This window comes from Terriglobales bacterium, from assembly GCA_035561515.1.
GTDB lineage: Bacteria > Acidobacteriota > Terriglobia > Terriglobales > Acidobacteriaceae > DATMXP01.
Genome location: DATMXP010000015.1, coordinates 1 through 53,747, shown reverse-complemented (window position 1 = coordinate 53,747; position 53,747 = coordinate 1). Strand labels below are relative to the sequence as shown.

Below are 53,747 nucleotides of genomic sequence, written 5' to 3'. Positions count from 1 at the left end.
AGCACGTGCTGCTTCAGGCACGCGATTTCGGTGCCATCGACGAAGCCATCGCCTCTCCTGAGATGGCGATCAAAGGAAGCGACCTTATCGTTATCGCGACCCCGGTGGGAAGCATCATTGACCTGATTGAACGCATTGGCCCGCTCGTTCCGGCAGACGCGTTGATCACGGACGTGGGAAGCACAAAGACAGAAATCATGGCGCGCGCGCATGATGTTTTCGGCGATGACGTGGCACACCGTTTTTTGCCCGGTCATCCCATGGCGGGGAAGGAACACGCCGGAGTCGAATATGCCGATGCGAACTTGTTTCGCGATGCCGTGTGGCTCCTGACTCTCTACCCCGGACAGAACGCCGACCAGTCGCGAATTCCTGAGTTCCTCGACTTATTAGAAAAAATCGGAACGCAGGTCGTGCTTTTCGATCCTGCCCAGCATGACCGGGTCTGTGCCTTAGTGAGTCACCTCCCGCAGATGCTTTCAACCGCCTTTGCATCCACCCTGGTGGATACCATCGGCGACAACCCCGAGGCAAAATCAATCGGCGGGCGTGCTCTTCGCGAGATGACGCGAATCGCGCAAAGCCCTTACTCAATGTGGCGCGACATCGCATTGACGAATACCAAAAACATCCAGGATGCTCTGCTCAGGCTGGAACAAAAGCTGGCGCATATTCGGGAGAACTTGCGCACCCGTGAACTCGAAGAGGAATTTGAGCGCGCGCACACTTTTGGCCCCAAGAAGTGATATGGTAGAATGCATGGTATGGTTACTACCATAGATTCAGCCGGAAGATTGGTGATCCCGAGCGAGATTCGCCGCGAGGCAGACTTAAGGCCGGGCGTTCCCCTGGAAGTCCGTTTCCATGATGGCCGGATTGAGATAGAACCACAGCCCCTCCCGATAAAGCTTGTTCGCAAGGGCGAGTTGGTAATCGCACAACCGGAAAAGAAAACACCAAAGCTTACATCTGAAACTGAAGACCGGGTGCGTCGCGACATCCGGTCGCAACGCGGACGATGAGCGAGGCCTTTGCTGTCGATTCAAGCTGCATGGTAGCTGCGGTTTGCTCTTGGCACGAGCAGCACACTGCTGCGTTCGCGGAGATCGAGCGTCGCTTGACGCGAGGCGAGCGGATGGTCGTGCCGATCCATGCTCTCACAGAAGCATATTCGGTGCTGACACGTTTGCCTGCTCCACATAGGCTTTCATGTAGGGATGCATGGGCAGTTATCGAAGCGAACTTCGTCCATTCACGAATGGTGGTGGCACTCGATGCCAGCGAGCAGGTGAAATTACTGGCTAGATTGGCAGCCGATGCTTGGGGCGGAGGGCGCACTTACGATGCGGTGATTGCTGCGTCAGCAACGCGTGGAAAAGCAGCCGAACTTCTGACCTTTAATCCACGCCATTTCGAGCCCGCACTCGATGGAATCAGCATCGTCGTACCCTGTGCCTAGAAGAACTAACCCGCCATCTCCTTCAGATTCGGACTAACGATCAACTTTGGTTGCGTCGCCTTCTGCACGTCCTCTGGCGTCACCCCCTTCGCTACTTCCTCCAAAACCAAACCGTACTTGGTCACCTGAATGTAAGCCATTTCAGTGACGATGGTGTCCACCACGCCGACTCCGGTCAGCGGCAGGCTACACGTCTCCAGTATCTTTGGCTCACCGTTCTTGGTGGTGTGTTCCATGGCGATGATGACGCGCTTGGCCCCCGCGACGAGGTCCATGGCTCCGCCCATGCCTTTCACCATTTTGCCGGGGATCATCCAGTTGGCGAGATTGCCTTGAGCATCCACTTCCATCGCGCCGAGGACGGTCAAGTCAACGTGTCCGCCGCGAATCATTCCGAATGAGTCGGCGCTCGAGAAGTACGCAGTCCCGGCAATCTCCGTCACGGTCTCCTTGCCTGCATTGATCAGGTCCGGATCCTCCTCCCCTTCGAAGGGCCAGGGGCCTACTCCAAGCATCCCGTTTTCGCTTTGCAGGACAACTTCGATTCCCTTCGGCACGAAGTTGGCCACCAGAGTCGGCAGACCGATGCCAAGGTTCACGTAGAAGCCGTCACGAAGTTCATGTGCAATACGCCGGGCGATACCTTCGCGCTTATCGATATCTTTGGTCACTTTAGGCGGGGTGGACATTGCGTCAGTCCTTTTACCAGGCCGCTTCGGCGCGGCGAAAATCGGTTAACTTCTCTTCCAGTTCCTCGAAGCCATTTGCGGGTTGGCGATGCTGTTCCAAAGCCGCGTTCAGCAACTCGCGCCAGTGGTCCGTAACGGCTCCCATCACCTCGTTGTAAGCCGGGGCATACACCGAAAGCTCGGCCGCAAGATCTCCAAGCGTAAGTCCACCTTCTTCATACATACGGATGTATTTCAGCACGCTGGCTCGAACTTCTTCCTGGGTTGAATCCGGAGCTGGCACTAGACTATCTTCCTCACGGTGCGTTTCTCGATCCGCTTCTCCGCGTGAGAAACGACGATACGATTTACAAATATGCCCGGCGTGTGCACTTCGTCAGGGGGGATTTCGCCAACCTCGACCAGTTGCTCGACCTCAGCAATAGTGACTTTGCCGGCGGTCGCCATCATCGGATTGAAGTTGCGCGCCGTCTTGCGATAAACGAGGTTCCCCCAGCGATCCGCCTTCCAGGCTTTGACGAGCGCGAAATCACCGGTAAGACCACGCTCCATCACGTACTGACGGCCATCGAACTCGCGCGTCTCTTTGCCCTGCGCCACCAGGGTTCCGAAACCGGTCGGGGTATAAAACGCAGCGATGCCCGCCCCTCCTGCGCGAATACGTTCCGCGAGCGTTCCTTGCGGATTCAACTCCAGATCGAGTTCACCCGACAGCACGAGTTGTTCAAAGAGCTTGTTCTCTCCGACGTAGCTGCCGATGTGTTTCCGGATCTGGCGCGTCTGCAGAAGTTTGCCGAGACCGTACTGGTCCACCCCGGCATTATTGCTGACTGTAGTAAGGTTCTTCACGCCCTTACGGTGGATGGCATCGATCAGGTCCTCGGGGATACCGCACAGACCGAATCCGCCCACCAGTAGTGTCGCGCCGTCGTGGATATCGCGGACGGCTTCATCTGCATTCGCAACCACTTTGTTCATCGCTGGGAGATTCTATCAAGGACGGAAAAGGAAAAGGCAGGCCGCAGCCTGCCCTTGCTGAAAATCGGGGACTACTTGGAGGCCATTGCCTCAAGCCGAGCGTTCAGGCGGCTCTTATACCGGGAGGCGGTGTTCTTGTGGAGAACGCCCTTTTGAACGGACTTGTCCAGCGCCGAAACGGTGGCGCGGAATACCGTGACTGCTTCCTGCTTGTTGCCCGAAGCAAGAGCTTCGCGGAAATGGCGGATCGCCGTACGTAGACGAGACCTGTTGTTGCGGTTAACGGCGGTACGTCTTTCCGTCTGACGGGCCCGCTTCAGGGCCGAAACGTGGTTTGCCATGCTGCTGCTTATCCTTCTAGAAACAAAAATCTTGCCTGAGCAAAAGGTTATTTTACCGGAGTTTGTCCGAGATGGTCAATCACGGCCTGCGCGAAGGCTAAACGAGCACGAGTTTCGCAGCGTGCCCAGGTGCTGAGCCTAGCCTTGCGTCGCAAGTAATCAAGCAGGCACCGAGTGCCTCGGCTAATGCAACATACGCCGCATCATATGCCGAGATGTTGTCTTTCAACGTCCAAATGCGACGAAGTAGCGGTTCGTGCGGGTATCGCGCTATGTCCAGATCGTGAAAATCCTGCAGAGCCATCGTGGCCCTTGTAGAACTCATCTCCCCGAGTCTTACCATTCTCCTGAGAACATGCGCCACTTCCACGTCGATCAAGTGCGGAGCATGAAGGATCACGTCGGGGTGTAGCTTTTGTTTCACGAGCGCACCTCGGGGCGTCATCAGGAGCAATTCCACTGTTGCGGAAGCATCCAGAACAATCACCGTGCCTCGCGTTCTTCGCGAAGGATGTCGGCCACAGCCTTCGCCGTAGAAACTGGTTCCCTCTTCTCAAGGCGGGCCAGAACCTCCTCCATCGTAGGTCGCTCCATAGCGCGTCTAATCTCCTTCAATAGGTAATCCGATAGGGACATTCCGGCCATGGCAGCCCGAGCTTTGGCGACTCGATGAACCGAATCAGGCATATTACGGATCTGGACCATCTTTGGCATGCGATGAATTATAGGCACATGTGAAATACATGTAAACATGTAGATTGCATGTGATGGACAATGACCCAGCTAGCGTGGACAATGCTCCCCATGTCCAATTGCCTCTTCTGCAAGATCATCAAGGGCGAACTTCCCTCCAAAAAGGTGTACGAAGACGAAAAGGTCTATGCCTTCCACGACATCAATCCTGGCGCCCCTACACACATCCTGATCGTGCCGAAAAGGCACGTCTCAGGGGTCAACACGGCCAGTCATGAAGACGCCGAGATCATCGGCTACAGCCACTTGATTGCGGCCAAACTGGCAAAAGAACGGGGCATTGATGACAGCGGCTACCGGACCGTATACAACGTCGGACCGGATGCCGGCCAGTCGGTGTTCCACCTCCATCTCCACCTGATCGGCGGGCGGAGGATGTCTTGGCCCCCCGGCTAAGCTCTTCCTACTGAGTACGTTAACGAGGTACATAGTCGCATTACCGACGCCGTTGGCCCCTCGTAAGCTGCCTTGGTTACCCCTGCGGAAGTACCATCATCGCGAACGTTGGACGAGGTTCCCGATGATTGTGTCGAAATTCCGAATTTTACCTATCGTGCTGTTCAGCACGGTTTTAGCCGCGCAGCAGATCCAGGTCCGTATAGACAACCGGATTTCCAGCGAGACGGCGCGCCCCGGCAATGCCTTCCAGGGAGTGCTTGTTCAACCCGTAAACCTGGGCGGACGCAGTTGCGCCAGGAACAGTCCTGTTGGCGGCGTGATCAGCGAAGCGAAAAGCTCTGGCCGCCTGAAGGGGCCCGGCGTCCTGGTACTGGAGCCGCAATGGGTCTCTTGCGGCGGACGTAGAGTGAACGTTTCAGCCGAACCAATCCGTCTTGAAGGCGCTTCCCACACGAAGCGCAACGCCGTGTTGATCGGCGGCGGAGCCGGTGCAGGTGCATTGCTCGGCGGCCTGATCGGCGGCGGCAAAGGCGCCCTGATCGGAGCTGCTGTCGGAGCCGGGACGGGCACCGTGGGCGCGGCGGCGACCGGAAAACATGAAGCTGTCATCGAACCCGAGGCGGTTGTCGGCTGGAACCTGAACTCTGCTTCGAATTCAAACGCATACCAGAACAGTGCTCCGCGGCGCGAAAGCGACTATGCGCGCTCGCAACAGCCGTCTCGTCATTCTCGTCACGACGATGATGATGACGACGATCGGTATGGCGATCGTGATGGCGGCAGGGATTACCGTTTCACCGAACACGACCGCGTTTACCTTCGCCGCTGCCTGGGATCAAACTACCGTTTGCCTCCCGGACTGGCCAAGCAGGGCAAAATTCCTCCGGGACACGCCAAGAAGATGCAACGCTATGGTGAACCGATTCCGGGCGCCTGTATGGCAGAGTTGTCGCCGATTCCGCGGGGATGGGATCGCATCATCGTGGCCGAGCGCGTTGTGCTGATCGACCCGTTCCGCCGCGAGGTTGATTTCTTCATCTGGCAGCGATAGTCAACCTGAGTATCTCCGAAACGCCAGCACGGCATTCAATCCACCGAATGCAAACGAATTCGAAAGAGCGAATTCCACGTGCTGGCGTTTCGCTGTGTTTGGAACCACGTCTAGGTCGCATTCCGGATCGGCTTCGCGATAGTTCGCCGTAGGCGGCAGAACTCCCTCGCGTACAGCAAGAACCGTCGCTACTGCCTCGAGTGCCCCTGCGGCGCCGAGTGCATGGCCGTGCATAGATTTCGTGGAACTCACAGAAAGCTCCTTCCCGTGTGGTCCGAAGGCCAATTTGATGGCTGCGGTTTCGGTGGGATCGTTGACGGGTGTTCCGGTGCCGTGGGCGTTGATGTAACCGATCTGCTGAGGAGAAATCCTAGCATCTTCCATCGCGCGATTCATGGCGGCAGCAGCACCTTCAGGCGAGGGCTTTGTGATGTGGCCCGCGTCGGACGACATGCCGAAGCCCACAATTTCGCCATAAATGTTCGCGCCGCGGTCTCGTGCGTGCTCAAGGGATTCGAGCACCAGCATTGCGCCGCCCTCGCCCAGCACCATCCCTTGCCGGTCTTTTGAAAATGGACGACAGGTATCCGGCGAGATCACGCGCATGGCTTCCCATGCCTTGAGCAATCCGAAACTGAATGGAGCTTCACTGCCTCCAGTGATCGCCGCATCGACCATACCGCTACGAACCATGTGAAACGCCTGCCCAATCGCGTGATTGCCGGAGGAGCACGCCGTCGAAACCGTAAACACCGGGCCGCGAATGCCGAATTCCATCGAAATGTGGCTCGCACCTGCGTTCGCCATGGTCCGGGGGATCGACATCGGATGAATGCGCGATCTGCCTTCGCGGTAGAGTTCCACGAACCCGGTGTCCTGCGTGTTCTGGCCGCCAAGACAAGAGCCCGTGATCACCGCCGTCCGGCCACCGAGTTCCGGATTGATCATAAGCGCCGAGTCGGTGACTGCCTCTCGTGCCGCTAACAGCGCGAACTGCGCGAATCGATCAAGTATGTCGGCACTGCTGCCGGGGAAATAACGTTCCGGAGCGAAGCCCTGCACTTCGGCGCCGCTCTTGAACTTCAGAGCTGCGGTATCAACCGATTGAATGGGACGGATCCCACTGCGGCCTTGTGACAGACACTCCCAGTTTGTTTTGGCACCCAGACCGAGTGCGGAGATGATTCCCAGACCGGTGACGACCACCCGCGGCATTTCAGGCCGATTTCCTGGCGGCGATCAGTTCGTGAACGCCATCCACCATCTGGCGGATTGTCTTGATCTGGCGAGCTTTTTCGTCGGGAATGGAAATATCGAATGCCCCTTCGAGCTCGAACAGGATGTTCACCGCATCCAGCGAGTCGAGGCCCAATTCGTCAAAGGTGGAATCGATGGTGACCCGTTCGGCGGCGATGCGTTTCTGCTGCGCAATGATTTCGCAGACCTTGCTTTCAACGTCGTTCATGCGATGGGCTCACCCCGCTGACGATTATAGGACTACTGTCCGAGGATACGCCGGATCTGCTGGACATGGTTAAGATCATGCCCGGCCATGTGCCGGGCGAGCGATTCGACGGTGATCTTGCCGCGCTCCGCATGTACGCCGTGACAGTGCCACTCATGCTCCGTAAGCCGGTCCAGCAACTCAATGTTCGCAACTCGGAGCGACTTGAAAAGCGTGAGCGATTGCCGCGCGTTACGGCCCGTGTAGTTCCCGAGTTCGGCCCACCTGTCCTGATCGAAACCCGCTAACGGGCAACCGGGATTCTCCAGCATCCGGCGGTAGCGCCAGAAAGTCACGATTTCATCTTCCGCCAAATGCGTAATGATCTCATTGACCGCCCATTTGTCTGGCTGAGGACGACGGTGCAGGTCTTGCTCGGAAAGTCCGTCGATCAACTGCTCCAATGTAATTGGGGTTTGGCGTTGCACGGCAAGGAAGTCGTCTCCTTGCGAAAGCCCTTCGATCTTCTTTAGATATTCCACCGAGTCCGGCATGGGCTATCGGATGCCCCCACACACCTTCCGGTCACACAATATCCTTACCAGAAGCGCGTGATTCCACGACGGCGGAGAGGCCGCGCCCTCCGGCACTCCCTCGATGTGCTTGCCACCGGCTCCGGAACGGACTCGCCAGGCAGGTAAGGCGTGAGTGCCGAACGCTCTACGGAATACGCAGCCTCCAGAAGCTCCGGCCGCATTACCTTGTCCGTGAATCCCGCAATGCATCGGCCCTCCAATAACAGGATCGCACGGGTGAAGTTTTCGCGAACCAGGCTCAAATCGTGTACAGCCGCAAAAATCGTTATTCCCTGCCGGTTCAATCTCCGCAGCAATGACAGAAACTCGATTTGCCTGCCCACATCCAGATGCTGCGTAGGTTCGTCGAGCAGCATGACCTTCGGTTCCTGTGCCAGGCCAAGCGCGATCTTTACCCGTTGCTGCTCGCCACCGGAAAGCTCCGCATAATAGCGGTCGCGCAATTTCAAAACGTCCACGGACTCCATCGCATGTTCGACCACCTGCCGATCGTATCCAGAAAGATGACCGAAACGTCCGGCATAGGGAACCCGACCTTGCGCCACGATCTCTTCCACCGAAAACAGAAATGGCACTTCGAGTTGCTGCGGCACGAGCGCAACAAACTTGGAAAGCTCACGGCGATCCCAGTTCCGCGGCTCGCGTCCCTCGGCAAACACTTCTCCGGCTCGTGGCTGCAACAGTCCGGCGATAAGTTTCAGCAAAGTCGTTTTCCCGGCCCCGTTCGCGCCCAGCAGTGCGACCATTTCGCCCGGCTCAATACAAAACGAAACTTTCTGAAAGATCGTCCGCGAACCGAACGCGAACTCAAGATTGCGGGATTCGATCAGAGCCGACATTAAGCAACTTCCCTTCTATGATTCAGCAAATATAAGAACGCCGGACCGCCGATAAACGCCGTCAAGATGCCGACCGGCAACTCCGCCGGTGCCACCGCCGTACGCGCTACCGTGTCGGCGATCACCAGGAACGCAGCCCCGCCTACCGCCGCGACCGGCAACAACTTGAAATGATCAGGACCAAGAATGAGCCGCAGGAAATGCGGAACCAGAAGTCCCACAAAACCGATCAGTCCGCCGAGCGATACCGCCATGGCCGTGAGCAGCGAGCCGATAATCAGCACCTGCAACCGTACCCGCTTCACTTGGATACCCAACTGCAACGCGTAATCTTCACCGAGTGCCAGCGTGTTCAGCTTTCTCGCTACTGGCAGGGCGAACGCGATTCCGCACAACATCACGACGGCAACCGTCACGATCTGCACCCAGGGCGGAACGCCGATCTGACCATACAACCAGGCTGATAATATTCGCGCTCCCGGGTTTGCCGCTTCCTGCCGCAACTCGAATGCAGACGTCGCTGCATTCAGGATCGTTCCCACCGCGAATCCAGCGAGCAGCATGTTTTCGATGGCAAACCGTGCATTGTGCCGCGCTAGATTCCATACCACCACCATCGTCAATAGTGCCCCTGCAAACGCGAGCAGCCCTGACCCGCCGATCCCTGCAATAGAAAGTGTCGGAAAAATAAACACCGCCAGCGCTCCGCCGAGTGCCGCTCCGCCTGATGCTCCAAGCACAAAAGGATCCGCCAGCGGATTCCGAAATAGCCCCTGAAAGAGCACGCCAGTTGCTGATAGCCCTGCGCCAGCCAAAGCCGCCGCCAGCACTCGCGGCAACCGCAAGCTGAATAGGATGACGGCCGCATCGCCTGATTCCGCGGGGTTCACCAGTGCCCGCAGCATTGTGCGCAAGGGAACACGCACCGCACCCAGTCCGGACGCCACAATCACGGCCGCGACAAGCAATGCGCTCAACAGCAACATTGCCGCCGCTGTACTGGGACGCTTCCGAGTCTGCACCGCCGCCTTCATCGTGCTGCCTCTATATTCTTCGCCAGATCTTCTAGACCATCGAATGCGACCGGCCCGGGAATCTGCAGCCGGTCGTCGGCGTACATCACGTGTCCTTCGCGGACGGCCCTCAGCGCATTCCATCCTGCGCGCGCACGCATTTCCTTCAGCCCGAATGGCGCGCTCTTCATGATGAGGATGTAATCCGGATTGCGCGGGATCACCGATTCCAGGCTTATCCGAAGCCAATCCTGCTTGACATCGCTGGTGACAGAGCGCGCGCCCGCCGCTTCAATCAATTCCGTAATAAATGCCCCGGATCCCGCCGTAATGCAGGGCTCCAGTTGTACCGACAGAAACACCGACGGCTTCTTCTTCCCTTCACTGAGCTTCCTGACTCTTTGCTCCCTTTCCTTCAGCTTTCGCGTCAACTCCGCCGCTTCGCGCTCACGCCCGATCACTTGCCCGATGCTGGCAATCGCGCTATACACGCCGGCCAAGCCGCGTCCATGAACGAGGAACACCGGAATCTTCATCCGCTCAAGCCCCCGCACCGTCTCGGGGCTGTTCAAGGTAGAAACCGCGATGACCACATCCGGATGAAACGACAAAATCCTCTCGAGCGAAGGATGCAGGATGTCCCCGATACTCGGCTTTTCACGCGCCGCTTGAGGTGGATACTCCGTAAAATCCGTGATTGCCACCAGTTGCGGACCGCCGCCGAGTGCATAAATCGTATCCGTGACGCTGGGCGTAAGACTTACAACGCGGTTCACTTTATCGGGAACTGTGACCGTCCTCCCGGTTTCGTCTTTCACCGTGCGCGCAGCCCAGGACACCGGTCCCAGACAGAGGACCATCGCCGCAAGCACGCACAACCGTTTCATAAGGTCGCCTTGATTCAGGCGGGATGATGGATGGCAGGTTCAAAAAAGAACGCCTGTCGGCTCTCCCGTCGAAGCCAACACAGCCACGAGCGATCCGGCAGGTCTCCTGACTTCGTGCTTCCCCGGTTCGGACCGCCTTCCCAGAGCGCTCGCTCCAGTGGCGATTGGGTCCGTCCCTCAGCACTTACAGTTGCGGGGCAGTGGCGGACTTTCACCGCTCTTCCCTTTACCAGATCAGTGCAACAACAGGCCTAGTTTAAACCACCGCCTCGGGTTTTCTGAACGGGAAAATCCCGTTGATTGCAGCGTCACATCGTCGTGCGGCAAGGGTCACAGTCACGCTCTTCCAGTCCCCGCCAAACTGGTTGACGCAAAAACCTTGTCTGGAGCGACGAATGCAGAGTCGGATTGCCGCCGCCATAGGTCTCAGCAACAACCCCGTAGCGCTCACATGGAGTAGCCAGGCGCCCGACAGCGCCCTGCATTTCCGTACCGGAAGCTGGGGGTGCGTCGTGAGTCTCATCGCCGCTGTCGCCGCCAAGGGCTCGGTAGCCGCGTTCAGCCGCCAAACGTACGGTTGCTGGGGCGGTGGCGTCGGCCTCGGATTCGGTAACCAGTATGAAGTCTTCCCCGGCGGCGTCGAGGGCTTCTGCCGCTTTCTTTCCGACGGCAACTCGAAAACCGAACTCGGCCGTGCGATTGGCACGAAGTTGCAGTCCGGCGGAGGCGCCAGCTTGGCCGATGACTTCCTGAACGGCGAGCGGTACGTGAAAGACCCATCCTGTGTCGAGAAGTTCCTGGACTCCATGCCGATGCGTGATCTCGGTGAGAAGTTCGTGGTCTTCAAGCCGCTGTCGCAGGTCGATCCCGCAGCGGACGTCGTAAAGAACATCACGTTCTTCGTCGAGCCCGATGCTCTCTCCGCGCTAGTGGTTCTCGCCAACTACAAGAAGCCCAATATCGAAAACGTCGGTATGCCATGGGCGGCAGGATGCCAAGTCATTGGCATTTACTCGTACCAGGAACTCGACCGGGAAAATCCGCGCGCACTGGTTGGCCTTACCGACATCTCCGCGCGCAAGAGTGTTCGCCGCACCTTGGGCAAGCACGTCATGTCATTCACCGCGCCGTGGAAAATGTTTCTTGAAATGGAATCGAACGTCGACGACAGCTTTTTCCAGCGCGAAACTTGGAAAGCGCTTCAGCGCCCGTGACTGCTACTTCTTCGGGGATCCCGTATTTTGCTCCGCTGCCCTCTGTCGGCACAGTTCAATGAAGGCGACGGCCGCGGGCGACAAAGTCTTGTCTGAGCGGTGTACCAGTCCTAGTTCGCGATAGAGATTTAATCCCTTCAGTGCCAGCAGCTTTGCTTCGCCCGACCGAACCTGGTCTGCCGCATAGCTGGCCGTCACCAGCGATACACCCACGTCAGCGGCCACGAATCTTTTGATCATGCTGACGCTTGGGATCTCCATGGCCACCCGCAATTTCCCGCGGTACGGCCGGAAGATGGAATCGAATAACTGGCGCGTGGACCCTGTCTTCGGAAAGATCAGGGGCTGTTCCGATAACTCCCGCACGCCGACTTCCGTCTTGTTCGAAAGCGGATTGCGTGCGCTCACCATGCACATGATCCGATCGCGGAAAATCGGATGCACCTTCAGGTTCGGCGACTTCACCGGCAGGCTCACCACGCCGAGATCTACAGTCCCGTCTTCCACGCGCTCAAGGATCTTGCGGCTGAAATTGCGGTAGATGCTGACCTGAACCTGCGGATATTCCTTCGAGTAATTGCCGAAAACCTCGGGTAGCACGTAGAGGCAAGTGGCCTCATTCGCGCCTACCACCAGCACGCCTCGGGGCTTGTCGGACTGGCTCGCAACCGCCTGAAGAGATTCCGTCCGTAAACGGACGAAGCGTTGCGCGTACTCGAGAAAAACCTCACCTGCAGCCGTCAGGCTTACATTTTTGCCGCTACGATCGAGCAGCCGCTCGCCGTATTCGTGCTCCAGTTGCCGAATCTGCGCGCTCACCGCCGATTGCGACCGGAACACCTTCTGACCAGCACGCGAGAAGTTACGCAGCTTGGCGACTTCAATGAATGTAACTAGCTGGTCAAAGTCCATGGTCGGATTATAAGTGCGAACTCGGACAGATCAATCAGTTTGCCGATCCTCTCGCCCGCAAATATGCATCGACCCCGGCTGCCGCGTTTCGACCCTCCTGGATTGCCCACACCACAAGCGATTGTCCGCGACGCATGTCGCCCGCCGCGAACACGCCTGGCACCGACGACATGTAGCTCTCATCCGTGGCTACGTTGCCTCGAGGATCGAGTTTGACGCCGAGTTGCGCAAGCAATCCGCCGCGGACAGGACCAACGAACCCCATCGCCAGCAATACCAGATCGCACTCCAGGAAGAACTCAGAACCTTCCACTGGTTCGAATTTCGGCGGCGGCCCAACGCGGACACCGCTCAAACCGGTGAGACGGCCCTGATCGTCGCCATGGAACGTCGTCGTAGAGACACTCCAGTCGCGAGTGCCTCCTTCTTCGTGTGAACTTTCCGTCCGCAACTGCATCGGCCAGAGCGGCCACGGAGTTTTCGGCGAGCGCTCAGCCGGCGGCATCGGCAACAACTCGAACTGGTGTATCGACTTTGCCTTCTGCCGGTGTGCAGTGCCGAGGCAATCTGCCCCGGTGTCGCCGCCGCCAATAATCACCACTCGCTTGCCGGTCGCCAGAATCGGCTCGGCGGAAAACTCAATGCCCTCGTTCCGGCGGTTCTGCTGGGGCAGGAACTCCATCGCGTAATGAATGCCCTTCAACTCACGGCCCGGGAGAGGCAAGTCCCGAGGCTGTTCCGCTCCGCCGGCTAGCAGCAGTGCGTCGTAGTCGCGCTGCAAGTCGGACACAGAATGAGTCACTCCGACGTGAGCGTTGTTCACGAACTCCACCCCTTCCTGCGTCATCTGCTCAAGGCGGCGTTCAACAATGTGCTTTTCCAGTTTGAAGTTTGGAATGCCAAATCGCAGCAGACCACCGGGCTTTTCGTTCTTCTCAAATACGGTGACTGCATGGCCTGCACGCCGCAACTGTTGCGCTGCCGCCAGTCCCGCCGGACCGGATCCGATGATTGCGACGCGTTGCCCGCTTTCATACAGTGGCGGTTCCGGTCGAATCCATCCTGCGCTCCACGCGTGATCGATGATCGTCTTCTCGATTTGCTTAATCGTGACCGGAGGTTCGTTGATCCCTAGCACACATGCCGATTCGCATGGCGCCGGGCAGATTCGCCCCGTGAACTCCGGGAAGTTGTTCGTCGCGTGCAAACGACGAATCGCTTCTTCCCACCGGCCGCGATATACGAGATCGTTCCAGTCGGGGATGATGTTGTTCAGGGGACATCCGTTGTGGCAGAACGGAACGCCGCAGTCCATGCAGCGTGCGCCCTGCGTTCGGACCTTCTCCTCCGAAAAATCCTGGTAGATCTCGAACCAGTCGTTGATGCGCTCGAGGACGGGCCGCCGCGGCGGAAGCTCTCGCGTGTGCTCACGAAATCCAGTTACTTTACCCATGGTTCCTTTCCTATTGCGCGGCTGCGATAACGTTATTGAGAGTTACGGCCGGCGCTGGCGTGAACACTCGTGGCACTCGTTCGCTGCGCGAAATACCAAGCACCCGCTTGTAATCGTGCGGGAAGACCTTGATGAACTTGTTCGCCAATTCCGCCCAGTTCTCGAGCACGTACCGGCCTCGCGTGCTGTTCGTGAGCGCTACGTGAACTTCAATCAGGTTCCGCACCGCGACGAAGTCCTTTTCGTCCATGGCATCCAGGTCAACGTCGGTTCGATTGCAGCGCTTCTCTGCGAAATCGCTGAGTTCATCGAGCACATACGCGATGCCGCCGCTCATGCCTGCGGCGAAATTTCGTCCGCACTTGCCGAGCACCACCACGCGCCCACCGGTCATGTATTCACAACCATGGTCGCCAACACCTTCCACCACGGCCGTGGCTCCCGAGTTACGGACCGCGAACCGTTCGCCGGCCATGCCGTTGAAGTAGGCTTCGCCACTCGTAGCGCCGTAGAGTGCCACGTTGCCGATGACGATGTTCCGCTCCGACTGGAACTTCGACTCCTTTGGCGGGAACACAACAACGCGTCCGCCGGAGAGCCCCTTGCCGACATAGTCGTTGGCGTCTCCTTCAAGCGTCAGCGTCACGCCCTGGGCAAGAAATGCGCCGAAGCTCTGTCCTGCCGACCCTTCAAAATCAAACCGGATCGTGTCGGTCGGAAGACCCGCCGCACCGTAACGCCGTGCTACTTCGCCGCTGAGCATCGTTCCCACTGAACGGTGAACGTTCCGTATCGGCAGCCGCAAGTGCGTTGACTGTTTCGTCTCCAGCGCTTCACGTGCGTAATCGATAAGGCGGTAGTCAAGCGACTGGTGCAATCCGTGGTCCTGCGCCTGCGTGCACCGGCGCGCTATTCGTGCCGGCATCGCCGGGTTGAACAGGATGCTGCTGAAGTCGAGACCGCGTGCCTTCCAGTGATGCGCCGCCGGACGCATCTCCAGCATGTCCACACGTCCGACCATTTCATCGAAAGTGCGGAACCCAAGCTCGGCCATGATCTCGCGCACCTGGTCTGCCAGGAAGAAGAAGAACCGAATCACGTGTTCAGGCTGTCCCTGGAATTTCTTCCGGAGTTCAACGTCCTGCGTGGCGATACCCACTGGGCAGGTATTCAAGTGGCACTTCCTCATCATGATGCAGCCCATCGCAACGAGCGGCATGGTCGCGAATCCGAACTCTTCCGCGCCCAGCAGGGCTGCGATCACAACGTCGCGACCCGTCTGAAGCTTGCCGTCGGTTTGCAGACGCACCCGGCCACGCAGATCGTTCATCACGAGCACCTGCTGCGTTTCCGCCAGTCCGAGTTCCCACGGAATACCCGCGTGCTTGATGGAACTGAGCGGTGCTGCACCGGTTCCGCCCGAATCGCCGCTGATCAAAATAACGTCGGCATGTGCCTTCGCCACACCGGCAGCAACCGTGCCAACTCCAACCTCGGCCACGAGCTTCACCGAAATCCGCGCCTTCGGGTTCACGTTCTTCAGGTCGTAGATAAGCTGCGCCAGGTCCTCGATCGAGTAGATGTCGTGATGCGGCGGAGGAGAGATCAGTCCCACCCCTGGCGTCGAGCGCCGCACCCGAGCGATGTTCTCGTCCACCTTGTGTCCGGGCAGTTGGCCGCCTTCACCGGGCTTCGCACCCTGCGCCATCTTGATCTGCAACTCATCCGCATTGACGAGATACTCGACCGTCACTCCGAAGCGTCCAGATGCCACCTGCTTGATTGCACTGCGACGATCATCCACGAAGCGCTTCTCGTCTTCTCCGCCTTCTCCAGTATTAGACCGCCCGCCGATGCGGTTCATCGCCTTTGCCAGCGTCTCGTGTGCTTCCTTGCTGATCGATCCATACGACATCGCGCCCGTGGCAAAACGCTTCACGATCTCGCTCGCGGACTCCACTTCCTCAATCGGCACGGGCGTCGCTGATTTCTTGAACTTCAGCAGCCCGCGCAACGTGCCCAACTTGTCGTTCTGCTCGTTGATGTGATCTGCGTATTCCTTGAACGTCTGAAAGTTGTCGCTCCGCACCGCATGTTGCAGTTTGCTGATCGAAACCGGATTCAGCAGGTGCTTCTCGCCTTTCACGCGGTACTGGTAGTTACCACCGATCGCCAACTCCGGTTCGAACTCCGTCGACGGCTGGAACGCATGCTGGTGCTTCATCTCCGCCTCGCGAGCAATCACCTCAAGGCCTATGCCTTCAATGCGCGACGGCGTCCCCGTGAAATACTCCTGCACCAATGACTTATTCAACCCGAGCGCCTCGAACACCTGCGCTCCCCGGTAGCTCTGCAGAGTCGAGATGCCCATCTTCGAGAAGGTCTTCAACAATCCCTTGTTGATGGACTTCTTGAAATTCTTTAGCGCCGTTGCGAACGTGTGTCCTTCCGGCAAATACCCACGCTTCTCAAAGTCCTCAAGCGTCTCGATTGCCAGATAAGGATTCACGGCGCTCGCACCGTAGCCGATCAGCAGCGCGAAGTGCATCACTTCGCGTGGCTCGCCCGACTCCACCACCAGCGCACACTGCGAACGCGTCGCCTCGCGAACCAGGTGATTGTGGACCGCCGTCAGCGCCAGCAAACTCGGAATCGGCGCATACTCCTCGTCCACGCCGCGGTCGGAAAGGATCAGCAGCGTGTATCCCGACTTCAGCGCCAGCGTCGCCCTGCGACAAAGATTATTGAGCGCCTCCTTCAGGCCCTTTTCACCACTGCCGACGCGGTACAGCGTTGGCAGCGTTGTTGCCAGGAAGTCTCCCTGCGACACTCGCCGCAGTCGCTCGAGGTCGCGGTTCGTCAACACCGGATGCTCCAACCGCAGCGTATGTGCGTTGATCGGCTTCTCGTCCAGGATGTTCCTCTCCTGACCGATGTAGCTGATCAGCGACATCACCATCTCTTCGCGGATCGGATCGATCGGCGGATTCGTCACCTGCGCGAACAGTACCCGGAAGTAGTTGAACAGCGACTGTGGTTTATCCGACAAACACGCCAGCGGCGTGTCCGTTCCCATCGATCCAACCGGCTCTTGGCCATCCACCGCCATCGGCATCAGGATCATCTTCAGGTCTTCGTCGGTATACCCGAACATGCGCTGGCGACAAACGATCGTGTCGTGGTCCGATCCCATCACTCGGAACGGTTCGGGCAGATCGTCGAGCCGAATCTGTTGCTCCTTCAGCCACTCGCCGTAAGGCTGCCGCTGCACGAGGTCGCCCTTAATCTCTTCGTCGGAAACGATGCGGCCCTCCACCGTGTCGACCAGAAACATCTTCCCCGGCTGCAAGCGCCCCTTCATCTGCACGCTTTCCGGCTTGATCGACAGGACGCCAGTCTCCGACGCCACCACCACTAGCCCGTCATCAGTGATGACATAGCGCGCAGGACGCAATCCATTGCGATCCAGAGTCGCGCCAATGACTCGCCCATCCGTGAACGCTATCGCCGCCGGACCATCCCACGGCTCCATCAGCGACGCGTGGTACTCGTAGAAATAGCGCTTCTCCGCCGTCGTATGTTCCGACCACGCCTCCGGAATCATCATCGCCATCGCATGCGGCAGGCTGCGTCCCGACTGCACCAGCAGCTCCAGCACGTTGTCGAAGTTCGCGGAATCGCTTCCACCCTGCTGCACGATCGGGAACAGCTTCCTGATGTCGTCGCCGAACAGAGGCGACCCAAGCGTCGCCTGGCGGGCCGCCATCCAGTTCACGTTTCCCTTCACCGTGTTGATCTCGCCGTTATGCGCGACGAACCGGTACGGATGCGCCAAATGCCACGTTGGAAACGTATTAGTCGAAAACCGCTGATGCACCAGGCATAACGCACTTGTTACGTCTGGATCCTTCAGCTCTTGATAGAAGTTGCAGATTTGCGGCGCCAGCAGCAGGCCCTTGTAGACAATGGTTCGCGCCGAAAGCGACGGCACGTAAAACATGCCCTTCTGCTCAAGACTCGATGCAGCAATTTCGTTCTCCGCACGCCGGCGCACCACGTACAACTTGCGCTCGAACGCATCGGCATCCATTCCCTCCTGTTTGCCGACGAACAACTGCTGGATATACGGCTGCGAATTTCTCGCGACCCGCCCGATCGCCGATCCATCCACTTCCATATCGCGCCATCCCAGCACGCTCAACCCTTCTTCGCGCGCCACGCGTTCCAGTACGCCTTCGCACTGCAGGCGTTCGGCCTTCTCCACGGGGAAGAAGATCATGCCGACGCCGTATTCGCCTTCACTCGGAAGTTGGAAGCCTAGCTGCACACATTCGCGCGCAAAGAACTTGTGCGGAATCTGGATCAGCACACCCGCGCCGTCGCCCGTTTCGGCATCGCATCCACTCGCGCCGCGATGGGTCAGGTTGATCAGGACCTGCACGCCCTTCACGATGATGTCGTGCGACTTTTCGCCCTTGATGCTCGCGACAAATCCGATACCGCACGCGTCGTGTTCGTTGGCCGGGTCGTACAAACCTTGTGGCCCCGGAAGTCCTTGGAATCGCTGACCTTGACTCATCTACTACCTACCTCTCCATGGTTGCTGACTGGGTACGAACACCGGTAGCGCTTCCCCAAAAAACGCGCCGATTTGACTGGAACCCCATCTGAAATTTAAAGCGACACCCGACCATGCTGTACAACGCACAGTTTCGATTTCCTCAATGCAAAAATTGAATCGGATGTCCGGCTAGCTGAACACCAACTCCTTCGCTCGAAGCGCTGCCTTCACCACAGCCTTGATCAGCGTCACGCGAATCTTTCCCTCTTCGAGTTCGAGGATGCCGTCAATCGTGCACCCGGCTGGCGTGGTCACAGCGTCCTTGAGTAGCGCCGGGTGATGTCCTGTCTCAAGCACCATCTTCGCCGCACCAAGCGTCATCTGCGCCGCGAGGAGTGTCGCCATATCACGGGGAAGTCCAACCTTCACTCCGCCTTCCGCCAGCGACTCCAGCACAATGTAGATAAACGCCGGCCCGCTCGCCGAGAGTCCGGTGATGGCGTCCATGTGCTTCTCGTCCACCAGCACCGTCCGCCCGATCGTGTTGAACAGCGCCAGCGCCAGCTCCACATCTTCCTGCGTCGCAAACTTGCCTTTGCTCAGCGCCGTCATGCCGACGCCCACCATCGAGGGCGTATTCGGCATCGCGCGGATGATGTGGCAATCCTGCGGCACACGCTTTTCCATGTAGTCGGTTGGCACCGACGCTGCCACGGAAATAAACAGTTTCGAATTTGTAGCCACCGGAGCGATCTGCTCCATCACCTGCCCCACCATCTGCGGCTTCACGCATACCAGCACCACGTCCGATTCCCGCACGGCCTCTACGTTATCGGTCGTAACCCGCACCCCGAGTTCTTTTTCCAGCGTGCACGCTCGCTCGCCGTGCTGCACCGTCGCATGAACGTTTTCTTTCCGAAACAATCCATGCTGAAGCATCCCTTGCAGCAGGATCGTCCCGATCTTTCCTGCCCCGATCACCGCCACTCGCAATTTCGACAATTCTCGTTCCATCCCGTCCTCTAGACGCACACCGTGCAGGGGTCATAATCAGCCGCAACAGATTCCCCATCCGCCTGGTGTACCTTCAACGTCCTCACCTCGAAATCGATTCCCGATTTCTCCACGCACGACGCCAGCAACTTCGCCACCACCTCGTGGTCACGTTCGGCAAACGCCACAATCGACGGACCCGCACCGCTCAGGCAAACGCCGAGCACCGACTCGTGTTCCAGGTGCAGTGCCTGCTCCAGTCCCGGTACCAGCGCCTGACGAAACGGCTGATGCAACCGGTCGCTGAGCGCCTGCCGGAGAAGTGAAAAATTGCCGCTCTGCAACAACTGCAGCAGCAACGCCATCCGCTGAAGGTTAAACACCGCATCCGAACGAGGCACCATCGTCGGCAGTACTCTTCGCGACTCAGAAGTAGCCAACGCCACATCCGGCGTCAGAACGACGAACTGCAATTGCTCCGGCCAATGGAACTGCGCAGCATACGCGGATCCATCCGGCAATTGGCAACTCGCCGTCAACCCGCCAAACAGCGCAGCAGCAGCGTTATCCGGATGCCCCTCAAGCGTGCACGCCGCGTTCAGCAACGCCTGCGAGGGCAGTGGCCCATAAAGCGCTTCATACAATCGGAGCCCGGCAACCGTCGCTGCCGCACTGCTTCCCAATCCTGACCGCATCGGAATTTCGCTATGCACCTCGACCGCGAGCGACGCATGTGACCCACCGTGTTGTCGCGCCAGGAAACGAAACGCCCGTTGAATATAGTTCTCGCCCTTCAGCGGATTCCTCACGAACTGAAAGTCGAGTTTGTCGCGACCGTTCACGACCTTCACTTTCAATCGCAGGTACAACTGCACGGCAACGGCAAGCGTGTCGAAGCCCGGTCCGAGATTTGCAATGGAAGCCGGCACCGTCACTTCGAGCTGCTCTCTCATCTCGACGCTCACGCCTTCACCTCCGAGAGCGCCGCCAATTCATTTCCGCTATTCTTCACGATGAAGTCCGTATCCTTCAGCGCATGCCCCGTGAGCACCGCAATCACCACCGCATCCCGATCGATCTTCCCGGACTCGCTCAGTTTCCGCAGCGCTGCCAGCGTGGTCGCCGATGCCGGCTCGCACCCGATTCCGTCGCGGCCGATCATCGCCTTCGCCTCGCCGATCTCCTCGTCCGTCACGTCCATCACGAAACCGCCCGTGCTCTTCACGCCGCGAAGGCTTTTCCTCCACGATCTCGGATTACCGATGCGGATCGCCGAAGCTACCGTCTCGGGATGTTCCTGCGGCTCCAGCTCTTCAACCCCCGAACGCCACATCCAGGCAAAAGGATTCGCCCCCTCCGCCTGCACCACCACCAGCTTCGGCACACGATCGATCAGGCCCGCGGCTTTCAATTCGTCGAACGCTTTTCCGAACGCGGAGCTGTTCCCCAAATTCCCGCCGGGAACCACAACGTAATCCGGCACTCGCCACTCCAGTTGTTCGAGCAGTTCAAACATCGCCGTTTTCTGTCCTTCGAGCCGGAATGGATTAATCGAATTTAGGAAATAGAGATCGCGAACCTCGAGCAACGCGTCGAGCGCTCGATCGAAGTTCCCTTCCACCTGCACGATCTCGGCGCCGAAATCCACGGCCTGCGCCATCTTGTTGGTCGAAGCCTTTCCTGCCGGCAAATAGACCTTCGCCACCAACTCCGCCCGTGCCGCATAGGCGGCGAGCGAAGCCGAGGTATTCCCCGTCGACGCGCACCCCACCGCTTTCGCGCCAACGAACTTCGCTTCGGTCATGCCCACCGTCATACCCAGGTCTTTGAACGACCCCGTCGGGTTCCAGCCCAGGTGCTTGAATCGCAGGTTGCGCACACCTGCCCAGTCTGCCGACTTCTGCCCGCGCACCAGGGGCGTATTCCCCTCGCTGAGCGTTATCACGTCGTCGTACGATGGCAGGAGTTCTCGGAAGCGCCACACTCCACTGGCGTCCTTCGGAGCGTAGGAGCCGCGCCGTTCCAGCCAAAGCTTCTTCAGCGCGGCAGCGTTTTTCGTTGCCGCGTCGACCACCACTTCCAGCAGATCTCCGCACCGGTGACACGACAGGACCCGCTCGTGTAAATCAAACGTCGTGGCGCATTGTTCGTTACTGCATCGCAGATGCATTCGTTCTCCCTATGCCAGCAACGGCATACTCACAGGTTCTTCCACCAGGAATTCCAGCGAACTCATTTCGTTCAATGCCTGCTGCAGTCGGCTCTTCGGACACGACTCCAGCGTGATCACAAACGGCAACTCCGCTTTCGAGTACCCGCGTCGTTGCAGCACAGCATCCACGTTGATCCGGTGCTCAGAGAATACTCTTGCCAGTGTCGCGATGATGCCCGGCTTGTCTTTCACCACGAAGCGAACATATTGCATCGACTCGAAATCGCCGCTTACCTCGTACTCTTCCGCATTCATCGCCGAAGCCGCTTGCGAGCGCTGCCGCGCGATCTGCAGCAGGTCCGACACGACCGCGACAGCCGTCGGATTTCCGCCTGCACCGAAACCCGAGAACACCGTATCGCCGCCGAACTCGCCCGTGCTCACCACCAGGTTTTGGCTTCCGCTGATCGCAGCAAGGGCCGAATCCTGTTTCACCAGTGCAGGCTCGACCGAGGCATACAGCCTATCCGAATGCTTCTCCACTCTAGACACCTGCCGGATCGTGCATCCCAACTCGTGCGCATACTCGAAATCGACATGCGCCAGCCTCCGGATCGACTCACACTCGACCTGCTGCGGACGGATCGCGGCCTGCAACCCGACTCGCGCCAGTATTACCAGTTTCGCCCTGGCGTCGTAGCCGTCGATGTCGTCCGTTGGATCCGCTTCCGCGAATCCCTTCTCTTGCGCCTCGCGCAAGGCTTCCGCGAACGATATCCCCGCAGACTCGATTCGCGTCAGAATGTAATTGCACGTTCCGTTCAGGATTCCCGACAGCCGGAACAACCTGTCGCCACCAAGGCCATCTTGAAGTCCTGCCAGCACCGGCACGCCGCCCGCAACGCTCGCGCCAAATGCCAGCCTCTGCCCGCACTTCTGAGCCAGTTCCATCAACTCCGACCCGTAATGCGCGATCAACTGCTTGTTCGCCGTCACCACCGACTTTCCCGATTCCAGCGCACGACTGACCCAGTCGTACGCCGGCTCGATTCCGCCCACCAGTTCCACCACCACGTCGGCGTCGGACGCGATCACATCGTCAATGTTCTCCGTCCACTCGACCTCCGGCGACATCCACTCCACTTTCTTCCGTTCCACGCTGCGATTGAACACGTGAGTCAATTGAAGTCCGTGCTCGTGGCGCCGAGCATGAAGCAATCTCGCCACCGCACTGCCCACCGTGCCAAAGCCGACTAGCGCCAGTTTGCAGCTCTCTTCCGGATAACTCACCGCGTCCGACATGTACCGCACCGACGTTGCCATTACGCCACCCCCGACTGTGCCGAAACTTCATTCATCAACGCGAGCGCTGAGTCCCGCATCGGAGCGGCAGCCCGCTTCTGCCGCGCTACGTTGCTCCGCTCGAAGAAATGCCGGTGCAGTCTCTTCACCGCGTCCGCACCATCACGTTCTTCCAACACGAAGCTGATGTTGATCTCCGAGGCGCCCTGCGAAATCATGTGCAGGTTGATGTTCCCTTCAGCCATTAGGCTGAAGACCTTCGCCGCCACACCAACTCGCCCGCTGATGTCTTCGCCGACAAGACAAACAATCGCCTTCTTGTCTTCGACTGAAACGTCGCCGAGTTTCTCCAGGTCCCTCACTAGCCCGGAAACATCGCGCGCCCCATCGAGCGTCACCGAAACGCTGACCTCCGAAGTGGAAACAAGGTCCGCCACGCACGCGTGACGGTCGAAAGCCTCAAACAGCGCGCGCAGAAACCCGTGCGCCATCAGCATGCGCGGAGACCTCACGCTGATCACTCGTGCCCCCTTCTTCAGTGCGATCGCACGGAAGAAATTGCCACCCGGTCGTGCGTGACGCCGGATGCAGGTGCCCTTGTTCCGAGGATTTCTTGAATTCAGGATGTAAACAGGAATGTCTTTCTCGACAGCAGGAATGAGAGTCGCGGGATGAAGAACCTTGGCCCCGAAGTAGGCCAGCTCTGACGCTTCATCGAATCCAATGACATCGATCTTTTGCGCTTCGGGACAAATTCGCGGATCGGTCGTCATCATTCCATCTACGTCAGTCCAGATCTCGATTCGTCGCGCCTGCAAACCTGCCCCGACGATCGCTGCTGAAAAATCCGATCCGCCGCGACCCAGCGTGGTGGTCACGCCGTCCTCAGTCGCCGCAATGAACCCTCCCATCACGGGAACCTTCCCTGCCGCCAGCAACGGCCGTACCGCTTGGCGCAGTTTCTCGTTGGTTGCATCCGCAAGCGGCACAGCCTTCGTGTGGTTCCCATCCGTCACCACGCATCGTCGTGAATCAACATGTACGGATTCCATGCCCATTGCCCTGAAACCTGCCGCCACCATTTGGCTGGAGAGCACTTCCCCGGTCGCAAGGACGTTGTCCATCGTTCTTGCCGACAACTCCCCGAGTGCCGCAACGCCGCGCAACACGTCCTGCAAAGCATCCAGTTGTTGTTGAATCGCCGCTCTCAGTTCACTGGAGTTCCTGGCGCCCAGCAATTCGTTTGCGACATTCACGTGTCGTTGTCGGACCTGCCTCAATAACTTGAAGGCCTCCGGAAGCGCTCCCCTCGCCGCCGAGTTCGCCATCGCGACCAGCGAGTCGGTAATGCCCGCCATCGCGCTCACCACTACGACCGGCTTCTGCTTCAATCGTCCGCGAACGATCTCGCCCACACGGCGCATGGCCTTCTCGTTCTCCACTGAAGTCCCACCGAATTTCATTACGATCATTACTGGCTCCCTATTCGTCCCCTGAAAACACAAAACCCACCTGCCTCTTGGGCGGTGGGTTCTCTGAATCTTGATCTTTTAGAGCTTTGCTATGGACTCTTCCTGATCGGCCCGCCGCCCGGATTTGGTGTCGGTGTGCTAATTCGCACACTTGTACCCGGTGTTGTTGTAATCGGACGGCTTGTCGAGCGGATCTGCGTCATAACATTGCGTAACCGTGCGTCAGCACGATTAGAGCATTTCGATGTCGGGTCCTATGATGAGGGTTATCGCCCTAAGGAGCAAATCTGAAATTTGGATTGCCCCTATCGGATAAACGAATTGGCACAAGCACCTTCTCCAAAATAATATAGTTGACATAGTCAATTAAATAGTTGACTATTCCTCACATGGTCGCCCAAGATCCTGCCATTGCTTCCGTCCGACGCTTTAACCGCTTCTACACCAAGCAGATAGGCCTACTTACCGATCACCTTCACAGCTCCCGCCTCTCGCTGACCGAGGTCCGGGTGCTCTATGAACTCGCCCATCGCGACCAATGGACAGCCTCCGAACTCGGCCAGGAACTGGGTCTGGATCGCGGGTACCTGAGCCGCATCCTTCGCCGCTTCCAGTCGGAAGGCCTGATCGAGCGACAGCAGTCGAAGTCAGACGGACGGCAGACGATCCTGACTCTCACCGAGAAGGGGCGCACGGAGTTCGAGCCACTCAACGCGGCAGCAAGCACCGAAATCAACAACCTTCTCGAACGCCTTTCCGCGCCGGATCGCCATCAACTCGTCCGCGCCATGCATACGATCGAGAACCTGCTTTCTCCGCCGGATCCGGCACGCGAGCCGATCATCCTGCGGTCGCATCGGCCGGGAGACATGGGATGGATCGTTCATCGCCACGGCGAGTTGTACTGGCAGGAATACGGTTGGGACGAGCGATTCGAGGCCCTGGTGGCCGAAATCGTGGCCGAGTTCGTGAAGAACTACGACCCCAAGCGCGAGAAGTGCTGGGTGGCCGAACGCAATGGCGAGATCGTCGGTTCCATTTTCCTCGTCCGCAAGGACGACGACACCGCCAAGCTGCGGATGCTCTACCTGGAGCCAAGCGCCCGCGGACTGGGACTCGGACGCAGGCTGGTGGAAGAGTGCGTTCGCTACGCCAAGCAAGTCGGCTACAAGAAGATGACGCTCTGGACGCAGGCAAACCTCACCGCCGCTCGGGCAATCTACCAGAAAACCGGCTTCCGACTGATGTCGCAGCAGAAGAACCGCAGCTTCGGGAAGGATCTGGTCGCCGAGACCTGGGAAAGGGACCTGTAACCGCGGGACGCGTCCAACTGGTACCTGCCCAATTGGGCCGCAACGCTGGTAATCTTCCACGCACGTCATCTTGCGTACCTTTGACACATTGCCGGAAGACGCACAGGCGATCCTTCAAACGCGGATCTGCGATCTGGGATTGAAGCTGGAAGGCTCACCGGTCGAGCTGCATGTGCAGCAGATGTACCAGGAATTGGCCGACAAAGGGCTGCTCAAGTTCAAGCCTGGCGTTTACCTCAGCGATGAGTGGGGGTGTCCTTCAGGCGAACCGGTCATCGGGATTCCGTTCTATCTGGGTGACAAGCGGTTGTCGGAGATCGAGGCTCAGGTCAACGATCTTGAGACCGATGCCGAGATCATGATGTACCTGCGTCACGAAGCGGGACACGCATTCAACTACGCCTACAAGCTCTATCGGACTTCGGAGTGGAAGCAACTGTTCGGGCCGTTTCGTCGAGCGTATCGGGAGAACTACAAGCCCGTTGCGTTCTCGCGGCGATATGTTCGCCACATCGCTGGTTGGTATGCGCAGAAGCATCCCGATGAGGACTTCGCCGAAACGTTCGCTGTCTGGCTGACACCTGATTCCAAGTGGCGCTCGAAGTACAAGTATTGGGGCGCGCTGGAGAAGCTCGAATACATGGACCGCATCGGAACGGCGGTCGGAAGTATCGATCCGATCCGGAAGCGCGGGCGTCCGGACATCACGACCGACGACATGGAAGAGACGGTCGCGCAGTTCTACGAGAGGTCGCTGGAGCACGCCGCAGCGCCGGATGATCTGGCGATGGACACGGACCTGATCGACATCTTCGGGCCGACGCGCGTGCCGCAAGCCGAGCAGCGCGCGGCGGACGAACTCATCCATGAACATCGTAAGACGTTAGTAGATAAGGTTACCTATTGGACCGGATTGCAACGCCCGACCGCCAAGAAGCTGGTAGAGTCGGTACAACAGCGTGTCCGCGAACTGGAACTTCGTGTGAACACGCGCCGCGAACCGGAATACGTCGCCGAATTGAGCGTGTATCTGACCGCGCTCGCGATGAACTATCTGCTGAGAGGGAATTTTGTTCAGCGGTAACTTTTCCCCCGTTGATTGGAGCAGTTGATGCCGTCTTCAAAACTGAAGATCGCCGTTCTCTACGACACCTGGGAAGAGGCAGGCGCGCCGCCGCCGGAACCTGAACCGGAGCCGGAGAAGCCCGTCCGCCGCAAGGCGAAGAAGAAGCCCACGCGCAAGAAGAAGAAAGAAAAACACGACCGCGAAGAAATCTTCGAGGCTTTGCAGAAGCTCGGCCACGAGCCGACCTATCAAGTTCTTGACGGCCGCAACCAGACTCTCACGGCGCTGGCGAAGTGCGGCGCCGATCTGGTTTTCAATCTTGTCGAATCGTATGCCGGCGATGACACCAAGGACATGAACATCGCCGCGTACCTGGACCTTGCCGGGCTGCCTTATACGGGCAGCGGACCGCATGGGCTGTTCCTGGCACAAGATAAAGCCGTCGCCAAGAAGATGTTCGCCTTTCACGGCGTCAATACTCCGTTCTTCGCGATGTCGTATCGCGGCCTGCTCGACCACTCGCACGATATCAAGTTTCCGCTCATCGTGAAGCCCGTCGCGGAAGACGGCTCCATCGGCATCGATACCACTTCGGTGGTGGACTCGATCAAGGACCTGATGGAGAAGATCCATTACATCCACGAAGAGTTCGACTGTCCCGCGCTGATCGAGGAGTACATCGAAGGGCGCGAAATCTATGCGTCGATCCTCGGCAGTTACGAGAACACCGAAGTATTGCCGCTGATCGAACTCGACCTGTCGAAGCTGCCGAAGGGCACGCCTCGCATCGCTGGACAGGACGTAAAGTTCGAGAAAGATACCGAAGCCTACAAGCTCACCAAGTCCGTGATCGTCGAAGACCTTGACGAGGAGACGACCAAGCGTTTGCAGGACACGGCGCTCGGCGCATATCGCGCGTGCAAGCTACGTGACTATGGCCGCATCGACATGCGCCTGAACGACAAGGGCGAGATCTACGTGATCGAGGCCAATCCGAACCCGTGGCTGGCGAGCGGCCAGGAGTTCGCGATGGCGGCGAAGAAGTCGGGCCGGTCGTACACGGAACTGATCGGCGAGATCGTGGACATGGCGAGAACGCGATACGGCATTGTCTAAATCGGGGGATAGAAGCCAGAAGCTAGGGGCTAGCGGTTAGGGGCTAGGGGCTAGCGGCTTTTAGCTTCTAACTCTTAGCAGCCCTCGATGCCTTTGTGAATCAGTAAACGTGCACGGGGTACCCACGTTCTGGCTGACAGGATACCTACCCCCCTCCCCCTACCTCTCTCGATGCAATGGAATCAGTGATTTACGTGTAGACCTTTGGCTTCAGAAAAGATTCCAAAGGACTTACAGTTCAAAGTCCTCATTCCAGGGCCGTTAATTCCATTGGCGTTTACTTTCTAGTTATCGTTCGCTACTGGTTCTCGGTTGCGGTTGCCGGTAAAAACACAAAAAGTGGTGTCGACGAAAAAGTTCGCCTTCACCACCTACATATTCAGGATAGCAATTTGGGCGGGGGTACTATGCCAACTTTATGAGAATTATATTTGCCGTTAAATCAGGAACTTACGAGTTATTGAGGGCGTTGACCCCCTTGACATCTTTTTTCCGGAATTGGGAAAGGACGCCTCGCTTGCAAATGGTGGACACCCAAACCTACTTTGCGACACTCGCCGGACACAACTGGAGATTATGGAACTCCACTTTCTCCCCTCCCCAAAATCGGTTACTGTCTTAGCTAATGCCAGAGTTGACCGAAGTGGTGGTGGACCGGAAAGTCCTTGATGCCTTCAAGCGGCGCGCGCTGAAGTTGTATCCCAAGGAGTTCCTGGAGCAAATCGTGGGGCGCGTGGTGGATGGGCAAGCTCGGGTCTACGCCTTCCGCGAACTGGAGCATGAGGCCACGCGCTTCGAGGTGGTCATCGACGAGGACCTTGATCCGATGACGGACGGCGAGGACGTGCGACGGTTCGACATTCTGGGCACCATCCATACGCATCCGCAATCGACGATTGAACCAAGCAACATTGACTGGGAGGCGATGGCGCGCGACCGCGAGCTGGTGATGGGGATCTGCGCGATCCGCAAGACGGCCAAGCGGCGGTTCGTGAGCTTTGCGTTTTATAACGGGTCGAAGAAGCTATTGCAGTTGACGATTGCCGAGGACCAGAGGGCGGAAGCGGCGAAGACGGCGGGATAGAATCGTGTCGCCCCGCCGGACTGGGATCATCTTTGCTCCACCGTAACCCAGCGCTTCGCGCTGGGCTGAAACAGCGTTACGCCGCTCCGCGGCTGAGATATCGCTTCGGCGGCGCTCCGACGATCGGATTCGGCGATAATTACGATGCAACGCCATGAATGAAAACCTACCTCCTGCGAAGAAAGCCCCGGACACTCCGTCCACAGTAAGCCAACCTCAATTTGACCCTAACCGGCGAGAGTTCCTGGCGGGATTGATGGGAGCAGCTGTGGTGACGGCCGTCGCCGGAAAGACGGCATTCGCTCAGGGTTCTGCCGGTGCCCTGAATGTCGCGCGCGTGGCTGCTCCGTCGAGTATGACTCCGAGAAGCGAGAACAAGATCTCCGCGCTCAACGACGGCTTCGTACCCGAGAGTTCGTTTGACCGCTCTCACGGAATGTACCCACTGCAACACTCGTGGGAAGTTGAGAGGAAGCGCGAATCGTGGGTGCAGTATGACTGGAGCGAACCGGTTACGGTCAACAAGATTGAGGTTTACTGGGCGGCGGAACGTCCGAAGGGTGTGGCGATACCAGGAGCCAGCAGTCCGCAGACGATGCAGGCGCCGGCGAGCTATCGAATTCTCTACTGGGATGGAAGCGATTTCGAAGAGGTAAGCGAGCCGCAAGGTCTGGGCGTGGCGGCCGACGCGTTCAACATGACGACCTTCAAGCCGGTAAAGACCAGCAAGGTACGCCTCGTGGTCACGGCCCAGAAAGGACACCCGGCGGGCATTCTCGAATGGAGAGTTTTTAACCATGGCGCGGCTCCCGGACTTTCGCCGGTGATTGATGCCGGCGTGGACCGATCGGTGATGCTCGGCTCGCAAACGTATCTGGCCGGCAAGGTAACGTGGCTGGAGGATTCACCGGGCAATGCCTCACGATGGCTGAAAGCCGATGGGCCCGGAAAGGTGACGTTCGCGCGAGCTGATTCACCGACGACGACGGCGCTATTCTCGGCGCCGGGCGATTACGTGCTGGCGCTCGCGGCTTCCGGCTCCGACGACAGGTCGAAGAGGATAGCGGTACATGTGGAACCGCCTCCGCCAAAAGACCGGCTGGATGTGGTGTATACGCGCAGGTACTCCATCGACAGCCGGTTCTGGAATGAGCGCGCGAAGTCGCTGATCGTGAACTGGATTCCGCATTGCATCCGGATGTGCGAGCGGACGGACATTGCGAAGATGCGCGGCGATGGCGGGATCGACAACTTTATCGAGGCCGGTAAAGCACTCCGCGGCGAACCTCATGGGAAGCACAAGGGCTACGTGTTCTCGAATGCCTGGGTGCACCAGATGGTGGAGTCGATGTGCATCGCGCTGATGGTAGACGCGAACGGCGATGCGGAGACGCTACGGGCGCAAGAGATGATGCGCACGACACTGGACCGGTGGATCCCGATCATTCTGGGGGCGCAGATGCCGGACGGGTATCTGCAGACGGCCTACACGCTCGAGGATCGGAAGAACTGGCCGGAGAGATGGTCGCCGGAACATCGGGGCAATCACGAAGGATATGTGGCGGGGTACTTTATCGAGTCGGCCATCAACCATTACACGCTTACAGACGGCAAGGACCTTCGACTGTATAGCGCGGCGAAGAAACTGGCTGACTGCTGGGTGACGAATATCGGCCCGGGCAAGAAGGAATGGTATGACGGGCACCAGGAGATGGAGCAGGCGCTGGTGCGCTTTGGACGCTTCGTCAACGATCAGGAAGGCAATCACCGGGGCGATGCGTATATTGCGCTGGCGAAGTTTTTGTTGGATTCGCGCCGTGGAGGCTCGGAATATGACCAGAGCCATCTGCCTCCGGGACAGCAGTACGAAGCTGTAGGTCACGCGGTGCGGGCGACTTACTTTTACTCCGGCATGGCGGACATCGCCGCCGAGACACACGATCCGTATTACCAGGGCGCGGTCATGTCACTGTGGGACAACATGGTGAACAAGAAGTACTACGTGACGGGCGGGATCGGGAGCGGCGAAACGTCGGAGGGCTTCGGACCGAACTACTCGCTTCCGAACGATGCCTATTGCGAGACGTGTTCGAGCTGCGGACTGGTGTTCTTTCAGTACAAGTTGAACCTGGCGTATCACGACGCGAAGTATGCCGACCTGTACGAGCAAACGATGTATAACGCGCTGCTGGGTGGCGTTGCGCTGGATGGCAAGAGCTTCTGCTATACGAATCCGCTGGTGGATACGGAACGCGCGCAGTGGCACGTGTGTCCGTGCTGCGTGGGAAACTTTACGCGAACGCTGTTGATGATTCCGACCTGGACGTATGCAAAGAGCAAGGCGGGTCTGTACGTGAACATGTTCGTGGGCAGCCGAATTGACGTTGGCGATATCGCCGGAACAGCGGTGGAGGTGGCGCAGAAGACGGATTATCCGTGGAAGGGTACGGTTGCGATCACGGTAAATCCTGAGCAGGCGAAGAGGTTCTCCGTCCACGTACGGATTCCGGATCGCACAACGAGCAAGCTGTATAAAGACTCGCCCGTGGTTCGGGGCGTGAAGAGCTTCAAGGTCAATGGAAAGAAGTTCACGCCTGCTATCGAGAAAGGCTATGCCGTAGTGACGCGCGAGTGGAAAGCTGGAGATCGAATTGAATTGGAGCTACCGATGGGGCCGCAACGAGTGACGGCGGATCCGCGAATTGCGGCGGATGCCGGACTGGTGGCGCTGAAGTATGGCCCGCTGGTCTACAACCTGGAACGTGCGGATAATCGGAATATTGATCAGAAGCTTGGCGACGCTCCGCTGCGGACCGAATGGAGGTCTGACCTGCTCGGTGGCGTAATGGTCATTCGAGGTGAATGGGCGGATGGCTCTGAAATGTTGGCAATCCCAAATTATGCGCGCATGAACCGCGTCGGCCCGCCGCCGGAGTATCCGCGGGACGAGGACGCGACAACCTCAGCGCCAGCGTCGAAGGTTTGGATTTGAGGGTAAAGTTCCGCAGAACTACGCCTTTTTGCGCCATGACGGAATGGCGGTCTAATCAGGTGTATGGTGGAGTTCTACGCAAGTAATCCCGCCGTAGCGACACGGCCTTATCTGCGCAGTGGAAAGAGGCGCAGATGACGCTTACACGCGAGAACGGCCTGGCACTGGTAACGCAATCGAAAGTTATCATTGAACAATCTCGAGCACTGAAGGAAAGGTCGCGCGACTTGATGGAAATGTCGCTGAGGCTCGACCGGGAGAGCGTTGCGCTGATGCAACGCAGCCAAGCGCGCGCAGAAGCAAGGAATGCCGCAGTTGCGACTAGTTGAGGGGAGTCACAACTCGTCCCTGACGGTTGACCGAACGTTGAACGTCAGGCTAGATTAGTTTCCAGAGAGTCCTTCCGATGAGAATCCGCACCATCGCGTAAGTAGTTCCCGCAGGTACGGCTGCCAGCCCTGGCTTTTGCCGGACTTGTCCTTTCTCCGCATACTTCAAAAATGAGCTTTCGATCGCCTTGTTTTGTCGCGATCGCATGCATTGAGCGAGACAACGAATGAGCAGACATGTGATTGAAGTTGAGCACCTGGTAAAGGTTTACGAGTCGCGGGGACGCGCACCGGTGCGTGCCGTGGATGGAATGAGCTTTTCGGTCGAGGAAGGTACGATCTTCGGACTGCTCGGCCCGAACGGCGCCGGGAAGTCGACCATGTTGAGAGTGCTGACCACGCTGGGGCGTCCGACGGAGGGAACGGTGCGAATCCTCGGATTCAACGTGGAAGAGAAACCGCTGGAAGTGCGCCGCAGGATTTCGGCCGTACTCCAGGACACCGCTGTGGAACTGTTCCTATCCGTGCGCGATAACCTGCTGACGTTCGCGCGATTTCACGGGCTTACCGGCCGGCAGGCGATGGACCGCGCGGCGGAGGTGATGGACCGCTTCCAACTGAACGCCGAAGCCGACAACAAGGTGCAGGACCTGAGCGGCGGCTTCAAGCGACGGGTGCAGGTGGCGAAGGTGTTCATGGTGGAGACGCCGATCCTGTTTCTCGACGAGTTCTCGACGGGTATGGACCCGATCCTGAAGCGCGAGGTGATGGAGTCGCTTCGGGCAGAGGCCGCAAAGGGACGCACGATCGTGTTGACGACGCAGATCCTTAGTGAGGCCGAGGAGCTTTGTGACGACATCCTGATCATGAACAAGGGCAAGCAGGTGGCGCGTGGCGATTTGAATACGCTGAAGCTGCTGTCGCAGGGCGTTTACGACGTGAGCATGACGTTCGATGCGGTGCCCGAAGGGATTGAAGCCGAAGTGAAGCAGTTCGAACCGATCCGAGTACAGGTGGACCATCACACGGTGGAGATGACGGTGAAGGCACGCGAAGGCCGTGTGCTCGACATCATTACGGCGCTGGCACGCGGACGCAACGTGCTGCGAGTGGAGTTGAACAGCGCATCGCTCGAGGACATCTTCATCGAGCTGACGAAGAAGGAGATGGTGGCATGAGTACGCTGAAGGCAATCGTGTATCGCGAGGCGATGATTCGGGCGACGAACCTGACGTTCGTGTTCTGGGACCTGGCGTATCCGCTGTGCTACATGCTGGTGTTCGGCGTGGGCGTGAATGCGGCGCTGGAGATGCCGGTGAATGTGCCGGGCATGGACTACAACGCATTCTTTCTCGGCGGCGTGCTGGCGATGGCGAGCTTTGGGATTGCGGCGAATACGTCGTGGTCGTTCTTTCTGGATCGCGATAACGGCATCTTTTTCGAAATGCTGACGTATCCGATAAGCCGCGCGGAATACCTGCTGGGCAAGGTGCTGGTGAACGTCTTCATCGCGCTGCTGCAGGCGGCCATCGCGCTGGGGCTGGGATGGCTGCTGTTCGACATCCGCCTGACGTGGTCGCGCGTGCCGCTGACGTTCCTGGGGATGGCAGTGGGCACGGCGGGATGGTTCTTCTTCTACTCGATCTTCGCGCTGAAGACACGGCGTAACGATGTGTTTAACAGCATCACGTCGATCTTCTACTTCGTGTTCCTGTTCGCGAGTTCGATGTTTTATCCACTGGAGCCGCTGCCGGCATGGCTTCGGACAACGGCGTCGCTGAACCCGATCACGTGGCAGATCGACTGGTTCCGGTATACGTCGATCGGCCTGGGCAACGCACAGACGGTGCTGTGGCAGGGCGTAGCGTTTGTGGCCTTCTCGGCGGTGGCGTTTGCTTATGCGGTGAAGCTATTGCAGAAGCAGGAGTAGGCGGATTGGCTGGGGGGTAACCCACCAACGGTTAAGGCACGTTTGGTGACAACCCTGCGATGCAACCCGGTGTCTAGGTGGCCAGAGCACTGGCCGCCTGAGCTGCCGCCGGCATCGGCGCAATACGGGTATTCTGGAAGGCGACGATCTGCCACTTCCCTTCCGTCCTGACCATCACCATGGTCGGGCGCGTATCGAGTGCGCGGGGCTGATCGCCTTCGAAGAAATCGACGTGTGCCTGGGTGAATGCAACCGCAACATCTGGCTTGATCCAACGAACGCTGCGCAGTTCCCAGCGAGAACGGCTGCCTTTGTAGATTGTGTCGAAGATAGCGCGATGCGAGGCTTCGATGGCCGAACGACCGTCCAGTTGTCCGCCGAAAATCTGAATGAAAGTTGCGTCTTCGGCAAACACGGTTGCGAAACCATGGCTATCGGCGGTATTCCAACACTGCTCAAGGTGCTGCAAAACGGCAAGGATCGACTGCTCTTCCGATGTCATAAAAAAGGCCACCCCTGTCCGGAATAGTAGCACTTTGACAACCGAGGACTGGTGGATTCGCCGGTCCGATTTGGTACTCGTCGCAACTTTTCGTCTCAAATTTGCTGGAATTCCCCAAGGACGGGTTCAAACTGAAGGGTGCACAGCGAAAGTGAGGCCTGCAAAGGAGGTACAACATGCCGGAAGCTGTGATGGAAAAAGTCAGCGAGCACTTAACTGATTCCGCCCACAAGGTTTCTCGCGCCGCGTCGCGGTTGGCAGAAGCGATGGATGACGGCATCGCGGTTGCAAAGCGTGCCGCGAAGCACGGTGGCGACGCGATCGAGGACTTTATGGAGGAGAACACGCAGCGGGTGAAACGTCATCCCATTGAGACGGTGATTGGGGCAGCAACCGCCGCCTTCTTGACCGGGATGCTGTTTGGTCTGCTGATCCGACGGAAGAGATAACCAGCCCCAAAAAGAAAAAGCGCACCCTACGCGGGTGCGCTTTTGAATTGAGACGAGAACCGGCTTACTTCTTTTCTTCGCCGCCTTCGGCTGCCGGCGCTTCTCCGCCTTCCGCCTGCTGTTCTGCCTGCGCTTCTTCCATCGCCTTGCGGGCCTCTTCGGCACGCTTGGCACGGGCTTCAGCGCGTTTCTGGCGCTTCTCGTCGATCACCTTCTCGGAGCCGAGCAGTTCGATGTACACCTTCTCGGCGCCATCGCCCTGCTGCCATCCCTTGCGAATGATCCGCAAATAGCCGCCGTTGCGGTCGCCGAAACGGGGCGCAACGGTGTCGAACAACTTGGTCACGGCGTCGCGGGTCATCAAGTATCCGGCAGCGAGACGGCGTGCGCTGACGTCGCCCTTCTTGCCGAGAGTGATCATTTTTTCGACTTGCGGACGCATGGCTTTTGCCTTCGCTTCCGTGGTTTCAATACGCTCTTCCACGATCAGCGAAGTGACCAGGTTGCGCAACAGAGCGCGACGATGGCTGGTGTTCCGTCCGAGCTTCTTGCCTGCTTTAAGGTGACGCATGGTTTTAGTCCTTCAAACTTTATCTGTACTGCTGATTAGTAATTTCCGTAGCCGCCCATGGACGGAACCGAAGGCTGATTGCCCGGGACCGCGTTGCCGTGCTCGTCGATCTTCATGCCGAGCGACAGGCCCATGGTCGCGAGGATCTCCTTGATCTCGTTTAACGATTTGCGGCCGAAGTTCTTGGTCTTCAGCATCTCAGCTTCGGTCTTCTGGACCAGTTCGCCGATGGTCTGAATGTTCGCGTTCTTCAGGCAGTTGTAGCTGCGGACCGAAAGCTCAAGCTCTTCGACGGAGCGGTTCAGGTTCTCGTTGCGGATCTGCGGCTTGCCGCTGCGATCTTCCGAGCTGGGCGCGTGCATGGACGGCTCGATCTCTTCCTCAAAGTTGATGAAGATCGTCATGTGATCCTTCAGCAGCTTCGCAGCGAGGCCGATGGCGTCCGCCGGATTGACGGAGCCGTTGGTCCATACTTCCAGGGTCAGCTTGTCGTAGTCGGTGATCTGTCCGAGACGGGCAGCTTCGACCGTGTAGTTGACCTTGCGCACGGGCGAGTGAACGGAGTCGATCGGAATGAATCCGAGACCGAGGTCCTCGTCGAAGTTCTTGTCGGCGGAAACATATCCGCGACCGCGCTTCAGGCGCATTTCCATGTCGAGTTTGCCGCCCTCGGAAACCGTGGCGATGTAGACGTTCTTGTCGAGGACTTCAACGTCGGCATCGGTCTCGATCATGCCGGAAGTGACAACACCGGGCTGGTCGGCGCGAAGGTAAATAGCCTTCGGGCCTTCTCCGTTCAGCTTGAACGGGACCTGCTTGAGGTTGAGGATGATGTCGGTTGCGTCTTCAACCACGCCGGCGATCGACTGGAACTCGTGGAGCACGCCTTCGATCTTCACGGCGGTGATGGCGGCGCCTTCGATGGAGCTCAGCAGTACGCGGCGCAGTCCGTTCCCGATGGTGGTTCCGAATCCGCGCTCGAAGGGCTGGGCCCAGAAGCGGCCATATTTGTCGGTGAGTGTCTCGGTATCAACCGCGAGACGCTTCGGCTTTTGGAAACCTTTCCAAAGCATTGTGTGTTCTCCTTCCGTCCCTGTGGCTCAAGGCTGCAACTTCAAAGGCCCGGTGTGAAGTTGGCGCAGCCAAGGCTGAGCGGGACCGGAAAAGGGCCAAATTCGCTATTACTTGCTGTACAGTTCGACGATCAGCTGCTCGTTGATCGGCAGATTGATGTCTTCACGCTTCGGCAGAGAGAGCAAGCGTCCCTTCATGCCTTCGCGATCGACTTCCAGCCAGGTCGGCGCAGCCTGATGGCTGGCGAACTCAAGGCCGTTCTTCACGATGTCGAGATTCTTCGCTTCCTCGCGGACCGCAATCTCGTCGCCCGGCCGAACCTGGTACGAAGGAATATTCACCTTGCGGCCGTTGACGGACACATGTCCGTGACGGACGAGCTGGCGTGCCTGACGGCGGGCATTCGCAAATCCAAGGCGGAAGACCAGGTTGTCGAGACGGCGCTCAAGCTGCTGCAGGAGCAATTCGCCGGTGACGCCGGTGGCGTTCGACGCAACTTCATAGTAGTTGCGGAACTGGCCTTCGTTGACGAAGTAAATACGTTTTGCCTTCTGCTTCTCGCGAAGCTGAAGACCGTAGCCGACGACCTTGGTTTTCTTGTCTTTTCCGTGCTGACCCGGAGCGTAATTCCGTTTCTCGACGGGGCACTTATCGGTGAAACACTTTGCGCCCTTGAGGAAGAGCTTCATGCCTTCGCGACGGCAAAGGCGGCAGACTGCGTCTTTATAACGTGCCAATGTAAATCTCCTGTTTCTTTTCTTGGGAGAGGTTTACGGGTTTGGCGACCTTTCTTCCCTGCTCCGAATTTCTTGTCGTTGGTCGTTAGTCGTTGGTCGTTGGCAGAAGCAGCTAACGACTAATGACTGAAAGCTGACGACCGAATTAGACTCTGCGGCGCTTCGGCGGACGGCAGCCGTTATGCGGAATCGGCGTAACGTCCTTGATCGCGCGCACTTCGATGCCAGCGGCAGCGAGAGCACGGATGGCCGATTCACGTCCGGAGCCGGGACCGCTGACGCGGACTTCAACGCTGCGCAGACCGTGATCGCGCGCCATATTGGCGGCGTTCATGGCAGCCTGCTGGGCCGCAAACGGAGTGCCCTTGCGGGATCCGCGGAAGCCGAGCGAACCCGAACTCTTCCACGAAATCACGTTTCCGCTCTGGTCGGCGATCGTGACGATCGTGTTATTGAACGACGCCTGGATGTGAACGATTCCGAAAGGAACGTTCTTACGCTCGCGGCGCTTGAATGTCTTGCCTTTCTTGCCTTTTTTCTCGCCGGCGGCTGCGCCGCCCTGTGCTTTTGCCATTTTTCTTGAGCTCTCAGCTATCAGCTGCCGGCTATCAGTTTGTTCCGATAGCGGGCGCTGGAATCAAAGTTAAACCTTGCTTTTAGCTCTTAGCCGTTAGCTCAGCAGAACTGGCTGAGAGCTAAAAGCTAATAGCTGACTTCTATGTCTTGGCCGCTGCCTTCTTCTTGTTGGCGACGGTGCCCTTACGCGGTCCCTTGCGGGTGCGCGCGTTGGTGTGCGTGCGCTGTCCGCGAACCGGCAGGCTGCGGCGATGACGGAACCCACGGTAGGAACCGATTTCGATCAGCCGCTTGATGTGCATCGAGATGTCTTTGCGAAGGTCGCCTTCGACGTTGCCTTCGTTCTCGATGACCTGGCGGATGCGGTTCACTTCATCTTCCGCGAGGTCCTGTACCTTTTTGGTGGGCTCGACTGCGGCCGCCTGCAGGATCTTGTGCGAGCGGGAGTTGCCGATGCCGTAAATGTAAGTCAGCGCAATCACCACATGCTTGTTGCGCGGAAGATCAACACCTGAAATGCGTGCCATAGTTCCTCTAAATCCTTATCCCTGACGCTGCTTGTGCTTCGGGTTTTCGCAGATGACGCGCACCACACCGTGGCGGTTGATCACCTTGCATTTGTCACAAATCTTCTTTACGGAGGCCCGTACCTTCATAATTCTGTCCTCTTCTTCTTCCAACCCTTATTTGTATCGGTAAACGATACGGCCGCGGGTCAGGTCATAGGGTGACAGCTCTACCGCGACCCTGTCGCCGGGGAGGATGCGGATGAAGTTCTTACGCATCTTGCCGGAGACATGAGCTAAAACCTGGTGCTTGTTTTCCAGTTCTACCCGGAACATCGCATTGGGCAGGGGCTCGATGACCACTGCCATAACTTCAATCGCGTCTTCCTTGCTCATTCAGTCCTTGTTATCAATTCATCCCTCGGCTTCGCCTCAGGATTTCGGCGCGGGACTCTAACGCCCGCAGACGCCTCAACCTATTGCGTCAGGATCACCGGTCCATCCTGCGTGATCGCGACACAGTGCTCAAAATGAGCGCTAAAACTTCCGTCCTCGGTAACGGCGGTCCACTTATCTTCCAGGACGCGCGCTCCGGGGCGGCCTACGTTCACCATCGGCTCGATCGCCAGCACCATGCCTTCGCGCAACCGCGCCCCATGGCCCTTGGTGCCGAAGTTCGGAACCTGCGGATCTTCGTGCAACTTGGTCCCGATTCCATGGCCGACGAACTCGCGAACCACGCTGAAGCCTGCGGCTTCCACATATTCCTGCACGGCCGCGCCTACATCGCCGACGGTGTTACCAACCTTGGCCTTCTCGATCCCTTTAAAGAGCGATTCCCTGGTGACCTCGAGCAGCTTCTTAATCTGGTCAGACTGCCCGTCGCCCACCGGAACCGTGATCGCAGAGTCTCCATAGAAACCGTCGAGCACGACGCCGCAATCAATCGAGACGATATCGCCTTCCTTCAAAACCCGCTTCTCGCTGGGGATGCCGTGTACGATCTCGTTGTTGACCGAGGTACAGAGGCAGCAGGGATAGTCGTAATATCCCTTGAAGGCCGGCTTCGCACCGAGTTCCTTTATTTTCCTGGCGGCGGTCCGTTCCAGGTCCATGGTGCTGATCCCGGGTTTCACCATGGCCGCCAGTTCGTCCAGCACCTGCCGGACGGCTCGACCACTTCGGCGCATCTTTTCGATTTCCGCCGATGATTTACAGACGATCGCCATTCTCAACAATCTTTAAAGCGGCGTCAGTCACTTCGCTCAGTTCCTGTTCGCCGTCAATCTCATGTAACGTGCCCCGCGACTGGTAGTAGTCGATCAGGGGCAGGGTTTGCCGCTCATACGCGCTCAGCCGCTCGGAAATCACTTCCTCGCAATCGTCGCGGCGCGTGGCGAGCACAGACCCGTCAATATCGCATAAATCCGCTACGCGTGGAGGCTGGAGATAAACGTTGTAGATCCGCCCGCAGGTGGGACAAGAACGACGTCCGGTGAGCCGCCTAAGTAACTGATTATAACCGACGGCGACGTTGATCACAACCGGAGGTGTCGTGTGTCCGGGGTTCACTGCGGCCGTCCACGCCTCCAAAAATCCATCCAACCACTGCGCCTGGGCCAGGGTCCGCGGGAAGCCATCGAGGATAAATCCCCGGTTGGTATCACCGCCTTCGACGATCCGTTTCGCGAGCATGTCCTGGACCAGGTGGTCCGGGACGAGTTCCCCGCGCTCCATGATCGCCTTGGCCGACCTGCCAAGTTCGGTGCATTTCGCTACGTTTTCACGCAGCAGATCTCCGGTCGAAATCTGGGGAATCCCGTACTTAGCCGAGATGATCTTCGACTGTGTACCTTTCCCCGCACCCGGTGCACCGAGCAGGATCAGGGCCCCTACAAACCGTGTTTTGGGATCTGCTGCTTTGGATCCCATATTTATCATCGCGGTTTGGGCTTCCATCTTGTCTACCCTCCACCCGTTTTTCGGCCTTACCAGTCTCCTCTGGCAAAACCCTTAGCAGGAGGGCCGACTATAACCTGTCAGGCATGCAAACACACCTGACTGCGTCACAAAACCCTGTGACGTTCGGGTGTTACCACGCGCGGCGGCCGCGAATCCGACCACTGCGCGGGGTGAATCCTTCATAGTGCCGCATGATCAGTTGTGCCTCGATCTGCTGCACCGTATCCATGGCGACGCCAACCACGATCAGCAGCGACGTACCACCGAAGTAGAAGTTGACGTTCAATCCGTTCGTAAGCCAGGTCCAGCTTGGATGGTCGAACCATGGTCCGATCACCCAAAGGTGGTTCAGCTTGATGCCCGCGATCATCCACTCCGGAATCAGGGAGATGACGATCAGGTACAGGGCTCCCACGAGGGTGATGCGGGTCAGAATATCGTTGATGTGGTCGGAGGTCCGCTTGCCCGGCCGAATACCGGGGATGAACCCGCCGTACTTCCGCATGTTGTCGGCAACGTCGTTCGGGTTGAACACGATGCTCACGTAGAAGTAGGCAAAGAAGATGATCCCCACCACGTAGAGCAGTGTATAGAGCGGCTCGCCCCACTTAAGGGCGTCGACCAGCCAGCCGAACGTTTTCCCGAAAAATCCTTCGCCCTTCACGGCGAACCCGACGGTCTGCGGCAGGGTCAACAGCGAGGATGCAAAGATGACCGGCATCACGCCGCCTGAATTGACGCGCAGCGGAAGATGGGTGCTCTGTCCGCCCATGATCTTGCGGCCGACCACGCGCTTGGCGTATTGCACGGGTATTCGTCGCTCACTGCGTTCGACGAAGACGATAAACGCAACCACCGCGACCATGAAGATCAGCAGTGCCGGGACCATGACATAGCCCCAGCTGGCGTTGCGCATCTTGTCGATGAGGTCAACCACGCCGCGCGGCAGGCCGACGACGATACCGGCAAAGATCAGCAGCGACATACCGTTGCCGATTCCGCGCTCGGTGATCTGTTCGCCCAGCCACATGATGAACGCCGAACCGGTGGTGAGGGTCAGCATGGTCATCAGTACGAAACCCCATCCGGGGTTGGTGACGAAGGCGACGCCGCCGGAAACCGTCTGGCGTTCCAGGGTGATCGCAATACCGAACGACTGCAGGGCGCTGAGAATGACGGTGAGGTAACGCGTCCACTGGGTGATCTTCTTGCGGCCGAGTTCGCCTTCCTTCTGCAACTTGGCCAGCGGTTCGTACACGACGGTCAAGAGCTGAAGAATAATGGATGCCGTAATGTACGGCATGATGCCGAGGGCGAAAATGGTCAACCGGCGCAGGTTTCCGCCGCTGAACAGATCAACGAAACCCAGGAACGATCCGCGGTTCTGCTCGAAAAACTGCTGCAGAAGCGACGCGTTAATGCCCGGGGTCGGAATGTGAGCGCCCAGGCGGTACACCGCGAGCAACCCCAGCGTGAACAACACACGCTTGCGCAGGTCCGGAATTCTAAATATGTTTGCCAGTTTCTCGAACATCTACTGGGTCCTTTGGCCGGAGAAATTGCCCACCGGCCGCGCTCGATCCTTATTGAAGGATTTCGGCTTTCCCGCCGGCCTTGGTGATCTTCTCCTGGGCCGTCTTCGAAAACTTATGTGCATGCACGGTGATGGCGCTCTTTAGTTCACCATCTCCGAGGACTTTGATCAATGCATCCTTACCCTTAATCAGGCGTGCCTTCTTAAGTACTTCAGGCGTGATCTCAGACTCGCCGAGGCCCGCCAGGTCGGCAACGTTGATCACCTGGTATTCGGTACGGAAAATATTGGTGAAGCCGCGCTTGGGCAAGCGGCGATGAAGGGGCATCTGGCCGCCTTCAAATCCGCGCATGGTGCTGGAACCGCTGCGGGAACCCTGTCCCTTGTGGCCACGGGTCGAGGTCTTGCCCATGCCGGAGCCCATACCACGGCCGACGCGTTTGCGCTTCTCGTTCGCCTTCTTTGGTGCTCGAATCGTCGATAAGTTATATGCCATTTCGAATCTCTCTTATCAGGGGCTAGGGGATAGCTGATAGCGGCTAGGAATCCTCACTAGCTGCTAGCCCCTAACTGCTAGCTGCTACTTTACGTACTCGACCAGGTGCGGAACCTTCGCCACCATGCCACGGATCGACGGCGTGTCTTCACGCTCGATCACCTGGTTCAGGCGGGTAAACCCGAGTCCCTTGATCACCAGCTTGTGCTTCACCGGTGCCTGCGCCATGGAGCGCACCCACTTCAGTTTCATCGTTTTCTTCCCGGCCATTAGAGTTCCTCCACGGCTTTGCCGCGCAGGGCCGCCACTTCGCTGCGGTCACGGAGCTGTACCAGGGCGTCGAAGGTGGCCTTGATCACGTTATGCGGGTTGGTGGTTCCAATCGACTTCGTAAGGACGTTCTGGATCCCAGCCGAAGTCATGACCGCGCGCACCGCGCCGCCGGCGATGACGCCGGTTCCTTCGGGAGCGGGCTTCAGCAACACTTTGCCGGAACCATAGCGTCCGAGGGCGAGGTGAGGAATGGTCGTCTGCGTCAGATTGACGCGGACCAGGTTCTTCTTCGCCGACTCGATGCCCTTGCGAATCGCCATCGGGACTTCTTTCGCCTTGCCCGAACCGTAGCCGACCACGCCCGCACTCGGATCGCCCACCACGACGAGCGCCGAGAACGACAGGTTCTTGCCGCCTTTTACCACTTTCGTCACGCGATTGATGGAAACCACCTGGTCTTTCAGGTTGTAGTTCCCCGCGTCAAGCTTCTTCTTAATTGATGGCATTTGACTCTCTTCTCTTGTCGGCCGCCAAGGCCAACCATTACTTTCTAGAACTTCAGTCCGGCTTCACGCGCGGCATCGGCGAGCGCCTTCACGCGCCCGTGATACAGGTATCCGCCACGATCGAAAACGACCTTGTCGATTCCCTTCGCCTTAGCCTTCTCCGCAACCTGCTTACCGATTTCCTTCGCCGACGCCAGGTTCCCACCGGTCTTGCTCTTTGCTTCCGCGGTGCTCGCCGACACGAGGGTGACACCCTTGAGGTCGTCGATGATCTGGACGTAGATGTGGGCGGTGGAACGGTAAACGCTCAGGCGCGGACGCTCGCTCGTACCCTGCAACTTTTTGCGGATGCGATCGTGGATCCGAACGCGCTTCTGATTTTTCTGTGTCTTCGTAATCATTGTTTTTCCAGTCCTGGGGTTCTATGCCAGGGACCCGCTACCGGGCCGTCTTATCGCGATTATTTCGCTCCGGTCTTGCCGACCTTCTTCTTCAGTTTCTCGCCGACGTAACGCACGCCCTTCTGCTTGTACGGATCGGGCGGACGCAGTGAACGCATTTCCGCGGCAATCTGTCCGACCTTCTGCCGGTCGATTCCGGTGACGGTCAGGCGCGTGAACTTCGGGTCCACGGCGACGCTGATGCCGGTCGGAATAGGAACTTCGATCGGGTGCGAAAAGCCGAGGCTGAACACCACGGTCTGCTTGCCCTTCAACTCGGCCTTGTAGCCGATGCCGACGATCTCCAGTTCCTTGGTCCAGCCGCTGGTGACGCCCGTGACGGCGTTGTTCAGCAACGCGCGGGAAAGTCCGTGAATAGCGGCCTGCGAGTCGTTCTGACGCGTGGCCACCAGCGTTCCGTCTTTCTGCTCGACGCTCACACCCTGAGGGATGCGGGTCTCGAGTTTACCCTTCGGACCCTGCACTTCGATCACGTTGCCGTTGACCGAAACTTTCACGCCCGAGGGGATTGCAATTGGTTTTTTACCGATTCTCGACATTGTTCTCTTCTCTCGCTTAAATGGCGGTCGAACTTCGTTCTTCCGCTTTCAGCTGCTATTTGGCATCGTCGCCGAGGCTTTTAAACCTCTGACACTCAGCCATCACCACTGGTATTACCAAACCTGGCAGAGGATCTCGCCGCCAACGCCCTGCTTGCGGGCTTCACGGCCGGTCATCACGCCACGCGGAGTCGTGAGGATGTTGATCCCCAATCCGCCCAGCACGCGCGGAATCTCCGTGCGGCCGACGTACACACGGCAGCCCGGCTTGGATACGCGCTCCAGGTTCGAGATGGCGGCTTCGTTGCTGTTGCTGTACTTCAGGTACACGCGCAGCAGTTTCTGCCCGTTCTCTTCGGTGGCCTTGAAGTTCGAGATATAGCCCTCTTCCTTGAGGATGCGGGCGATTTCCGCCTTCAGCTTCGAGGCCGGTACATCTACCTTCTGTTGTTTCGCCTTGATCGCGTTACGAACGCGAGTCAGGAAATCTGCGACCGGATCGGTCATGCTTTACCTTCTCCTTGCGTTGCCCGTTCGCTCCCGATTATGGGGAGAACCTGCAACAACGTTATTAGCAGCTAGCGGTTCGCGGCTGGCAGCTAGCGATCTTCACTAGCCTCTCGCCCTTCGCCTCTAGCTCCTCATCGGTTTACCAGGACGACTTCGAAACGCCTGGAATTTCTCCACGAAGCGCCAGCAGGCGGAAGCAGAGGCGGCAGATGCCAAACTTGCGGAGATATCCGCGAGGGCGTCCACACATCTTGCAACGGTTATGCTGCCGCGAAGAGAACTTCGGCTTCTTGGCGTCCTTTACTCGTTTTGCTGTTGTAGCCATGTATTCCTTTGACAATCCGCCGGGGCTCAAGCCTCGATCGGTTTGAATCGTTCACCGGCACGACCAAGGCCGTACCCTTTCATCAAAAACTACTGCCGGAACGGCATGCCCATGTGTCTCAGCAGCGCACGCGCTTGTTCATCGTTGCGCGCCGTGGTCACGATGGTGATGTTCATGCCCTTCAGCTTTTCAACCTTGGCGTAGTCAATCTCCGGGAAGATCAACTGGTCGCGCAGGCCGAGCGTGTAATTGCCACGGCCATCGAATGACTTGCCACTCACGCCGCGAAAGTCGCGGACACGGGGCAGGGCCACATTGATCAACCGGTCGAGGAACTCGTACATGCGGTCGCCACGCAAGGTGACCATGGTGCCGATCGGCATACCCTCGCGGACTTTGAAAGCCGCGATGGATTTCTTCGCCTTGGTGACCACGGCCTTCTGGCCGGTGATCGCCGTCAACTCGTTCACCGCGGGATCGAGCAGCTTCGCATTTTGCGTCGCTTCGCCCACGCCCATGTTGATGACGACCTTTTCCAGCCTCGGCACCGCCATGGCGTTCTTCAGGTCAAATTCCTTCAGCAGGGCCGGAGCGACTTCCTTCAGATACTTCTCGCGCATGCGGGCCGTATGACGGCTCGACGCCTTCGGGCGACCGCCTTCGACCGCCGCCGGGGCATCCGCGCCCTTGGCTTTCTTGCCGCCGCCTTGCTGCTGCGGCTTCTGCTGTTTCTGTTTCTTCTCGTCTGCCATTACTCTCTGCTGCCTTCTCTCACGGTTTCCGATTCAACGGGTTCGTGAGGTCGTCAATTGGCCGGCGAATCGCCGGACCGGAATTAGTCGAGTGCCGCGTTGCACTTACGGCAAACGCGAACTTTCTTATTGCCACGAATTTCGTGGCCCACGCGCACCGGACGGTTGCAGCTCTTGCAAACTACCATCACGTTGGAAACCGAAATCGGGGTCTCCTGCTCGGCGATGCCGCCCTTGATGTTGCGCTGCGGGTTCGGACGCACGTGCTTCTTCACCATCATGACGTGCTCAACCAGCACGCGATTGGACTTGGCAAAGACCCGAAGAACACGGCCTTCCTTACCGGCGTCGCGCCCCGAGATCACCTTCACGGTGTCGTTGCGCTTGATGTTGAAATGCTTGTGCTTCGTCGGTGTAACTGTCGCTGTCGCCATTCTCAAATCCTATCGAGCCATTTTTCCATCGAACCATCGGGCCATTGTCCCGACGTTCGCGCCTCTCATTCACCGGGGATCAATGACTCAATCGCCCGATGATCCGATGACCCGATTAAAGTACTTCCGGGGCCAACGAGACTATTTTCAAAAACTTCTTCTCGCGCAGTTCGCGAGCGACCGGGCCAAACACGCGCGTTCCGACCGGTTCGCCATCCGCGTTGATGAGCACCGCCGCATTCGAATCGAAGCGGATATAGGTGCCATCCTTGCGGCGCGATTCCTTGCGAGTACGCACGATCACGGCCTTCACAACGGTGCCCTTCTTGACCTGCCCTTCGGGCGCCGATTCCTTCACGGCCGCCGTGATCACGTCACCAAGTCCGGCGACGAGTCCGGTTTGCCCGCCCAACGGCAAAATCATCTGCAGCTTCCGCGCGCCGGAGTTATCGGCCACTTCCAGCATGGTTCGCATCATTACTGCCATGTCTCTTCTCCTTCTGCGTCACCGAGCCGTGCGTTACGCCGCCGGGGTGCCTGTTGGTTCCTTTTCCGCTACTTCCGCCAGCGAGGAGCGGCGAATCACTTCCTGGAGCTTCCAGCGCTTCAGTTTCGAGAGCGGACGCGTTTCCTCGAGCCGCACCACATCGCCCACGCGCGCGGTGTTGTTCTCGTCGTGCGCGTAGAACTTCTTGGTCATGCGGATCACGCGGCGGTAAAGCGGGTGAGCCTTGCGGCGCTCCACTTCCACCACGATCGTCTTCTGCATCTTGGTCGAAACCACGTTGCCGACCACCGTCTTGCGGATGCCGGGCTGTTTCGTTGTTGTATCAGCCATTATTTCTTCTCCCCGGCGAGGGTACGCTCGCGCTGAATGGTCTTTACCCGCGCGATGTCCTTGCGGAGCTGGCGGATTTTTTTCAGGCTTTCCGTCTGTCCCATGGACATCTGGAACTTCAGGCGAAACAACTGGTCCTGAAGATCGCGTTCCTGGTGGTTCAGTTCGGCGTCAGTTGTATTGCGAATCTTGTCGACTGCTTTTGCCATATCTTTTTCTCTAGCGCCGGCGCTCTCTCGGTCGCCGGTCTTGTATTCGTTAAACGGTGGTTGCGCGGGTAACGAACTCCGTGCGCAACGGCAGCTTGTGCGCCGCCAGCTTCATCGCCTGCTGCGCATCGGCCGTCGAGACACCTTCCATCTCGAACAGGATCTTGCCCGGGCGAACGACGGCGACCCAATGATCAGGCGCGCCCTTGCCCTTTCCCATACGGGTTTCGGCCGGCTTCTTGGTGACCGGCTTGTCGGGGAAGAGGCGGATCCAGATCTTGCCGCCGCGCTTGATGAAACGGGTCATCGCCACACGGCTGGCTTCGATCTGCCGGTCAGTGATGTAGCCCGGCTCCAGGACCTTCAACCCGAAGTCGCCAAACGACAGCGATGATCCGCGCCACGCCTTGCCGCGCATGCGTCCGCGCTGCTGCTTGCGGTACTTAACTTTCTTCGGCATCAACATAATCGGTTCTCAGTTTCCAGTTTTCGGTTCATGCCAATCGGCTCTCGCGTGGTCCGTCGTGGTTTTACCGACGACCGACAACCGATAACCGACGAGCTTTTTTAAAATGCTCCGGCGGCGACCTGCGGCTCCCGCTTTTTCTGCGAGAACACTTCACCGCGATAGATCCACACCTTTACGCCGATCACGCCATACGTGGTGCGCGCTTCGGAGAAACCGAAGTCGATGTCGGCACGCAACGTGTGCAGCGGCAGGCGTCCCTGGAGGTACCACTCGGTACGAGCGATTTCGGCGCCGTTCAGGCGGCCGCCCACACGGACCTTGATACCTTTGCAGCCGAAGCGCTGCGCCGAGTCAACGGCCTTGCGCATGGCGCGGCGGAAGCCTACGCGCTTCTCGAGTTGCAGCGCGATCGATTCCGACACCAGCTGGGCATCGAGCTCCGGCTTGTGCACTTCCTGGATGTCGATGTAGACATCGCGGTTCGTGCGCTTCTGGAGCTCCTGCTTCAGCTTGTCGATTTCCGTTCCCTTGCGGCCGATGATGATGCCCGGACGCGCGGTGCGGATGATGATGCGCAGCTTGTTGCCCGGACGCTCGATTTCCACCGAGCTGACACCTGCCGACTTGAGCTTGTCCTTCAGCTCGTTCTTCAGCTTCATGTCTTCGAGCAACAGCTTGTCGTAATCACGCTCCACGAACCAGCGCGACTTCCACGGCTTGATCACGCCGAGGCGGAACCCATAAGGATGGACTTTCTGTCCCATCGTTTCTCCTACAACCCTTTCGGGTGCCCCGACCCTCGCCTCTGGCGAAGGGCGGGATAGTGAACTATTTCTTAGCCTTTGCCGTCGACTTCTTGGCGGCAGTCTTCTTCTTCGCAACGGCCTTCTTTGCCGGCGCGCGCTTCTTCGGAGCGGCCTTCTTCGGCGTCGCTTCTTCCTCGCCGACCACGGTGGCCGTCGCTTCCTTCGCGCGCTTCTCGCCCAACACGATGATCAGGTGCGAGATACGCCGCTGGTAGCGATAGGCGCGGCCCATGGGTGCCGGACGGATGCGCTTCATGCGCGGACCGTCATTAGCCACGGCGTCCTTCACGAACAGGTTGTCGAGTTCGACGTCGAGACCCTTCTCCGTGCTCAGGTAGTTGGCGTTTTCCACCGCCGACCGGAGCAGTTTTCCAACCGTGGGCGCAATGCCCTTCTTCATGAATGCCAGGGTCGTGATCGCATCTTCAGCGCGCTGTCCCTTGATGGCATTCAGCACGAGGCGCGCCTTCTGCGGCGACACCCGGATATATCGTGCTTCAGCTCTGAATTCCATTTCAGTCTGTCCTTATTTCGCCGGCTTCGCCGCGGTTTCGGTTGCGGCTTTCACCGAGTGTCCTTTGAAGGTGCGGGTCTGCGAAAACTCGCCCAGCTTGTGGCCTACCATGTTTTCCGTCACGTACACGGGGATGAACTTCTTCCCGTTGTGCACCGCAACCGTGTGGCCGACCATTTCGGGGATGATCGTCGAACGCCGCGACCAGGTCCGGATCACCTTCTTCTCATTGCGCTCGTTCATGCCATTGATCTTGACGACCAAGTGCTGGTCAATGAACGGCCCTTTTTTCATCGAACGCATAATTCGTTTTTCCTTGTCATCCCAGGGGCGCCTGCTTCCGGCGATCCCGAGGGACCATTGTTGCGCGCGCTGCGCGCGTCTTGATTACTTCTTGCGACCCACGATGAACTTGTCGGTGCGCTTGTTGTTACGGGTCTTGTAGCCGCGGGTCGGCTGGCCCCACGGAGTCACCGGGTGACGTCCGCCGGAGGTCTTGCCTTCACCGCCGCCGTGCGGATGGTCGACCGGGTTCATGGCCACGCCGCGGTTGTGCGGCTTCTTGCCCATCCAGCGCGTGCGTCCGGCCTTGCCGATCGAGACGTTCTCGTGATCGAGATTGCCTACCTGGCCGACGGTCGCCATGCAGTCGAGCATCACGCGGCGAGTCTCGCCCGAAGGCAACTTCAGGAGCGCGTAGTCGCCTTCCTTTGCCACCAACTGCGCCTGCGCACCCGCGGAACGCGCCATCTGCGCGCCTTTTCCGGGCTTCAACTCGATGTTGTGCACCACCGTACCGGCGGGGATGTTTTTCAGCGGCAGCGCATTGCCCACCAGGATGTCGGCATCCGGGCCGCTCAGGATCTTCTGGCCCACCTTCAGTCCATCGGGCTGAAGGATGTAGCGCTTCTCGCCATCCGCGTAGCTCAACAGGGCGATGCGCGCGGAGCGGTTTGGATCGTATTCGATCGAAGCCACCGTCGCGGGAATGCCGGCCTTGTCGCGCTTGAAGTCGATCACGCGGTACTGCTTCTTGTGTCCGCCACCGATGAAACGCGAAGTAATGTCGCCGGAATTACGGCGTCCACCGGAGCGCTTTTTCGGCTCGAGCAACGCCTTATGGGGACGATCGGTCGTGAGTTCCGCGTTGACCAGAGTCGTCTTGAACCGCAGCGTCGGGGTAATCGGTCTGTATGTCTTAATTGCCATGTCTTTAGCTCTCGGCTGTCAGCTTTTGGCTTTCAGCTTCTGTTAGCGGGCGAGTCATTGCTCACCCATACTCAATCCCTTTACAGGTTCTGCGCGTATTCCGGCATTTTTTCGCCGGACTTCAACCGCACGTACGCCTTCTTCCAATCCGGACGGTAGCCGGCGAACTTGCCGCGGCGGCGTTCCTTCCCGGGGAAGTTCGCGGTCCGCACCGAATCCACCTTCACCTTGAAGATGGCCTGCACGGCCTGCTTGATCTCGGTCTTGGTCGCGCTCGGAGCCACCTGGAACACCAGCGTGCCTTCCGTTTCCTTAACGCCGAGACCCTTTTCGGTGATCACCGGCTTGCGAATGATCTGGTAGGGCGACTTCATTAGGCCACCTCCGCCTTACGCTTGGGCGCCGAGGCCTTCAGCGAGTTCTGCAACTTCTCCAGCGCCGGGCGGGAGAAGATCGCGCGGTCGTAGCGGAGCAGGTGATACGGATGCACTTCAATGCTCTTCACCAGTTCCACGCCTTCCAGGTTCCGCGCGCTCAATTCCAGGTTGCGATTCTCTTCCGATCCATCCACCAGCAACGCCGTCGATTCCACGTTCAGCTTGTCGAGAGCCTGGCGGAACGCCTTCGTCTTGTGGTCGTCGAGCGTGAAGCTCTCGAGCACCGTCAACTTACCGTCCGACAGCTTTGCCGCCAGCGCCGAGCGCAATGCACCCAGCAGCTTTTTGCGCGGGAAAGTGTAGTCGTACGAGCGGGGCTGCGGTCCGTGAACCGTGCCGCCGTGACGCCACAGTGGCGAGCGGATCGAACCGATACGCGCCCGGCCCGTTCCCTTCTGCCGCCACAGTTTCTTGCCCGAACCGCTGACCAGCTTGCGATTCTTGGTGGCATGGGTTCCGGCACGTTCGCCGGCGCGGTAGTGCTTCACCGCTTCCCACAGCAGGTCTTCGTTTACCGCTCCGAAGACTTCGTCGGCCAGGTCCATGGTGCCGACCTTCTTGCCGCTCAGATCTAAAACATCAATCGTTGCCATATCGTTATCTCTTCTGCGAGTTCGATTGCTCGCCCTTTCACTACTTCTTCTTGGTTGCGCGCTTCGAAGCCTTCAACGGGTTGATCGGACCACCCGCTTCCTGGAATCCGCGACGCTCTCTCGGTGGTTTCTTTGACTTCGTAACTACCACGTATCCGCCGTTCGGTCCCGGGACCGCACCGTTGACCACCAGCAGGTTCTCGTCTTTATCCACCCCGAGAACGCGCAGGTTGCGAACCGTAACCTTTGCCACACCCATATGACCGGCCATGCGCATTCCGGGGAACACGCGTGACGGATATGCCGACGAGCCGATCGAACCGTTGATCGTGAACATCGAGCCGTGCGACTTCGGTCCGCCCGCGAAATGATGCCGCTTCACGACACCCGCGAAACCGCGTCCCTTGCTGATGCCGACGATGTCCACAAACTTCTCGCCATCGAAGATATCCACCAACACGCGATCGCCAACCTTGGTGTGCTCGCCATCGCCTTCGGCAACTTCGAGCGCGACCTCGCGCATGAACTTCACCGGCGGCAGGTCATTCTTCGAAAGGTGCCCGCGCTCTGGCTTGTTCAGCTTCGATTCCTTCACGAACTCGACCAGACCGATCTGGGCGGCGTCATAGCCGTCTTTCGTGGCGGTCTTGCGGCTGGTCACGATGCACGGACCCGCCTGGATGATCGTTGCCGGACGCACGTTGCCGTCGTTATCGAACAGCTGCGTCATCCCGACTTTCTTACCTAGAATTCCTGTGACTGCCATGATCTCTTTTTCTCCTCATCATGCCCGCGTCTTCGCTGACGGCACTGTAGGTGCGGCCTGGCCGCTTATTTTCCGAATGCCTTGATTTCGACGTCCACACCCGCGGGAAGATCGAGCTTCATGAGCGCGTCCACCGTCTGCTGCGTGGGTTCAAGGATGTCGAGCAAGCGCTTGTGCGTGCGGATTTCGAACGCTTCACGCGACTTCTTGTCAACGTGGGGCGAGCGCAGCACGCAGTACTTGTTCTTCACGGTCGGTAGCGGAATCGGACCCGCAATCTGGGCGCCCGTACGACGAGCGGTTTCCACGATTTCACCCGTGGACTGATCCAGGATGCGGTAGTCGTAAGCTTTCAACCGGATGCGAATTCTTTCTTTTCCAATCATTTTCTTCGTCTCAAAGATCTTGCGGGTTACTGCATCCCGACCGTTGTTATGGGCCGGATATCTCTACCCGGCCCGGTTCAAACCTACTTAATGATGTCGCTGATGGTGCCTGCGCCCACCGTGCGTCCGCCTTCGCGGATCGCAAAGCGCAAGCCCTTCTCCATCGCCACTGGCGTGATCAACTCGATCACCAGGTCCACGTTGTCGCCCGGCATCACCATCTCCGTGCCCGCCGGCAACTCCGCCACGCCCGTCACGTCCGTCGTCCGGAAGTAGAACTGCGGACGGTAGCCCTTGAAGAACGGCGTATGACGTCCACCTTCTTCTTTCGACAACACATAAACCTTGCCCGAGAACTTCGTGTGCGGCGTGATCGAGGCCGTCTTCGCCAGCACCATCCCGCGCTCCACGTCTTCCTTCGGTATACCGCGCAGCAACAAGCCGGCGTTGTCGCCCGCCATGCCTTCGTCCAGCTGCTTCTTGAACATTTCCACGCCCGTGACAACCGTCTTTCTGGTCTCGCGGAAGCCCACAATCTCGACTTCCTCGCCCACCTTCACCTTGCCACGCTCGATACGGCCCGTAACCACCGTGCCGCGGCCCGAGATCGAGAAGATGTCTTCGATCGGCATCAGGAACGGCTTGTCCACATCACGCGCCGGCAACGGCACGTTCTTGTCCACCGCTTCCATCAACTCGTCGATCTGCTTCTCCCACTTCTCTTCGCCATTCAAAGCGCCCAGCGCCGAAAGACGAACCACCGGCAGATCGTCGCCCGGGAACTGGTACGACTTCAGCAGTTCGCGAACTTCCAGTTCCACCAGGTCCAGCAGCTCCGGATCATCCACGGCGTCGCACTTGTTCAGCGCCACCACGATGTAAGGCACACCCACCTGGCGCGCCAGCAGCACGTGCTCACGCGTCTGCGGCATCGGACCGTCGGTCGCTGCCACCACCAGGATCGCTCCATCCATC

68 protein-coding genes and 1 riboswitch (1 of these 69 running past the window's edge) are annotated in these 53,747 nt (G+C 58.5%); of the genes, 15 read left to right on the top strand and 53 right to left on the bottom strand.

Annotation, left to right across the window (positions count from 1 at the left end):
• The 3 genes in view from VN577_06170 to VN577_06160 are tightly spaced (at most 18 nt apart) and all read left to right on the top strand, a layout consistent with a single transcriptional unit that may run on beyond the window.
• Nucleotides 1-746, top strand: partial view of a prephenate dehydrogenase/arogenate dehydrogenase family protein gene (locus VN577_06170; GenBank protein HWR14393.1) — the 3' portion only. The gene continues 109 nt to the left of window position 1, outside the view; 746 of the gene's 855 nt are visible here — the last part of the coding sequence; the start codon falls outside the window, past its left edge; the stop codon is at nucleotides 744-746.
• 18 nt (nucleotides 747-764) lie between these two features.
• A complete protein-coding gene (locus tag VN577_06165) occupies nucleotides 765-1,022 on the top strand; it encodes an AbrB/MazE/SpoVT family DNA-binding domain-containing protein (protein ID HWR14392.1) in 258 nt (85 codons plus the stop codon).
• Nucleotides 1,019-1,459, top strand: coding sequence for a PIN domain-containing protein (locus tag VN577_06160; GenBank protein ID HWR14391.1), 441 nt, complete (start codon nucleotides 1,019-1,021; stop codon nucleotides 1,457-1,459). Before VN577_06165 ends, VN577_06160 begins: the two co-directional genes overlap by 4 nt.
• 5 nt (nucleotides 1,460-1,464) lie before the next feature.
• Here the strand turns inward: VN577_06160 and VN577_06155 are convergent, their stop codons facing one another.
• The 6 genes from VN577_06155 to VN577_06130 form a co-directional block, all read right to left on the bottom strand.
• The gene (locus VN577_06155) at nucleotides 1,465-2,148 is read right to left on the bottom strand and encodes a CoA transferase subunit B (GenBank protein ID HWR14390.1); all 684 of its coding nucleotides are present in this window, start codon (nucleotides 2,146-2,148) and stop codon (nucleotides 1,465-1,467) included.
• 13 nt (nucleotides 2,149-2,161) lie between these two features.
• The gene (locus VN577_06150) at nucleotides 2,162-2,431 is read right to left on the bottom strand and encodes a hypothetical protein (protein ID HWR14389.1); all 270 of its coding nucleotides are present in this window, start codon (nucleotides 2,429-2,431) and stop codon (nucleotides 2,162-2,164) included.
• A complete protein-coding gene (locus VN577_06145; GenBank protein HWR14388.1) occupies nucleotides 2,431-3,126 on the bottom strand; it encodes a CoA transferase subunit A in 696 nt (231 codons plus the stop codon). Before VN577_06145 ends, VN577_06150 begins: the two co-directional genes overlap by 1 nt.
• A 71-nt stretch (nucleotides 3,127-3,197) precedes the next feature.
• Complete coding sequence (gene rpsT, locus VN577_06140; protein HWR14387.1) at nucleotides 3,198-3,467, bottom strand: 30S ribosomal protein S20; 270 nt, start codon at nucleotides 3,465-3,467, stop codon at nucleotides 3,198-3,200.
• A 97-nt stretch (nucleotides 3,468-3,564) separates the two neighbouring features.
• Nucleotides 3,565-3,954: a type II toxin-antitoxin system VapC family toxin gene (locus VN577_06135; GenBank protein ID HWR14386.1), complete on the bottom strand. Its 390-nt coding sequence runs from the start codon at nucleotides 3,952-3,954 to the stop codon at nucleotides 3,565-3,567.
• Nucleotides 3,951-4,181, bottom strand: coding sequence for a hypothetical protein (locus VN577_06130; protein ID HWR14385.1), 231 nt, complete (start codon nucleotides 4,179-4,181; stop codon nucleotides 3,951-3,953). Before VN577_06130 ends, VN577_06135 begins: the two co-directional genes overlap by 4 nt.
• A gap of 90 nt (nucleotides 4,182-4,271) precedes the next feature.
• Here VN577_06130 and VN577_06125 point away from each other — a divergent pair, with 90 nt between their 5' ends.
• Both VN577_06125 and VN577_06120 read left to right on the top strand, forming a co-directional pair.
• A complete protein-coding gene (locus VN577_06125; GenBank protein ID HWR14384.1) occupies nucleotides 4,272-4,616 on the top strand; it encodes a histidine triad nucleotide-binding protein in 345 nt (114 codons plus the stop codon).
• Between the two features lie 124 nt (nucleotides 4,617-4,740).
• Nucleotides 4,741-5,670: a hypothetical protein gene (locus VN577_06120; GenBank protein HWR14383.1), complete on the top strand. Its 930-nt coding sequence runs from the start codon at nucleotides 4,741-4,743 to the stop codon at nucleotides 5,668-5,670.
• Here VN577_06120 and VN577_06115 read toward each other — a convergent pair whose 3' ends face one another.
• Genes VN577_06115 through VN577_06090 form a run of 6 tightly spaced genes read right to left on the bottom strand, consistent with a single transcriptional unit; the run spans nucleotide 5,671 to nucleotide 10,449 of the window.
• A complete protein-coding gene (locus tag VN577_06115; GenBank protein HWR14382.1) occupies nucleotides 5,671-6,885 on the bottom strand; it encodes a beta-ketoacyl-[acyl-carrier-protein] synthase family protein in 1,215 nt (404 codons plus the stop codon).
• A 1-nt stretch (nucleotide 6,886) separates the two neighbouring features.
• Nucleotides 6,887-7,135: an acyl carrier protein gene (locus VN577_06110; GenBank protein ID HWR14381.1), complete on the bottom strand. Its 249-nt coding sequence runs from the start codon at nucleotides 7,133-7,135 to the stop codon at nucleotides 6,887-6,889.
• A gap of 32 nt (nucleotides 7,136-7,167) precedes the next feature.
• The gene (locus VN577_06105; protein HWR14380.1) at nucleotides 7,168-7,668 is read right to left on the bottom strand and encodes a DinB family protein; all 501 of its coding nucleotides are present in this window, start codon (nucleotides 7,666-7,668) and stop codon (nucleotides 7,168-7,170) included.
• Nucleotides 7,669-7,712: 44 nt separating this feature from the next.
• Nucleotides 7,713-8,549 carry an ABC transporter ATP-binding protein gene (locus VN577_06100; GenBank protein ID HWR14379.1) on the bottom strand — a complete coding sequence of 279 codons (837 nt, stop codon included), beginning with the start codon at nucleotides 8,547-8,549 and terminating at the stop codon, nucleotides 7,713-7,715.
• On the bottom strand, nucleotides 8,549-9,583 hold the full coding sequence (locus tag VN577_06095) for an iron ABC transporter permease (GenBank protein HWR14378.1): 1,035 nt from the start codon (nucleotides 9,581-9,583) through the stop codon (nucleotides 8,549-8,551). The genes VN577_06100 and VN577_06095 overlap by 1 nt, the downstream gene beginning before the upstream one ends.
• Nucleotides 9,580-10,449 (bottom strand): helical backbone metal receptor, encoded by an 870-nt coding sequence (locus VN577_06090; GenBank protein HWR14377.1) that lies wholly within the window; start codon nucleotides 10,447-10,449, stop codon nucleotides 9,580-9,582. Before VN577_06090 ends, VN577_06095 begins: the two co-directional genes overlap by 4 nt.
• Before the next feature lie 78 nt (nucleotides 10,450-10,527).
• A riboswitch (cobalamin riboswitch) is annotated at nucleotides 10,528-10,733 on the bottom strand.
• 111 nt (nucleotides 10,734-10,844) lie between these two features.
• Here VN577_06090 and VN577_06085 point away from each other — a divergent pair.
• Nucleotides 10,845-11,663 carry a DUF169 domain-containing protein gene (locus VN577_06085; protein HWR14376.1) on the top strand — a complete coding sequence of 273 codons (819 nt, stop codon included), beginning with the start codon at nucleotides 10,845-10,847 and terminating at the stop codon, nucleotides 11,661-11,663.
• Between the two features lie 3 nt (nucleotides 11,664-11,666).
• Here the strand turns inward: VN577_06085 and VN577_06080 are convergent, their stop codons facing one another.
• The 8 genes from VN577_06080 to lysC form a co-directional block, all read right to left on the bottom strand.
• The gene (locus tag VN577_06080; protein HWR14375.1) at nucleotides 11,667-12,575 is read right to left on the bottom strand and encodes a LysR family transcriptional regulator; all 909 of its coding nucleotides are present in this window, start codon (nucleotides 12,573-12,575) and stop codon (nucleotides 11,667-11,669) included.
• A gap of 34 nt (nucleotides 12,576-12,609) precedes the next feature.
• On the bottom strand, nucleotides 12,610-14,028 hold the full coding sequence (locus tag VN577_06075; protein HWR14374.1) for a glutamate synthase subunit beta: 1,419 nt from the start codon (nucleotides 14,026-14,028) through the stop codon (nucleotides 12,610-12,612).
• Nucleotides 14,029-14,038: 10 nt separating this feature from the next.
• The gene (gene gltB / locus VN577_06070) at nucleotides 14,039-18,607 is read right to left on the bottom strand and encodes a glutamate synthase large subunit (GenBank protein HWR14373.1); all 4,569 of its coding nucleotides are present in this window, start codon (nucleotides 18,605-18,607) and stop codon (nucleotides 14,039-14,041) included.
• Between the two features lie 171 nt (nucleotides 18,608-18,778).
• A complete protein-coding gene (gene proC / locus VN577_06065; GenBank protein HWR14372.1) occupies nucleotides 18,779-19,603 on the bottom strand; it encodes a pyrroline-5-carboxylate reductase in 825 nt (274 codons plus the stop codon).
• A gap of 8 nt (nucleotides 19,604-19,611) precedes the next feature.
• Nucleotides 19,612-20,547 carry a homoserine kinase gene (gene thrB / locus VN577_06060; protein ID HWR14371.1) on the bottom strand — a complete coding sequence of 312 codons (936 nt, stop codon included), beginning with the start codon at nucleotides 20,545-20,547 and terminating at the stop codon, nucleotides 19,612-19,614.
• A complete protein-coding gene (thrC, locus tag VN577_06055) occupies nucleotides 20,544-21,752 on the bottom strand; it encodes a threonine synthase (GenBank protein HWR14370.1) in 1,209 nt (402 codons plus the stop codon). The genes thrB and thrC overlap by 4 nt, the downstream gene beginning before the upstream one ends.
• 9 nt (nucleotides 21,753-21,761) lie before the next feature.
• Complete coding sequence (locus VN577_06050) at nucleotides 21,762-23,057, bottom strand: homoserine dehydrogenase (protein HWR14369.1); 1,296 nt, start codon at nucleotides 23,055-23,057, stop codon at nucleotides 21,762-21,764.
• Nucleotides 23,057-24,508, bottom strand: coding sequence for a lysine-sensitive aspartokinase 3 (gene lysC, locus VN577_06045; GenBank protein ID HWR14368.1), 1,452 nt, complete (start codon nucleotides 24,506-24,508; stop codon nucleotides 23,057-23,059). Before lysC ends, VN577_06050 begins: the two co-directional genes overlap by 1 nt.
• A 389-nt stretch (nucleotides 24,509-24,897) precedes the next feature.
• Between lysC and VN577_06040 the strand changes: the two genes are divergently transcribed.
• The 8 genes from VN577_06040 (at nucleotide 24,898) to VN577_06005 (ending at nucleotide 34,338) form a co-directional block, all read left to right on the top strand.
• Nucleotides 24,898-25,821, top strand: a complete 924-nt coding sequence (locus VN577_06040; GenBank protein ID HWR14367.1) for a bifunctional helix-turn-helix transcriptional regulator/GNAT family N-acetyltransferase — start codon at nucleotides 24,898-24,900, stop codon at nucleotides 25,819-25,821.
• 70 nt (nucleotides 25,822-25,891) lie between these two features.
• A complete protein-coding gene (locus tag VN577_06035) occupies nucleotides 25,892-26,905 on the top strand; it encodes a putative zinc-binding metallopeptidase (GenBank protein ID HWR14366.1) in 1,014 nt (337 codons plus the stop codon).
• A 27-nt stretch (nucleotides 26,906-26,932) separates the two neighbouring features.
• Nucleotides 26,933-28,003, top strand: a complete 1,071-nt coding sequence (locus VN577_06030) for an ATP-grasp domain-containing protein (GenBank protein HWR14365.1) — start codon at nucleotides 26,933-26,935, stop codon at nucleotides 28,001-28,003.
• 625 nt (nucleotides 28,004-28,628) lie between these two features.
• A complete protein-coding gene (locus VN577_06025; GenBank protein HWR14364.1) occupies nucleotides 28,629-29,087 on the top strand; it encodes a Mov34/MPN/PAD-1 family protein in 459 nt (152 codons plus the stop codon).
• A gap of 154 nt (nucleotides 29,088-29,241) precedes the next feature.
• Nucleotides 29,242-32,079: a beta-L-arabinofuranosidase domain-containing protein gene (locus VN577_06020; protein HWR14363.1), complete on the top strand. Its 2,838-nt coding sequence runs from the start codon at nucleotides 29,242-29,244 to the stop codon at nucleotides 32,077-32,079.
• 134 nt (nucleotides 32,080-32,213) lie between these two features.
• Complete coding sequence (locus VN577_06015) at nucleotides 32,214-32,408, top strand: hypothetical protein (protein HWR14362.1); 195 nt, start codon at nucleotides 32,214-32,216, stop codon at nucleotides 32,406-32,408.
• Nucleotides 32,409-32,635: 227 nt separating this feature from the next.
• The gene (locus VN577_06010) at nucleotides 32,636-33,586 is read left to right on the top strand and encodes an ABC transporter ATP-binding protein (protein ID HWR14361.1); all 951 of its coding nucleotides are present in this window, start codon (nucleotides 32,636-32,638) and stop codon (nucleotides 33,584-33,586) included.
• Nucleotides 33,583-34,338 (top strand): ABC transporter permease, encoded by a 756-nt coding sequence (locus VN577_06005; protein HWR14360.1) that lies wholly within the window; start codon nucleotides 33,583-33,585, stop codon nucleotides 34,336-34,338. The genes VN577_06010 and VN577_06005 overlap by 4 nt, the downstream gene beginning before the upstream one ends.
• A gap of 73 nt (nucleotides 34,339-34,411) precedes the next feature.
• Here VN577_06005 and VN577_06000 read toward each other — a convergent pair whose 3' ends face one another.
• Complete coding sequence (locus VN577_06000) at nucleotides 34,412-34,840, bottom strand: SgcJ/EcaC family oxidoreductase (GenBank protein ID HWR14359.1); 429 nt, start codon at nucleotides 34,838-34,840, stop codon at nucleotides 34,412-34,414.
• A gap of 176 nt (nucleotides 34,841-35,016) precedes the next feature.
• Here VN577_06000 and VN577_05995 point away from each other — a divergent pair, with 176 nt between their 5' ends.
• Nucleotides 35,017-35,289 carry a hypothetical protein gene (locus VN577_05995; protein ID HWR14358.1) on the top strand — a complete coding sequence of 91 codons (273 nt, stop codon included), beginning with the start codon at nucleotides 35,017-35,019 and terminating at the stop codon, nucleotides 35,287-35,289.
• A 64-nt stretch (nucleotides 35,290-35,353) separates the two neighbouring features.
• On the opposite strand, the gene rplQ is transcribed toward VN577_05995, so the two are convergent.
• The 32 genes from rplQ to tuf all read right to left on the bottom strand — a co-directional run.
• Complete coding sequence (gene rplQ, locus VN577_05990) at nucleotides 35,354-35,860, bottom strand: 50S ribosomal protein L17 (protein ID HWR14357.1); 507 nt, start codon at nucleotides 35,858-35,860, stop codon at nucleotides 35,354-35,356.
• Between the two features lie 35 nt (nucleotides 35,861-35,895).
• On the bottom strand, nucleotides 35,896-36,933 hold the full coding sequence (locus tag VN577_05985) for a DNA-directed RNA polymerase subunit alpha (GenBank protein HWR14356.1): 1,038 nt from the start codon (nucleotides 36,931-36,933) through the stop codon (nucleotides 35,896-35,898).
• A gap of 108 nt (nucleotides 36,934-37,041) precedes the next feature.
• Entirely contained in the window at nucleotides 37,042-37,671 is a 630-nt protein-coding gene (gene rpsD, locus VN577_05980) for a 30S ribosomal protein S4 (protein HWR14355.1), read from the bottom strand.
• A gap of 145 nt (nucleotides 37,672-37,816) precedes the next feature.
• A complete protein-coding gene (rpsK, locus tag VN577_05975; GenBank protein ID HWR14354.1) occupies nucleotides 37,817-38,245 on the bottom strand; it encodes a 30S ribosomal protein S11 in 429 nt (142 codons plus the stop codon).
• Nucleotides 38,246-38,387: 142 nt separating this feature from the next.
• Nucleotides 38,388-38,774, bottom strand: a complete 387-nt coding sequence (rpsM, locus tag VN577_05970; protein ID HWR14353.1) for a 30S ribosomal protein S13 — start codon at nucleotides 38,772-38,774, stop codon at nucleotides 38,388-38,390.
• Between the two features lie 15 nt (nucleotides 38,775-38,789).
• Nucleotides 38,790-38,903, bottom strand: coding sequence for a 50S ribosomal protein L36 (gene rpmJ / locus VN577_05965; GenBank protein HWR14352.1), 114 nt, complete (start codon nucleotides 38,901-38,903; stop codon nucleotides 38,790-38,792).
• 27 nt (nucleotides 38,904-38,930) lie between these two features.
• Nucleotides 38,931-39,149: a translation initiation factor IF-1 gene (gene infA, locus VN577_05960; GenBank protein HWR14351.1), complete on the bottom strand. Its 219-nt coding sequence runs from the start codon at nucleotides 39,147-39,149 to the stop codon at nucleotides 38,931-38,933.
• A gap of 80 nt (nucleotides 39,150-39,229) precedes the next feature.
• The gene (gene map / locus VN577_05955) at nucleotides 39,230-39,982 is read right to left on the bottom strand and encodes a type I methionyl aminopeptidase (protein ID HWR14350.1); all 753 of its coding nucleotides are present in this window, start codon (nucleotides 39,980-39,982) and stop codon (nucleotides 39,230-39,232) included.
• Nucleotides 39,966-40,712 carry an adenylate kinase gene (locus VN577_05950; GenBank protein ID HWR14349.1) on the bottom strand — a complete coding sequence of 249 codons (747 nt, stop codon included), beginning with the start codon at nucleotides 40,710-40,712 and terminating at the stop codon, nucleotides 39,966-39,968. The genes map and VN577_05950 overlap by 17 nt, the downstream gene beginning before the upstream one ends.
• Before the next feature lie 133 nt (nucleotides 40,713-40,845).
• Nucleotides 40,846-42,249: a preprotein translocase subunit SecY gene (secY, locus tag VN577_05945; GenBank protein HWR14348.1), complete on the bottom strand. Its 1,404-nt coding sequence runs from the start codon at nucleotides 42,247-42,249 to the stop codon at nucleotides 40,846-40,848.
• A 49-nt stretch (nucleotides 42,250-42,298) separates the two neighbouring features.
• Nucleotides 42,299-42,745: a 50S ribosomal protein L15 gene (gene rplO / locus VN577_05940; GenBank protein ID HWR14347.1), complete on the bottom strand. Its 447-nt coding sequence runs from the start codon at nucleotides 42,743-42,745 to the stop codon at nucleotides 42,299-42,301.
• A gap of 84 nt (nucleotides 42,746-42,829) precedes the next feature.
• Complete coding sequence (rpmD, locus tag VN577_05935; GenBank protein HWR14346.1) at nucleotides 42,830-43,015, bottom strand: 50S ribosomal protein L30; 186 nt, start codon at nucleotides 43,013-43,015, stop codon at nucleotides 42,830-42,832.
• A complete protein-coding gene (gene rpsE, locus VN577_05930; protein ID HWR14345.1) occupies nucleotides 43,015-43,524 on the bottom strand; it encodes a 30S ribosomal protein S5 in 510 nt (169 codons plus the stop codon). The genes rpmD and rpsE overlap by 1 nt, the downstream gene beginning before the upstream one ends.
• A 44-nt stretch (nucleotides 43,525-43,568) precedes the next feature.
• Nucleotides 43,569-43,925: a 50S ribosomal protein L18 gene (gene rplR, locus VN577_05925; protein ID HWR14344.1), complete on the bottom strand. Its 357-nt coding sequence runs from the start codon at nucleotides 43,923-43,925 to the stop codon at nucleotides 43,569-43,571.
• Between the two features lie 59 nt (nucleotides 43,926-43,984).
• Entirely contained in the window at nucleotides 43,985-44,524 is a 540-nt protein-coding gene (rplF, locus tag VN577_05920) for a 50S ribosomal protein L6 (protein ID HWR14343.1), read from the bottom strand.
• A 114-nt stretch (nucleotides 44,525-44,638) separates the two neighbouring features.
• The gene (gene rpsH, locus VN577_05915; protein ID HWR14342.1) at nucleotides 44,639-45,031 is read right to left on the bottom strand and encodes a 30S ribosomal protein S8; all 393 of its coding nucleotides are present in this window, start codon (nucleotides 45,029-45,031) and stop codon (nucleotides 44,639-44,641) included.
• 142 nt (nucleotides 45,032-45,173) lie between these two features.
• Nucleotides 45,174-45,359, bottom strand: a complete 186-nt coding sequence (locus tag VN577_05910) for a type Z 30S ribosomal protein S14 (protein ID HWR14341.1) — start codon at nucleotides 45,357-45,359, stop codon at nucleotides 45,174-45,176.
• Nucleotides 45,360-45,448: 89 nt separating this feature from the next.
• Nucleotides 45,449-46,111: a 50S ribosomal protein L5 gene (rplE, locus tag VN577_05905; protein ID HWR14340.1), complete on the bottom strand. Its 663-nt coding sequence runs from the start codon at nucleotides 46,109-46,111 to the stop codon at nucleotides 45,449-45,451.
• 83 nt (nucleotides 46,112-46,194) lie between these two features.
• Nucleotides 46,195-46,545, bottom strand: coding sequence for a 50S ribosomal protein L24 (gene rplX, locus VN577_05900; protein ID HWR14339.1), 351 nt, complete (start codon nucleotides 46,543-46,545; stop codon nucleotides 46,195-46,197).
• Between the two features lie 115 nt (nucleotides 46,546-46,660).
• Complete coding sequence (gene rplN, locus VN577_05895) at nucleotides 46,661-47,032, bottom strand: 50S ribosomal protein L14 (protein ID HWR14338.1); 372 nt, start codon at nucleotides 47,030-47,032, stop codon at nucleotides 46,661-46,663.
• 33 nt (nucleotides 47,033-47,065) lie between these two features.
• Nucleotides 47,066-47,383, bottom strand: a complete 318-nt coding sequence (rpsQ, locus tag VN577_05890) for a 30S ribosomal protein S17 (GenBank protein HWR14337.1) — start codon at nucleotides 47,381-47,383, stop codon at nucleotides 47,066-47,068.
• Nucleotides 47,383-47,592, bottom strand: coding sequence for a 50S ribosomal protein L29 (gene rpmC / locus VN577_05885; GenBank protein HWR14336.1), 210 nt, complete (start codon nucleotides 47,590-47,592; stop codon nucleotides 47,383-47,385). The genes rpsQ and rpmC overlap by 1 nt, the downstream gene beginning before the upstream one ends.
• A gap of 49 nt (nucleotides 47,593-47,641) precedes the next feature.
• The gene (gene rplP, locus VN577_05880; GenBank protein ID HWR14335.1) at nucleotides 47,642-48,052 is read right to left on the bottom strand and encodes a 50S ribosomal protein L16; all 411 of its coding nucleotides are present in this window, start codon (nucleotides 48,050-48,052) and stop codon (nucleotides 47,642-47,644) included.
• 107 nt (nucleotides 48,053-48,159) lie between these two features.
• Nucleotides 48,160-48,825: a 30S ribosomal protein S3 gene (rpsC, locus tag VN577_05875; GenBank protein HWR14334.1), complete on the bottom strand. Its 666-nt coding sequence runs from the start codon at nucleotides 48,823-48,825 to the stop codon at nucleotides 48,160-48,162.
• 64 nt (nucleotides 48,826-48,889) lie between these two features.
• Entirely contained in the window at nucleotides 48,890-49,381 is a 492-nt protein-coding gene (gene rplV / locus VN577_05870; GenBank protein HWR14333.1) for a 50S ribosomal protein L22, read from the bottom strand.
• A gap of 12 nt (nucleotides 49,382-49,393) precedes the next feature.
• Nucleotides 49,394-49,684: a 30S ribosomal protein S19 gene (gene rpsS, locus VN577_05865; protein HWR14332.1), complete on the bottom strand. Its 291-nt coding sequence runs from the start codon at nucleotides 49,682-49,684 to the stop codon at nucleotides 49,394-49,396.
• An 84-nt stretch (nucleotides 49,685-49,768) separates the two neighbouring features.
• Nucleotides 49,769-50,590: a 50S ribosomal protein L2 gene (gene rplB / locus VN577_05860; protein ID HWR14331.1), complete on the bottom strand. Its 822-nt coding sequence runs from the start codon at nucleotides 50,588-50,590 to the stop codon at nucleotides 49,769-49,771.
• Nucleotides 50,591-50,670: 80 nt separating this feature from the next.
• The gene (locus VN577_05855) at nucleotides 50,671-50,964 is read right to left on the bottom strand and encodes a 50S ribosomal protein L23 (GenBank protein ID HWR14330.1); all 294 of its coding nucleotides are present in this window, start codon (nucleotides 50,962-50,964) and stop codon (nucleotides 50,671-50,673) included.
• Nucleotides 50,964-51,620, bottom strand: coding sequence for a 50S ribosomal protein L4 (gene rplD, locus VN577_05850; protein ID HWR14329.1), 657 nt, complete (start codon nucleotides 51,618-51,620; stop codon nucleotides 50,964-50,966). Before rplD ends, VN577_05855 begins: the two co-directional genes overlap by 1 nt.
• A gap of 40 nt (nucleotides 51,621-51,660) precedes the next feature.
• Nucleotides 51,661-52,386, bottom strand: a complete 726-nt coding sequence (gene rplC / locus VN577_05845) for a 50S ribosomal protein L3 (protein HWR14328.1) — start codon at nucleotides 52,384-52,386, stop codon at nucleotides 51,661-51,663.
• A 65-nt stretch (nucleotides 52,387-52,451) separates the two neighbouring features.
• A complete protein-coding gene (rpsJ, locus tag VN577_05840) occupies nucleotides 52,452-52,772 on the bottom strand; it encodes a 30S ribosomal protein S10 (GenBank protein HWR14327.1) in 321 nt (106 codons plus the stop codon).
• An 83-nt stretch (nucleotides 52,773-52,855) separates the two neighbouring features.
• On the bottom strand, nucleotides 52,856-53,747 hold an 892-nt coding region (gene tuf / locus VN577_05835), incomplete at its 5' end, for an elongation factor Tu (GenBank protein ID HWR14326.1).

Excerpts from the sequence above, each read along its gene's own strand:
- secY (HWR14348.1), bottom strand. The coding sequence starts at position 42,249 with ATGTTCGAGAAACTGGCAAACATATTTAGAATTCCGGACCTGCGCAAG.
- gltB (HWR14373.1), bottom strand. The coding sequence starts at position 18,607 with ATGAGTCAAGGTCAGCGATTCCAAGGACTTCCGGGGCCACAAGGTTTG.
- rpmD (HWR14346.1), bottom strand. The coding sequence starts at position 43,015 with ATGGCCGGGAAGAAAACGATGAAACTGAAGTGGGTGCGCTCCATGGCG.
- VN577_06030 (HWR14365.1), top strand. The coding sequence starts at position 26,933 with ATGCCGTCTTCAAAACTGAAGATCGCCGTTCTCTACGACACCTGGGAA.
- VN577_05995 (HWR14358.1), top strand. The coding sequence starts at position 35,017 with ATGCCGGAAGCTGTGATGGAAAAAGTCAGCGAGCACTTAACTGATTCC.
- rpsC (HWR14334.1), bottom strand. The coding sequence starts at position 48,825 with ATGGGACAGAAAGTCCATCCTTATGGGTTCCGCCTCGGCGTGATCAAG.
- rpsM (HWR14353.1), bottom strand. The coding sequence starts at position 38,774 with ATGGCACGCATTTCAGGTGTTGATCTTCCGCGCAACAAGCATGTGGTG.
- VN577_06130 (HWR14385.1), bottom strand. The coding sequence starts at position 4,181 with ATGCCAAAGATGGTCCAGATCCGTAATATGCCTGATTCGGTTCATCGA.
- VN577_06040 (HWR14367.1), top strand. The coding sequence starts at position 24,898 with ATGGTCGCCCAAGATCCTGCCATTGCTTCCGTCCGACGCTTTAACCGC.
- VN577_05855 (HWR14330.1), bottom strand. The coding sequence starts at position 50,964 with ATGAAGTCGCCCTACCAGATCATTCGCAAGCCGGTGATCACCGAAAAG.
- VN577_06025 (HWR14364.1), top strand. The coding sequence starts at position 28,629 with ATGCCAGAGTTGACCGAAGTGGTGGTGGACCGGAAAGTCCTTGATGCC.
- VN577_06000 (HWR14359.1), bottom strand. The coding sequence starts at position 34,840 with ATGACATCGGAAGAGCAGTCGATCCTTGCCGTTTTGCAGCACCTTGAG.
- lysC (HWR14368.1), bottom strand. The coding sequence starts at position 24,508 with ATGATCGTAATGAAATTCGGTGGGACTTCAGTGGAGAACGAGAAGGCC.
- VN577_06145 (HWR14388.1), bottom strand. The coding sequence starts at position 3,126 with ATGAACAAAGTGGTTGCGAATGCAGATGAAGCCGTCCGCGATATCCAC.
- VN577_06105 (HWR14380.1), bottom strand. The coding sequence starts at position 7,668 with ATGCCGGACTCGGTGGAATATCTAAAGAAGATCGAAGGGCTTTCGCAA.
- rpsS (HWR14332.1), bottom strand. The coding sequence starts at position 49,684 with ATGCGTTCGATGAAAAAAGGGCCGTTCATTGACCAGCACTTGGTCGTC.
- VN577_06110 (HWR14381.1), bottom strand. The coding sequence starts at position 7,135 with ATGAACGACGTTGAAAGCAAGGTCTGCGAAATCATTGCGCAGCAGAAA.
- VN577_05985 (HWR14356.1), bottom strand. The coding sequence starts at position 36,933 with ATGCTTTGGAAAGGTTTCCAAAAGCCGAAGCGTCTCGCGGTTGATACC.
- rpsQ (HWR14337.1), bottom strand. The coding sequence starts at position 47,383 with ATGGCTGATACAACAACGAAACAGCCCGGCATCCGCAAGACGGTGGTC.
- rplQ (HWR14357.1), bottom strand. The coding sequence starts at position 35,860 with ATGCGTCACCTTAAAGCAGGCAAGAAGCTCGGACGGAACACCAGCCAT.
- rplX (HWR14339.1), bottom strand. The coding sequence starts at position 46,545 with ATGGCGACAGCGACAGTTACACCGACGAAGCACAAGCATTTCAACATC.
- VN577_06115 (HWR14382.1), bottom strand. The coding sequence starts at position 6,885 with ATGCCGCGGGTGGTCGTCACCGGTCTGGGAATCATCTCCGCACTCGGT.
- thrC (HWR14370.1), bottom strand. The coding sequence starts at position 21,752 with ATGCATCTGCGATGCAGTAACGAACAATGCGCCACGACGTTTGATTTA.
- VN577_06095 (HWR14378.1), bottom strand. The coding sequence starts at position 9,583 with ATGAAGGCGGCGGTGCAGACTCGGAAGCGTCCCAGTACAGCGGCGGCA.
- VN577_06090 (HWR14377.1), bottom strand. The coding sequence starts at position 10,449 with ATGAAACGGTTGTGCGTGCTTGCGGCGATGGTCCTCTGTCTGGGACCG.
- VN577_06005 (HWR14360.1), top strand. The coding sequence starts at position 33,583 with ATGAGTACGCTGAAGGCAATCGTGTATCGCGAGGCGATGATTCGGGCG.
- VN577_06010 (HWR14361.1), top strand. The coding sequence starts at position 32,636 with ATGAGCAGACATGTGATTGAAGTTGAGCACCTGGTAAAGGTTTACGAG.
- rplR (HWR14344.1), bottom strand. The coding sequence starts at position 43,925 with ATGATTACGAAGACACAGAAAAATCAGAAGCGCGTTCGGATCCACGAT.
- rplE (HWR14340.1), bottom strand. The coding sequence starts at position 46,111 with ATGGCAGACGAGAAGAAACAGAAACAGCAGAAGCCGCAGCAGCAAGGC.
- VN577_06165 (HWR14392.1), top strand. The coding sequence starts at position 765 with ATGGTTACTACCATAGATTCAGCCGGAAGATTGGTGATCCCGAGCGAG.
- VN577_06020 (HWR14363.1), top strand. The coding sequence starts at position 29,242 with ATGAATGAAAACCTACCTCCTGCGAAGAAAGCCCCGGACACTCCGTCC.
- VN577_06155 (HWR14390.1), bottom strand. The coding sequence starts at position 2,148 with ATGTCCACCCCGCCTAAAGTGACCAAAGATATCGATAAGCGCGAAGGT.
- rplF (HWR14343.1), bottom strand. The coding sequence starts at position 44,524 with ATGTCGAGAATCGGTAAAAAACCAATTGCAATCCCCTCGGGCGTGAAA.
- rplD (HWR14329.1), bottom strand. The coding sequence starts at position 51,620 with ATGGCAACGATTGATGTTTTAGATCTGAGCGGCAAGAAGGTCGGCACC.
- rplC (HWR14328.1), bottom strand. The coding sequence starts at position 52,386 with ATGGCAGTCACAGGAATTCTAGGTAAGAAAGTCGGGATGACGCAGCTG.
- rplV (HWR14333.1), bottom strand. The coding sequence starts at position 49,381 with ATGGAATTCAGAGCTGAAGCACGATATATCCGGGTGTCGCCGCAGAAG.
- VN577_06050 (HWR14369.1), bottom strand. The coding sequence starts at position 23,057 with ATGGCAACGTCGGTGCGGTACATGTCGGACGCGGTGAGTTATCCGGAA.
- VN577_06125 (HWR14384.1), top strand. The coding sequence starts at position 4,272 with ATGTCCAATTGCCTCTTCTGCAAGATCATCAAGGGCGAACTTCCCTCC.
- rpmJ (HWR14352.1), bottom strand. The coding sequence starts at position 38,903 with ATGAAGGTACGGGCCTCCGTAAAGAAGATTTGTGACAAATGCAAGGTG.
- rpsT (HWR14387.1), bottom strand. The coding sequence starts at position 3,467 with ATGGCAAACCACGTTTCGGCCCTGAAGCGGGCCCGTCAGACGGAAAGA.
- rpsK (HWR14354.1), bottom strand. The coding sequence starts at position 38,245 with ATGGCAAAAGCACAGGGCGGCGCAGCCGCCGGCGAGAAAAAAGGCAAG.
- rplO (HWR14347.1), bottom strand. The coding sequence starts at position 42,745 with ATGGCATATAACTTATCGACGATTCGAGCACCAAAGAAGGCGAACGAG.
- rpsJ (HWR14327.1), bottom strand. The coding sequence starts at position 52,772 with ATGATTGGAAAAGAAAGAATTCGCATCCGGTTGAAAGCTTACGACTAC.
- VN577_06080 (HWR14375.1), bottom strand. The coding sequence starts at position 12,575 with ATGGACTTTGACCAGCTAGTTACATTCATTGAAGTCGCCAAGCTGCGT.
- rplP (HWR14335.1), bottom strand. The coding sequence starts at position 48,052 with ATGCCGAAGAAAGTTAAGTACCGCAAGCAGCAGCGCGGACGCATGCGC.
- VN577_06085 (HWR14376.1), top strand. The coding sequence starts at position 10,845 with ATGCAGAGTCGGATTGCCGCCGCCATAGGTCTCAGCAACAACCCCGTA.
- rplB (HWR14331.1), bottom strand. The coding sequence starts at position 50,590 with ATGGCAATTAAGACATACAGACCGATTACCCCGACGCTGCGGTTCAAG.
- rpsE (HWR14345.1), bottom strand. The coding sequence starts at position 43,524 with ATGCCATCAATTAAGAAGAAGCTTGACGCGGGGAACTACAACCTGAAA.
- rpmC (HWR14336.1), bottom strand. The coding sequence starts at position 47,592 with ATGGCAAAAGCAGTCGACAAGATTCGCAATACAACTGACGCCGAACTG.
- infA (HWR14351.1), bottom strand. The coding sequence starts at position 39,149 with ATGAGCAAGGAAGACGCGATTGAAGTTATGGCAGTGGTCATCGAGCCC.
- VN577_06160 (HWR14391.1), top strand. The coding sequence starts at position 1,019 with ATGAGCGAGGCCTTTGCTGTCGATTCAAGCTGCATGGTAGCTGCGGTT.
- proC (HWR14372.1), bottom strand. The coding sequence starts at position 19,603 with ATGGAACGAGAATTGTCGAAATTGCGAGTGGCGGTGATCGGGGCAGGA.
- VN577_06100 (HWR14379.1), bottom strand. The coding sequence starts at position 8,549 with ATGTCGGCTCTGATCGAATCCCGCAATCTTGAGTTCGCGTTCGGTTCG.
- VN577_06015 (HWR14362.1), top strand. The coding sequence starts at position 32,214 with ATGACGCTTACACGCGAGAACGGCCTGGCACTGGTAACGCAATCGAAA.
- VN577_05910 (HWR14341.1), bottom strand. The coding sequence starts at position 45,359 with ATGGCTACAACAGCAAAACGAGTAAAGGACGCCAAGAAGCCGAAGTTC.
- VN577_06120 (HWR14383.1), top strand. The coding sequence starts at position 4,741 with ATGATTGTGTCGAAATTCCGAATTTTACCTATCGTGCTGTTCAGCACG.
- VN577_06075 (HWR14374.1), bottom strand. The coding sequence starts at position 14,028 with ATGGGTAAAGTAACTGGATTTCGTGAGCACACGCGAGAGCTTCCGCCG.
- rplN (HWR14338.1), bottom strand. The coding sequence starts at position 47,032 with ATGGCAGTAATGATGCGAACCATGCTGGAAGTGGCCGATAACTCCGGC.
- rpsH (HWR14342.1), bottom strand. The coding sequence starts at position 45,031 with ATGACCGATCCGGTCGCAGATTTCCTGACTCGCGTTCGTAACGCGATC.
- VN577_05950 (HWR14349.1), bottom strand. The coding sequence starts at position 40,712 with ATGGAAGCCCAAACCGCGATGATAAATATGGGATCCAAAGCAGCAGAT.
- map (HWR14350.1), bottom strand. The coding sequence starts at position 39,982 with ATGGCGATCGTCTGTAAATCATCGGCGGAAATCGAAAAGATGCGCCGA.